This window comes from Gemmatimonadota bacterium (assembly GCA_040882465.1).
Classification (GTDB): Bacteria; Gemmatimonadota; Gemmatimonadetes; order Longimicrobiales; family Gaopeijiaceae; genus JBBEBG01.
The window spans coordinates 1-55,114 of sequence record JBBEBG010000040.1 but is presented as its reverse complement, the minus strand read 5'-3'; the positions used below and the strand labels follow the sequence as shown (position 1 = coordinate 55,114).

Below are 55,114 nucleotides of genomic sequence, written 5' to 3'. Positions count from 1 at the left end.
CGCGAGGCCCGCCAACGCACCGGTCACGAGGATGTTCAGGGGCGAAAAGAGAATGGTCACGCCCGGGACGGTGAGCTGAGCGACGGCTTCGAAGCTGAACGCACTCGTGCGCTCGAACATGCGGGTCCAGGGCGCCAAAAGAATCGTGGCTTCGCGTCCACCCCGCGACAGCAATCCCAGTGCGAGCTGGAGGGGGAGGAAATATGCGATTCCGAGAAGGATGGCCGTCCGGCGAAAACTGCGCACATGGAGTAGGGCCGCGAGGGTTCGAAGGGGCGCGGGACGTTCGGCCTCCGCTGTGATCCGCCTCTTCATCGGCACTGGGGCCACGCCGCCGCGCTGGCCTTCCATGGGCGCCTCAGGGGGTCTCACTATCCGGAAAAAAGGCATGCCAGGCGAAGAAGAAAGCTTGGACGGCGACGGTTCGATTCAAGGGAAGCGAGTCGGGAGCGAATTCCTCGTCGCCCATGCGGACCGCTCCGTTCGGCAGGGCGACCGGGAGATCCGCTCCCGACCGTTCGTAGATGTGGGCCGTATGTAGGGCGCGGTCGTACACCGCGATGAAACTCGGCGTCCCGAGTACTCGAGCCGAGGCGAGGTCCCGAAGGACGAAGTAGGCGCTTCCCGAGGAGGTGCGCGCGCCCACCACCATCTCCTTGGCGTGGAGCCGAACAGACCGGTGCATGACGGGGAATACGGTACCGTCCTCGACGTAGTATCCATCGGGGGGATTGTAGGAGCCGTACGGGTCGCGCGAGTAGTTGCGGAGGTAACCGGTCCGATCACTCAGCACCTGGGTATCCGGGTGCGCGGATCGCCAACGTTCCCAGGTCGTCCAGACGAGGCCGACCTCCGTGAGGCCGCGTCCCTCGTACGGGCCCGACAGGCCGGTAGCGGCGATCTGGGAGATGTAGCTCCCCGAGTCACGATCGTACATGACCAGGTTGCTGTTCAGCAGCTGGCCGGACACACCGAGCGCAGAATTCCCGCGCAGGAATCCTTGAGCGGTCGCCGTGAGAGGGCAGTAGGTGACCGCCACGTTGGTCCCGCCGACCCGATCGTTCACGATTTCGTGATGGACCATGATGGCTTGCGGATAGGCCCGCGCTTCGCCGTTCAGTAGGATCCCAATGACCATGTCCTCGGGAGCCAGCTGCGCCTCATCGGCACGTATGAAGCGCGGGGAGTCAATGGACGGGATGCCGTCGGGCGGTGGCCCTCCGGACCTCATGAAGTCCCGGTAGGCCGAAATCTGGTCTCCGAGCGCGTACCGGGTTTCCGTCAGAGGCAGCGCGCGGACCTCGCTCGGTGCCTGCGCGTGAACGAACCCAGCGCCCAACCAGGGGACCGCGGTGGCCAAAGCTACGGCAACGGGGACGGACCGAGTCACCATTCCACCGCCACGCTCCGCCGTATTGCCCCAAGGTATCGGAGGCTCAACGTGTCGCTGTCGGCGACGACGTATCCCCGCCAGATCGCTTTGGCCATCCCCAACTCCTCCGAGTTCCCGCGGCATCAGGAGCGCCACCCTGCGATTCCACTTCGCTTCTCCAATCCGCCGGCGACGCCCTGGGGTTCCGACGCCACCCCTTCATGAGTCCGCTCGCTCGTCAATCGGGCGGGACGAGCGCCGGGCTCTCTACCAGCGGATGGCGTGAAGTCGTTGCACGGCAGCCGCGAGCTGACTGAGGGACCGGGCCGTTCGGGGGTCACGGCCGAATCCGGCGTCGCATCGGGAGCGACACAGCGATTCCGACGGATTCGAGGCCAGGGGCGTGCGCCACCGGTCAGGCGTTCGACACCGGATTGCTCAGGGGCAGGGGTCCCGATTGCGGGCCTTGCAGACGCACGGCCTCCGGCCCATCGTTAAAGCTCTGAGTTTCTCACCATTGTAGGAAGGAGTCTTCGGAAATGTCCCAGAAAGTCATCGCGGTCGTCGGCGCGACGGGGGCCCAAGGGGGTGGGCTGGCTCGCGCCGTGTTGTCGGATCCGGAAGGCCGGTTTGCGCTTCGCGCGCTGACCCGCCGGCCTGACTCGGAGGCGGCTCAAACGCTCGCCGAGGCGGGCGCGGAGATCCGGTTCGCGGACCTGGACGATCCGGGGTCTCTCGCGGAGGCCTTTCGCGGCGCACACGGTGCGTTCTGCCTCACCAACTTCTGGGAACACTTCTCGGGCGCGAAGGAGACGGATCAGGGACGCCGACTGGCCGAGGCCTGCCACGCAGCAGGTGTTGAGCACGCGATCTGGTCCACCTTCGAAGACACCCGGCATTTCGTGCCGCTCGACGACGACCGGATGCCCACCCTCCAGGATGCGTACAAGGTCGCTCACTTCGACGCCAAGGCCGAGGCGGACGCCCGCTTCACCGCGCTCGGCGTGCCGACCACCTTCCTCCTCACCTCGGCGTACTACGAAAACTTGATCACCTTCGGTTGGGGCCCGCAGCGAGGCGAGGGGGGAGACCTCGTCATGGTCTTTCCTCTCGGAGCGGCGAAGATGCCCATGATCGCCGCCGAGGACATCGGACGCTGCGCCCTGGGTATCTTCCGGCGTGCGGACGAATACGTGGGGAAGGAGGTAGGCGTCGCCGGCGACCACCTCAGCGGAAGCGAGATCGCGGAAGCGCTGACCCGCGCTCTCGGACAGACCGTGACCTACGTGGACGTCTCGCCCGACGCGTATCGGCGATTCGACTTCCCCGGGGCGGAAGACGTCGGAAACATGTTTCAGTTCAAGCGCGATTTCGAGGAGATTTACCGGGGGCACCGCGATCTGGCCGAAAGCCGGCGCCTGAATTCCGACCTCCAGACCTTTGAGGAATGGCTTGGCCGAAACGCGTCGAGGATTCCCATTCCGGATTGAGGCGGGACACTCGAATCGTGATTCCGGCGGCGCTGCTCATCGCGCCTGGGCTCCGTCCCGCGAAGCGCCACGGATCACGAGGACTCCTCCGTTCCTCTACGCCTCCAGGATGCGGGGTGAGAATACTTCACCGAACATCTGAACCGGTGTACGAGAGACCCGATCAGAGGCTCCAGCGAAAGCACCAGTTCCTCCACGACAGCCTTACCAACACGGGCATTCACGCCTCGTCTTCGAATAAGAATGTCCGGCACTACGGTCTGGGTTCCTGGCCTTCTCCTCGGGGCGAGCCGCCTCCGGGTTCCATGCGGCGTCCCACGACCCGCGACCCCGCACGGCACCCTCGCTTCCGACTCCGGGCGTGCCTCTCGCTTCAACCCATAGCCCTTTGGGTCCCCGACTCTCGCATCATTCCTCCCTAGACTACGCATCCTGACGTGGCCTTCGCGACTTGAGCCCGAATTGAATTTCCAGCGCCGAATCCAGGGGCGCCTCACGACACCAGCCCCCCGGATCGGATTTCAAGGTACGTCTGAACTGCTTGCACCTCAGGCGCAGCAGCTCAGCTTCGCGACGTCGCCGTCCACCATCTGGGCGGCCAGCTTCACTGCCTCCGTCCATGTGAGGTAGGGATGTAGCGTCTCGACAATCTCCTGGACCGAAGCCCCCAGTCGAAGAGCCAGCGCACCTTCCCCGAGTAGCTCGCCAGCGGCTGCGCCCAGGGCGTGAAGGCCGAGCAGCTTTCCCGTCCCTTCCTCCGCCACCATCTTCACGAGGCCCCGCGGATCGTGCGTCACGGCAGCCCGAGGGAGGTGCTCCAGGGGAAGCCGTCCGACCTGGACCGAGAAGCCGCGCTCGCGGGCCTCATCCTCGGTCAAGCCCACCGCTCCCAGCTGGGGCGAGGTGAAGGTGACGCGTGGAACGACCGAGAGATCGAGGGGCTGGGCCGTTCCCTGAAGCGCATTCTCCGCCGCGAGCCGCCCGCCGGCCGCGGCCACGTAGACGAATCCGGGCCCGCCGGTTACGTCCCCCGCGGCGTAGACCCCGGGCCGCGAGGTTCGCATCGCCTCGTCCACCCGGATGAACCCCTGATCGTCCGTCTCCACGCCCAAGACCTCCAGCCCGATATCGGCGGTGTTGGCCCTTCGCCCTGTCGCGACGAAGATTCGTTCCCCCTGCACCCGGAGCGTTTCGCCCTCGTGCTCCGCCGTCACGGCGATTCTTCCGTTCCGGCGCTCGATGCGAAGGGGGCGTGCCCCGGTATGGATCTCGATGCCTTCGTCCTCCAGATACCTTCGGAGCAGGATCGCGAGCTCCGGATCCTCCGTGGGGAGGATCCGGGGAAGTAGCTCGAGCACGGTGACCGATGTACCGAAGCGAGCGAAGGCCTGGCCCAGCTCGAGCCCGACGGCGCTCGCCCCAAGAATCACCAACGACTCCGGCCGCTCCTCCAGCTCCATCGCGGAGGTGCTCGTCAGGTAGTCGACCCGGTCGAGCCCCGGGACCGGAGGTGCCCACGGGGAAGTCCCCGTGGCGATCACCACGCCACGCGCACGGAGAGCGAGTCCGTTCACCTCGACGGCGCCCTCGCGCGTGAGGCTCGCCCGTCCCTTGATCAGCCGGATCTCCGGGTAGGCCGCAAGCACGTCCAGGTACTTCTTCTCCCGGAGGTGGTCCACGACCTGTCGCTTCTGTCCGATCAGGGCCGACCAATCCACGATCGGCTCCGTGGGGGCGACGCCGGGGAATCCCCGGCGGCCCAGATGGACGTGCTCGGCCGCCGCGATCAGGTTCTTCGAGGGGATGCATCCCACATTCACGCACGTCCCTCCCTCGGTTCCACTTTCGACGATTCCTACGGAGCCACCCAACTCGGCGCCACGGATCGCCGCCGCCATCCCGGCACCTCCCGTGCCGATGACGATCAAATCGTAGTGGAAGCCGGAATCGGTCGAGCGTCCCCCGGTTACGCGGTTTGACTCGCGGGAGGGCGCCCTTCCGTCGTCGACGACCTTCGCCCCGTAGCCGGCCTCTTCGACGGCCTTGATGACTCCTCCGACCGTTGCGCCGTCGGCGAGCTCGAGCGTGCCCCGTCCCTGCGGATGGCGCACCTTCATCTGTTCGACACCCTCCACCGAACGGATCGCGCCTTCAATCGTTCGGGCACAGCCGTCGCACGTCATTCCACTGATTTCCAGCTCGATGGTCTTCATTCGGTGCCTCTCGCTCAGCCGCGGTCGCGAGCGTAATTGGAATGGGGTAGAGGTTCTGAGGAAGCGCGTGGCCCCGGACGCACAAGGTGGATCACCGTGCCACGATGAGCGATGTATCGCTCGAGGAGCAGGCCGAGCACGACCCCATAGGAGACGTGCGGGACCAAGCTCCCCAGGAAGACACCGTTCAGGATTCCCTGCCCGAGGTTCAGCCCGAAATAGCCCGTTCCCATTGCGACCACCATCGGCGCGGTCGTCATCATCCCCACTTCGACGATGAGTCCCCATACGAGGCCTCCCCACCACCGCGTCCGGCCGATGAGGAGTGCGTAGGTAAGGCCGAAGCACGCGCTGATCCAGAAATGATACAGGGAACCAAGGACGTCGGAGGCCGTGCTCGGGCCGAGGGCCATGCGATCGAGGATCAACACGCCGAACATCCTCGGCATGTTGCCGGGGAGATAGCCGAGCTGGAAGCTCGCCAAACGAAGCACGTCGAGCGCGGCCGTGGCGACGAACCCCACCCAAACCCCCGCCTCGATCCGGTTCACGAGCCGTGTATATCCCACCCGACGCGCCATGAACCACACGGCCATCAAGAGCGCGATGGAAGGGAGCAAAGCCACCCGCACCAGCGTCGGCATCGACGGCATTCCGGGGGTCAGCGCGAGCACCAGGATGTTCGGTCCCACGGCGGCGGGCACCACGGCAAATAGCGTGAGAACGGCCTCGCCCCGGGACGCAGGCGGTGCTGGGGTCGCCACGGGTGGGCTCGGCCGCAGCCGGAAGGCGAGCAGGATGCCGCCGGCGCCAAGCGCGACGAAAGCGAAGTCTACCCACGTGATCAACATGGCGGTCTTCCGGACGGGCTACCTGGTCGCATCCGCGGCGATCTGGGTGAACGTGCTGTCCATCATTTCCCCCATCATGCGAAGTTCTGGCGGGTAGCCGGCGAACGCGGCCGAGGGACGACGATAGCTCACGACGGTCCTGCCGTCCGCGCGCTCCCACACATAGAACCGCATCGGCATTTCGAGTCCGATCTCGGGGTGTGCGGGCAAGTTCTCTCGCATCATGGCGGGGTTGCCGAACTCGATGGTGAGGGAGCCGCCTGTGGATGCGCCGACCATGCGAAGCATGTTCTGGTGATCCACTTGCGCCACGATCATGAACGCCCGGCTTTCGAGCGCCCGTTCCAGCTGACTCACCGTTGTCCGGAAGTTCTGAGCCGAGACTCGATCTACCCGCTCCTGCGCTGGTGCGGTCACCGGGACCAGCCCGGCCAGAAGTCCCCCCACGATCAAAGCCACTGAGACGACACGCATTTCCCACCTCCGTTGCTGAGATGACACGCACTGCTATTTCCGTTCAGGAGCGCTCGACCGAATCTCACCGGCTTTCCGCGAACCGCCGAGCGCTTCGCGCTGAAGCGCTCTAACTTCAGTTCCGGTCGACGACATCCGCTCGAACACCCGTCAGACGTGACAGCTCCCCCAGGATATCCGTGGGGTTCGTCACATCGGGATCGAAGGTCACGAACCCCTGCGCGGACTCATGGAGGAAGCCCGCGTCGTGAACTCCTCCGACCTGGCTCACCGCCATTCGGGCGGTGGCGGCGCACCCATCACAGGTCATGCCCGTGACATCGAGCAGCAGCGTTTCCATGCCCTCGGGCGTCGGTGGCACCTCCAGCGGAGCCGAAGCCCGTGCGCTGGCCGGGCTCACCGCGTTCGGCGCGACTGCGCGTTCCATCCCCAAGGGGATGTGAAGAGCGATTCCGCCGAGGATCGCGGCGGCGGCCAGTGCAAGTTGCCAGCGCGGCATGAGTTCACCTCCCTAAGGGATGCCTAGAAAAGAAGGCTCTGCCAGGACGGGAAGGTGGCGAACACGATCGCCACGACCGTGGCCGCCCAGAGCATGAGCTTCGTCCGGCGCCGGACGCCCGGGTCGGCGCACGGTTGATCCGCGTCGCAGGCCGCTTTTTCCTCGCGATGCACCGTGTAGAAGCCGAAGGCCAGGAGCGCGGCCGTCCCACCCAGGAAGTACGGACGGAAGGGCTCGAACGCGACCAGGCCGGCGCCCGATACCCCGGCACCCACCGCGATCATCGGACCCGCACAGCAGAGCGCCGAGCCAACCGCCGCGGCGACGCCTCCCGCCACGGCCATTCCTGTTCTGAGCATGGCTTCCCCCCTTCGATCGTCCGAGCCTCTCTCACCCGTCTTCCCGACACGCGGGTTGGGTGAGCATCTCCCTCCTTTCCGCCTCCTTCGTGCGAGCGGAGCCCCCGGCTCCCATGAGCCCGCATCCCATGGTAAACCCTGGACCATACTACGGAGTCAAGCGTACTCTTTCAGAGGAGATGATCGCCGGGCCGGGGGCCGTCCTAATGCCTAGCCGGAGGGAAACAGAGCGATGGCCGAAATGACGATCGGGCAGCTGGCGAAGCGGACCGGGGTGGGCGTCGAAACCATCCGGTACTACGAACGGCGCGCGCTCCTTCCGGAGCCGCCGCGCACCCCGGCCGGATACCGGAAGTACGGGCATGACACACTTCGGAAGCTGCTCTTCATTCGTCAGACCCAGGAGCTCGGGTTCACGCTAAACGAGATCGCGAGGCTTCTGGACCTGAGCGTTCGACCCGGCGCGAGCTGCATGGACGTCGAGGCCCATGCCGAGCACACGATCGAGCGCATCGACCGTCAGATCGGAGAACTGAGGCGCATGAAGAAGGCGCTCACTTCATTGACCCGCGCCTGTCGGGAAGGCCGTCCCACGGGAGAGTGCCCGATACTGGTGACACTAAACGATTAGACGCTCGTCGGTGGAGGTCGGGCTAGCGGAGACCGGGAGCCTCTTGAGCAGCTGGTGCATCGCATGCGTCAGAACATCGAGTCAGAACATCGAGGAGGACCGCACGAACCCTGGATTTCCCGTCAGCGACGCCGGCGTGGGGAATCGTTTGGCGGCTGAGGGTCCGAGTCCGGCTCGAGACGGCCGGCTTGAACAATCTACCCTTCCCTTCCTCGCTGCGGGCACCACCGAGGCCAGTGGCAAGCGTGCGGTCGATTCGACTAGGACCTGTTCTCACGAACGCAGCGCCTCGGCGATGAGCGCGAAGTTGCACCGAAGCGGTCTCGGAGCTCACCCCATCCCGTCGAGCGCCTTCAGATAGAAGGCGAGCGGGAGGTCGCGCTCCCAGGCGAGGTCGCGCGCGGGTCCCTTCCCCCCTTCCTCTCCCCCGATCCGCCGGCCGTCCAGCCGCATGGGCGGCGGGGTTTCGGGGATCCGAACGCCGGTCGGGGTGAAGAACGTCGCGGCGCCGGGCCGCCTGCGGTCCGCCTGGAGCCGGAACCCGCCCTCGTGCAGGAGCCGGTGATGGGTCCTACACAGCAGCACGAGGTTGTCGAGCGTGGTCTTGCCTCCGTCCGCCCAGTGTCGGATGTGATGCGCGTCCGTGTACCGGGATCCACACCCGGGAAAACGGCATCCCCGATCGCGAAGATCGAGCGCCCGGCGCATGCGAGGGGGAACGACCCGGGTTCGCGCATGACCCGCGGAGGCCGCGGCACCACCGGCTGCGCCATCGCCCGCCCCCGCATCCACGACCGCGGCGTCGCAGGCGATCCGCCGGGACGTTTCCGCGGGAACGCGGGTACCGTCTTCCAGATGTGAGCGGTCCGGATCCCCGGACTCCGACAGCGTGTGGTCGTCCGCGTGGAGGACCACGAGATAGCGCTCGGAGCGCCCGAGGCCGGCGGACTCCTCGCCTTCCAGGCCCGGAGAGGCGAGCGCCCGCTCCGCGAGGAGACCCAGGGCATCCGCCCGGCGCTGCTCGGGCGTCACTTCCGGGACGCTCCCCCGGTAGAGCGCGTCGCTCGCCGCCTCGATGGCCCGCATGACCAGGGCCCCCACCTCGGGATCCAGGCGTCCGCGGATCACGAACGACCCGTCGTCGTCGGGGAAGATCGAGAGGGTGCGGGAAGCATGACGAATCGCTTCGGCCGCGGCCTCGTCGTGCCGATCCAGGCGCTTCCAGGAACGGACGAGGCGCTCGAGCTCGGAGGCCGTCATCGACCGCGCGTACCCGAGAAGCTCCGCCTCGCTCTCCGAGTCCGCGATGCGGGTGAGGGCGCGAACCTGGCTGAAGGAGAGCTCACCGCGCGACATGGCCGCGTCCGTCTCGGGGAGCTCGGCCAGAGCGCGGGCCACGCGAACGCGCTCCCGCGCCGCACCCTTATCCAGTCCCGTGCGGTAGGCGAGCCACGACGCACAGGACGCGAACCCCTCACGCTTCCATCCCTGCAGGCGATCGAAGCGGGCGATGAGGGAGAGGAGCCGGCGCGTCTCCGATGCAAGGAGCGCGGACACCGAGGTGATCTCGTCAGCGAGGGTGGTCAGGAGGTCGGGGTCCACCTCCTCCCAGGGTTCGCGCCAGGGTTCGCGGGACTCGCGGGCATCGAGGATCATGGGGCACCTCCATCGCAGAGCGAAAGTTCGTCGTGTGGACGATGTTCGAGCCGTGCGGACCGGACGTTTGGCGTCGCCGGATCGCGCGCGCTCTCTAAATATCGGGGGTGGTTTCGCGACGTCCTGAGGGGCCGGAGGAGGCACGAGGACGGCCTCAGAGGATCCAGATGGGTCGGACGGGCGGCTGTGTGATCAGGGAAGGCCGCTGACCGGCTTCAGGGACGTGTACGGAGGATATCCGGGATGAGGGGGACCCCGCGCGTTCCAAGGCCGTCCATGGCTGGATGGGACTACATGAGAGCGCGCCCTTCGGATTCAGACCGGACCGCCCCCAAACTCCAGCTGAACGATCGAGTGCCCTCGACCCGTCAAAGCCCCGCACAGGTTCCCGCCGCACTGCGCAACGAGATCATCCGAGGATTGTCGCTTCGCCCCAGGAGACTCCCGCCCCGGCTCCTCTACGACTCCGCGGGAGCCCGACTATTCGATGAGATCACGCGGCTCCCGGAGTACTACTTGACCCGCACGGAACTCTCGATCCTCAAGACGTGCACTCCGGAACTTGCGACGATCATGGGCCCTCGGGTTCGGGTCATCGAGCCCGGCAGCGGAAGCGGCGCCAAGACCGAGATCCTCTTGCGGGCGCTGGAACATCCCGCCGCCTACGTGGCGGTCGACGTGACGCGCGGCGCCCTCCGCGATTTGAGCGACCGGCTGCGCCGTCTCCATCCGACCCTTGATGTAACGCCGATTCAGGCCGACTATTCCAGACCTTTCGACCTGGTGAGCCCCGCGACGAACGCGGAACGGACCATCGTGTTCTTTCCGGGATCGTCAATCGAAAACTTCACCTCGCGGGAGGCGATCGACTTCCTGCGGCACATGGCCGGACTGGTGGGACAGGATGGCGGGATGATTCTGGGAGCGGACCTGACCAAGGACCGAGCGACGATCGAGGCCGCGTATAACGATTCCGCCGGCGTCACCGCGCGCTTCAATCTCAACGTCCTCAAGCACGTGAACCGACTTCTTTCCGGGGACTTCGTCGAGGGCGAGCCGATCATCACGGAGTATTCGCACAAGTACTCCCCGGAGGCCCTGGATGCCCTGATCGCCGCGGGAAGCTGGGTTACGCGGCGCGAGTGGCTGGATGACCGGAGCTGGTTCTCCGTCCGGTTCCTCGAAAGTCGGTCCGACCACACTTCCACTTAGCGAGGGAACATGCGGACTAGTGCACCCAACCATCTTGTTCGAACCGGGGCCTTGGCCACCCTGATGGCCCTCGCGGGCCCCACGGCCGCCCTGGGTCAGGTCACGTCCGCTCCCACCATCTCAGCCGAGTTCCCCTTCGAATCGAGATTCGTGGAGGTGCTCGGATCGCGGATGCACTACGTGGACGAAGGCGGTGGAGCTCCGATCCTCTTCATCCACGGGAATCCCACCTCGTCCTATCTCTGGCGAAACGTCATACCGTATCTGAGCGAGGGGTACCGCGCCATCGCGGTGGACCTGATCGGGATGGGACGTTCGGACAAGCCCGACATCGCGTATACGTTTCAGGATCATGCTCGGTACCTGCGCGGTTTCATCGAGGCGCTCGATCTGCGGAATCTCACGCTCGTGGTGCACGACTGGGGATCGGTCCTGGGATTCCAATATGCGTTGGACCATGAGGACAACGTCGTCGGGGTGGCCTTCATGGAGGCGATCGTGCCACCCGCCTACCCCAACCCGAATCCGCTCGGAGGTCTCTTCGCACGACTACGCACCGCGGGAGAGGGGGAAGAGCTCATTCTCGAGCAGAACCTGTTCGTGGAGCAGATCCTCCCGGGAAGCGTGGTGCGAGGACTCACCGAGGAAGAAATGGCTCACTACCGGGAACCCTTTCCGACTCCCGCCTCGCGGCTCCCCACACTCGTCTGGCCGCGGGAGCTCCCCGCCGGAGGCGAACCCGCACGAAACGTCGAGGTCGTGGAGGCGATCGGAGCCTGGATGCGGAGCACGGATCTTCCGATGCTGCATCTTTGGGCCCGACCCGGCGCGCTGAATCCGGAGTCCTTCGCCGAGACCATGGTTCGCGAGGTCCGAAACCTCCAGTCCGCGTTCATCGGCTCGGGGCGCCACTACGTCCAGGAGGATCAGCCCGAGATCATCGGACGGACCATTGCCGACTGGCGGCGCCGGCTGGACCGATGAGCGGATTCCAACTGCCCGCCGGTCGCCACTGCGGGAGGGGAAAGGGCCGCCCTTGGAGTGGAACGCCGCCGTGAAACCTCAGGCCGCTTCCCAGTCGGCGCGCCACCCCTCGTGGGGGCAACTCCCATTGAGGAGCGCTCCGTCGGCCAGGACCTCGTAGAGTTCCTCGAAGCTCTTCACAGTTTCGGGGCTGATCCGCCGGAAGAGGTAGGAGCCCGAGATCTCTTCGGGACCCTCGAGTCCCATCGCCGCCAGAAGCTCGAGAAAGCTGTGGACGGTTTCGCGGTGGAAGCGGAAGACGCGTTCGCTCTTGTCCGGGACGTCCAGAGTGCGATAGAGGGCCCCATTCTGCGTCGCGATTCCCGTTGGGCAGGTATCGTTGTTGCACCGTAGTGCCTGGATGCAGCCGAGCGCCAGCATCATTCCGCGCGCCGAATTGCAGGCGTCCGCGCCGAGCGCCATGGCGCGAATCATGTGGAAGCCGGTGAAGATCTTTCCACTCGCGAAGAGTCGAACCTGATCGCGGAGTCCCGCACCGCGGAGGGCGTTATGCACGAGGATCCAGGCGTCACGCGCCGGCATCCCCACGGAATTGGCGAACTCGAGAGGGGCGGCCCCCGTTCCCCCTTCCCCGCCGTCCACCGTGACGAAGTCCGGCGCGATTCCTGTGTCCCTCATCGCCTTGCACACGGAAAGCACCTCGCGGCGCCGGCCCACGCTCAACTTGAACCCGACCGGCTTTCCCCCGGAGAGCTCACGTAGGCGAGCCACGAACTCGAGGAGGCCAACCGGCCCCGCGAAGGCGGAGTGGCGAGGAGGCGAAAAAACCGTCTCGAAAGGTCGAAGGCCGCGAATAGCCGCGATTTCTGGCGTGACCTTGGGTGCCGGAAGAATTCCGCCATGCCCAGGCTTCGCTCCCTGGGAGAGCTTCAGCTCGATCATCCGCACCTGGTCGGCCGCCGCTTCGGCTCGAAAGCGTCCGGAGTCGAAGGTCCCGTCCGCGTTCCGGCATCCGAAGTAACCCGTCCCGATCTGCCAAACGAGATCGGCGCCTCCTTCCCGGTGGTGGGGGGAGATCCCTCCTTCGCCCGTATTGAGGGAAAATCCGCCCTTCTTCGCCCCAAGCGCGAGGGCACGGACGGCGGTAGGCGAGAGTGCCCCGAAGCTCATCGCGGAGATGTTCAGGCGAGAGGCGAGGTAGGGGTGCCGGCACTCGCGGCCGCCCACGCGGATGCGCGGCTCTTCCTCCAGCACGGCGACATCTGTTAGGGAATGCGCGGCCCACTCGTAGCCGTCCCGGTAGACGTCCCTCTGGGTTCCAAACGGCTGCGTTTCGAGTTGGCCCTTGGCACGTCGGTAGACGATACTCCTCATTTCCCGTTCGATTGGGAACGCATCGATGTTGGATTCGACGAAGTACTGCTGGATCTCTGGACGGATCGCTTCGAAGCCGTATCGGAAGTGCCCGAGGATGGGAAAGTTGCGGAGGATCGTTCTTCGGCGCTGGACGACGTCGTAGATGCCCAGACCCACGAGAGGCCCGACGACGGCCAGAGCCGCGAGGGCGGGAGGCCAGAGCATCCCCATCACCGCGACGAGGAAGAGCGTCCCGGCGCTGACGAAGTAGAACCAGCGTCTGACCATTTCGAGGCTCCGAAGCGGGGTTGGACCGGAAGTCGGGCAACGCACCGCTCGTGTGGCGAAGCCCCGCACCGGAAATCCTCGGGCCCGCCGTGTGGTTCCGGGCGGCCCACCCCTGCCGGGCCGAGCCGGCACCCCGCATGGAACCACGCCGCCCATTCACCGATTTCTCTGGTGAGACCGTCATGATCAATCAACGCATCACATTTCCCGGCGCGAACGGCGATCAGCTGAGCGCCCGCCTGAGCCTTCCCCCGGACGGGGACGTCGTCGCCTGCGCGCTCTTCGCCCACTGCTTCACCTGCTCCAAGGATCTGAAGCCGGTGGTCAACATCAGCCGAGCGCTCACCCAGGAGCGGATCGCCGTTCTTCGCTTCGACTTCACCGGCCTCGGCGAAAGCGAGGGCGACTTCGCCGATACGACCTTCTCGTCGAACGTGGAGGACCTGATCGCCGCGGCCGCGTACATGGATGAGATGTTGTCCGCCCCGGCGATCCTGATCGGTCACTCCCTGGGTGGGGCGGCGGTCTTGCAGGCGGCGGGCCGACTCGACTCGGTTCGCGCCGTGGCGACCATCGGAGCACCCTACGACCCGGAACACGTGAAGGGACTTCTCGGAGACGCGGCGGAGGCGCTCGACCATCGGTCCGAAGTCGCCGTGTCCATCGGGGGACGCTCTTTCACCGTGAGCCGGAAGTTCATCGAGGATCTGTCCGATCAGCGGGTGGAGGAGGTGATCGGCGCCCTCAAGCGCCCGCTCCTCGTCTTCCATTCGCCGGTGGACCGAGTGGTTGGAATCGAAAACGCGGCGCTGATTTTCAAAGCGGCGAAGCATCCGAAGAGCTTTGTCTCGCTCGACGACGCGGACCACCTCCTCCTGGACGAGCAGGACTCCCTCTACGTGGGTTCGGTCCTCGCCGCCTGGGTCCACCGGTATCTGGAGCTCCCGCCGGAGCCCGCCACGATTGAAGATCTCGCGACGGACAATCGCGTAACCACACGCACGGTGTCCGGCTCGTTCCGTACCGAGATCGCCGCGCGGGGATACGCCCTCACGGCCGATGAGCCGAAGGCCGCGGGCGGCGACGGCCTCGGACCGACTCCCTACGATCTCCTCGCCGCCGCGCTCGGTGCCTGCACGTCCATGACGCTCCGCATCTACGCGGACCGGAAGGGGTGGCCCCTCGAGCAGGCGATCGTGCGGCTGGAGCACTCGAAGATCTATGCCAAGGACGAAGAACGGGCGGCCAAGGAAGACGCGCGCCTCGACGAGCTCGAGCGAGAGGTGACCCTGATCGGTCCATTGGACGAGGAGCAGCGTCAAAGGCTTCTCGAGATCGCCGAGCGCTGCCCCGTCCATCGGACCCTGGACGCCGGGGTCCGCATCCTGACCCACGCGGGGAGTGAGCCGGCGAAGCCGAGAATGGTGGCAAGCCAGCCCGAAGCGAAACTCAGCGGAGAGGAAGAGCAATGATGCGGCCCAGCGTGATTCTGGTTCGGGAGTGGGAGCAGCAGATGTCGTCCAGCGGGTGCTGCGGACGCCTCGAAGGCGACTTCCTAAGCTGGAACGGGGAGACCTGCTTCCCCGAACGGCGCCGCGAGATGGAGAAGGCGGGATCCGTCTACCGCGAGGTCCGAAAGCGACTCGGCGAATCCGTCGATCTCCGTGTGGTGGACCCGAGAAACTGGATCTCGCTCCTTCCGATTCTCCTCCGGGACTTCCGGCGGTACCGGGTGCCACCTCGGGAGTGGCTGCGGACGATCGGCGGGCTCAAGGTGAATGCGGTGGTCGTGAACGGGCGCCTCATCGCGAGCGGGGAGTGGCCCGATCCGGCGGTGCTGGCGGCGGCGTTGTTCGCCCACGACGCTCCGGTGCCCGAGCCAGTTTGACCTTTCCAAACGATCACAACCCAACCAACGGAAGGGAGCGCGCGCTTCGCATAGGACGGCACGGAAGCTTGGATCAGGCCCGGGGAGCGCCGTCAGCCGAATCCGCGGTTCTGGGCCCTCACCGGGTTCTACTTCCAGTCGATTCCGTTCGTGATGGCGGATCCCGGTATACGATTCCGCACCCCTCCTCCAGAGGCATTGCAAGGAGTTCCTCACGACCGGGTCATGGCGTACTACGACCAGGGAGTCGGGGAGTCGTCCGGCGACGTCTATCTCCTCTACCTCGACCCCGACACGGGTCGCGTGGCCGCGATCGTCTACACCGTCACCTACGGACGGCCTTACGTCCCCACCCCCGACGGACCGGAGCCTCCCGAATCCGGTACGTTCTTCTTTTACGAGGACTACGTGACGGTCGACGGATTGACCGTGCCCACTCGTTTCCGGGGATATGCCTATCAGGATGGGCAGGAAGGCGCATTCCGGAACGAGGCATGGGTCTCCGAAATCTCGTTTCGGGAGCCCTTCGATGAGGTCCGCCTCGTGAAGCCCGCCGACGCACGCGTGGAGCCCTATCCGATCGAGTGATCCGCCGAATCCTGGCGCGTCCGCCTGCGGCGCGCGCGGCCGATGGAACCCCTGGAGATCCGCGCGGATTGGAGAGATGCAGTTCGATTCGCACTGATTCATCCGATCGAAAGACGACTTCCGGAGGTTTCCGATGGCAAAGGTTTCCGTGGTAGTGCTGGCGGGCAACGATGCCCGATCCGACCTCGCGCGCGTCTTGAACGGACTGACGCTCGCGCGAGAAGCGAAAGATGCGGGTGACGACGTCGAGATCGTCTTCGATGGAGCCGGGGTGACCTGGATCCCCGAGCTCAACAATCCCGAGCACAAGCTCCACAAGGTGTTTCTCGGCGTGAAGGATCGGGTCGCCGGCGCGTGTGAGTTCTGCGTCAACGCCTTCGATGTGAAGGATGGGGTGAGGGACGCGGGAGTTCGCTTCCTGAGCGAGTTCCAGGGGCATCCGAGCCTACGGCAGCGCGTGGCCGACGGGTACGAGGTCGTGACCTTCTGATCGGCGCTCGATCCGTCTCAACTGGACTCGATCCGTCCCAACTGGAAAGGGAGCGGGATTCGCCGGGAATAGCGGGAACGTTGTGGGGATGGGTGAGGTCCCGATCGAGGGGCCTCACCCGTCCTCGCTTAGGCCATTTCACCACGCCACTCAGGAGGCCAGATGCCCAGTCGCGCTCAGATCTGCACCCTCGCCCTTGCCGTTACCCTGACCGTCTTTCCGGGACACCTCATTGCACAGGACCCGCCCATCGTGCCGCAGACGCCTTACGCCGACTATCGAGTTAGTCAGCCCGCGCGGGTCACGCAGCGGATGGGGACGACGGAACTGACCGTGGTCTACAACCGGCCGGTGGCGAGGGGACGAGACCTCTTCGGCGCGCTCGTTCCCTGGGACTCGATCTGGAACCCCGGCGCGGACGAGGCGACCCGCCTCGAGGTGGATGAAGACGTCCTGATCGAGGGGCAAGTTCTTCCGGCAGGGCGGTACAGCCTCTGGGCCATCCCCGGTCCCGCGGAGTGGACGCTGATCTTCAGTCGCTCCTGGGATGTGCCGCACCGCCCCTATCCGGAGGGAAACGAGGCCCTTCGCCTACGGGTCCGGCCGGAGGCGGCGGATCACATGGAGACGCTCGCCTTCTACTTCCCCTTTGCGACAGCCGACGCCGCCATCCTCGCGCTCCACTGGGGCGAGATTCGGATTCCGGTCAGCGTGCGGCGACCGGACTGATGGACGTCTCCGCGCCCGGCGGCGCGGCCATGGACGGGTCCGGTGGCCTGGTCGGTGTAATCACCTGCCCGTCCTGCGGGTCGGCGGCGCACCTGGCGATCCCAACCGATGCGTGCCTCTGGCAGTGGGACTGCCCCGCGTGCCGCGCCCGCGTCCGGCCGAAACCCGGTGACTGCTGCGTCTTCTGCTCCTACGGGGACCGGAGATGCCCATCCGCGGCTTCGCCGGAGTGAGGGCGGCCACCCGGATCTCCTGAACAGGGTGGGATCACCTCGGGTCGCCACCCTCCTCTCACTCCGTCAGCGCAAGCAAGTAGCGCGTGAGAATCTCGATGTCCTCGACGGTGATACCGAGTTGATCCGGAGGAGGCATCGCGGGACTGTACCCGTCCACGACGAAGTCTGCGGGATTCCTGAGTGAAGCGCGGACGTAGTCCTCCGTCGTGGGCCATCGCGCCGGGTCTCGTGAGGGCCTGGAACCCACGGCGGAGAGGTCCGGTCCCACCATGCCTCCGACGCCGGCGATCATGTGGCAACCGTTGCACCCGATACGGCCGAACAGCGCCGCCCCGGGAGCTCCCGGGGCGGCATCGGGCGCCGACGCGACGATCGAATTCATCCTCGGCACCAACTCCGCCGAGTCCGACTCCGCGAACGTTCCGTCCTCGGCCGCGCCGCCCCTACACCCGGCAGGCACGAGCGAAACCGCCGCGAGAATCCGAACGGGGAGGCACCGTGGCGCACGCATCGAGGTCAGTCCCCGCACCTGGGGGCCTGCGTCGGCATGAACATCGTATCCGTGCCGGGCTCGATGGTCCGCGCCGGCATGCCCATCATCGCCGGCATCTCCATACGCTGAACCGCGATGTGCTTCAGCCAGTAGCCCGTCTCTCCCGGGGTCCCTCCGCCGTGTCCAGCATCCCAAGCCCCCACCCTCGCCGTGCGGTGGAAGTGCGTGAACTCAGGACCCGGCTGATCCTCCGCGCACCACCGGCCCGGCACGGCCCACCCCGTGAACATCGGTCCGGATGCATCCGCGAGGGCCGCGTTGAAGTGGAGGAAGAGGTAGGTGCCGTCGCCATTTGCGAACCAGAGATGGTCGGGGGCGTCCGGCGTAAAGGGGCTGTCCTGCGTGAACGCATTCACAAGCTGCTGACCCACCATCTGCGCGGCGGCAGGGCTCACCTGCGCCTCCGCGTACGCCGTACCGCCCAGTGCGAAGGCGAGGGCGGCGAGGGCCATCACGCCGAAGCGTGCGTGCCGTGCAGGGACGGACTTTGATGTCTTCTTCTTCATTGCTCGGTGCTCCGTTGAGAGGTGACGTGCGATCCATTGCACCCCCCCCAATCCGGCCGGGCGGGGAATGGGTTCCAGAACCTGACCTGGAACCCGCGGCCCCCTCCCACGGATTGGAGCGTCGGGCAGCCACGAAGTGACCGGCGGCCCCGTGCGGGCCCTCATGCGGGCGATGCCTTGCACGGCCCCCGTCGACCGAGCCGCTCGGAATGCGCATGACGAAGGCCGATGACCAAGACAGAAGTTTTCAGGACGAGGCGCTGCCGCACATGGCAGCGGTGCTTCGGTTCGCCCTTCGACTCACCCAGGAGCCGGACCAGGCCGAAGACCTGGTGCAGGAGACCTACTTGAAGGCGTATCAGAAGTGGGATCAATACGCGCGCGGGACCCGCGCCAAGAGCTGGCTCTTCACGATCTGCCGAAACGTTTACCTGCGTGCCGACGAACGAACGAAGCGCCATGAGGAGATCGTCGCCGCGGAAGTGATCGACGGAACCGACTCCATGACGGGTGAGGGCACCGTGTTCGCCGCGGTCGGCGAAAGGGACCCGGAGGGCACGTTCTGGTCCCGGATGATCGACGAAGAGATTATGCGCGCCATCGACGGGCTCCCCGCCGAATATCGCGACGCGGTCGTCCTTTCTGATCTGGAAGAGCTGTCCTACGACGAGATTTCGACCGTGCTCGACGTACCCGTGGGAACCGTGAAGAGTCGGCTGTCTCGCGGACGGCACGCGCTCCAGGAGGATCTTTACGAATACGCCGTGCAGTCGGGAGTCATCGCTCCACGTGCACAACCCGAATGGAGCACTGGAACCGAACGGGAAGGAGATGAGACATGAGCTGGACCGGCGATCTTCGGCGGATTCTCGAACGACTCCTTCAGGGTAAGGAGACGGCCGCAACCCCCAGCGACCAGGTCACCTGCCATGAGGCCGCTTCTCGGGTCTATGAGTGGCTCGACGGCGAACTCCCGCCGGAGCTCGCGGATCGGGTGGGGGCTCATCTGGAGACCTGCGCCCGCTGCTACCCGATGCTGGTCTTCGAAAAGAGTTTCCTGGAGGCGGTTTCGAGTGTCGCGGACGACGCTCCACCGCCGGAACGGCTGAAGGAGCGAGTTCTGCGCTCTCTCGAGACGGAGGGATTCACGGCCAAGTGAAGGAAGGGCGATGACTCCCGGCTCAACAGCAGGGCGTCCCTCCGCCTCCGGCACCCGAAACCGCCGCAGCCGGCCCGCAGTCGAAGAGCCCGAAGTGCGTCGTTCGGGATCCATCCACACGAAAGTGCGGTGCGTATCGGGACCGGGAAAGCATGTCGGCAGTGTTTCCGCACACGCGAAGCGGCCGGCCCGATTCGAATCGGTGGTGGTCGTCGAGCTCGAAGGCGTGCGGGTGCGTCGGAATGCTCCCGAGGTATGTGGCCACCTCTCCGTAATCCTCGCATCGATCTTCAAGAGGGAGCTTGAAGGCCCGATAGGTGCGGGAGGTGAAGCCCACCATTCCCACTCTTCGCTCGAAATCCGGATTTCCCAGGTCCACGGGACGCGAGTGAACCAGGCGAACGTCGGCGCAGCCAAGACCGGTGACGATTCGACGAAAGTCCTCCACATACATCGCGCCGGCCAGGCACTCCCCGAGGAGGACAGGGTCTTCTCGAAGGTGAGCGGGGACCCTCCGGTCGGCGAAGACGTCCGAGAAGTAGAGTTCTCCTCCCGGCTTCAACGTTCGAAAGACCTCAGCGAACAGGCGTGGCTTGTCGGGCGAGAGGTTGAAGACACAGTTGGATACGACGACGTCGATGGATTCGTCCTCGAGGCCCGCTGACGCCAGATCTTCCATGAGTCCATCGAGGAAGTGGACGTTCGATTGGCTCATTCCGAAACGATCCGCGTGCCAATCCCGATAGGCCCGCGCCACCTCGAGTTGCCCTTTGGTCATGTCGAGTCCGAACACGCGCCCTTGCTCTCCGACAAGTGCCGAAAGGACGTAGGCGTCGCGCCCCGCCCCGCACCCGATGTCGAGCACGGTCACACCGTCGAGCGCGGGAGGGATCGGCGCGCCGCATCCGTAGAAGCGGGCCTGGACCTCGGGGTGCACCGTCGCGGCCACTTCCTTGAGATGGTCGGGAAGCGTCTCTGCTGCGCAGCACGCTCCAGATTTCAGATCCGAGCTGGACTGCAGTACGCGTCCGTAGTAGTCACGTATCGCGTCGATACCATCCTCAACGAGCGTCGTCATAGTCCCCGTCGGGTGGGAGGGATGAAGAGCACAGAGGAAAATCCGTGCGGCGTCCCGAAGGTTCCCGGCTCCGGTGCGGAGCCTCGCGATCCCGGAGCGGGGCGGACGGGATCGCGACTGCGGACCGAGACACTACGTGTGCATGTTTGTGTGCATGTTCGCCCGGCACGTTCGACCGGGCTCTTGCATGTGGGAGAGACCGTGAAGCTCGAGTCCGTCAGGATCCAATGCTTGCGCACCTTTGCGGATGCGACGACTGGAGCGGGGCGATCAAGTTCGGCGCTCTTCGGACGCTGAAGTGCGTGCTACTTGGAAATTCGGGTCAGTGTCCGGACAACGTCCTGGTACAAGCGGTCGGGTGCGACATCGAGACCGCCCGGCCACACCACTGTACCGCTTTCCGGATCGACGGTGGCTTGCGCGAACTCGGAAGGGTCTTCGGTCCAACGCTTGAACACCCCCCGCCCGGCCAGGTCGGACAGGTCCGCCTCTCCCTCGGTTCCGTCCTCGAAGCGAATCCAGATCTTAAAGGGGGCTCGTGCCTTCACTGCGACCACATCGTAAAGCATGTCAGTTTCCTCCCTTACTACCGGAGCGGCTCGATCGAGCCGGGTGGTTCGTGGTTGATGACCCGCCTCCAGGCGTCCTGTAGATCGCCCTGGTGAATCGCTGCCCACTCCATTACGAGGCCGAGCGCACGCGGCGGAAGCTCGCCCCTGAGTAGCGTCAGGTCTGCGATCGCGATGCTGGCCTTGAAGCCGGCGTACCGCGCATGGAAGTGGGCTGGCTCATGATCACCCCAATACAAGTAGATCGAGATGCCGAAGAATTCGCTTACTTTGGGCAGCCCGGCCTCCCCTCGTTGAGCGCTGGCTGAGGAATTGTACGGCCTCCAGAGGCGTTTGTGGAAGGCGGCACGGTGTTTCGGCCCCGGGGAGGGATGCAAGCTGTGCACGTTTGTGTGCATGTTGAGATCCCCGAACCCCGTGGATGATCCGAAAACCATCCACGAGATCCAGGGATCATGTTGGCGCGGTGACTCGACTTCCGTGAAAATCGGCCGAATCCCGCGGCGCTGTTAACCAGGAGGTTGTAAGTTCGAGCCCTACTGCCCAAGTCTACGGAAGTGGCCGAGCAGCGCGGTTGTTGGACCTCAAGGTGTTTGTGAAGTCCGGAAGGTGTGCATGTTCGCCCAGCCGGTTTCCTACCCTTTCGTCGACCCCTCGGCCTCGCATCCCGTAGATCCAGCTCGGCAGGATGCTCACCGCAAGCGCTTCGAGTCGCTTGTCGAGGCCGGTGAGCACGGCGATTCCGAGTAGCGGCACACAGCACCCGAGAATCCTCTTCCCGACGGCACCGGCTCCCGGATCCGGAAGCCGGCGGCGTGCGAGGAATCCGCCCGACAGAAGTCCCGCGCCGAGAAGCACGCCCCCCGTTCCCACCCCGTAGGAGAGCATCACGGCGAAGGAGCGGAGAAGGTCCTCTCGTTTCGGGAGCCCTTCGATGAGGCCCGCCTCGTGAAGCCGGCCGACTCTCGCGTGGAGCCGTATCCGATCGAGTGATCGACCGAATCCTGGCCCGCGTGCCTGCGGCGCGCCCTGGCTCTGGAAGCGCGGTGCTCGCCGTCTGCATGTCGCCCGAGGAGATCGATCAGGAAATCCGCGAAGGCTGTCGCCGCATGCCCCGCCGACCCCAGTGATCCGACTGGCTCTACAGGGTGATCTCGGACTGCTTTACGATTGCCGAATCTTGGCGGAGTATACAGGCAACACCCGCCACTGTCGTCCGGTGAAGGCTCAGGTCTCCCCGCCCGACAAGCGTCCCAGCGAAAGTCCGGCTACACGCTCGAAGTGTTCACGATTGCGGGTCAGCAGGAGAGCCGCCCTCTCGAGACAGATTCCCGCGATCAGGTAATCCGCCATTCCGATGGGATTGCCGGCGGACTCCAGTGCCCGACGGACCTCCGCGGCCCGGACCGCCGCTCCTTCGTCGAAGGGGAGAATCACGAGGGCGCCAAGAAGCTCATCCACCTGAGCGGCGGCGCGTTCCGAACGTGCGCCGCTCCGAAGCTCGAAGGCCGTGATCGCGGTCGTTGCGAGAGCACCGGTCTTCAGCTCGAGGGCAACGCGCTCCCGGAAAGGTGAACGCCCCCTGAGCGCGTCTATCAGGACGTCAGAATCCGCGACGATCATCTCCAGCGCCCGCGAAGGTTCCGGACCGATTCTTCCAGTTCGTCGGCATCCTCTTCGGCCATCGCACCGATCACCGATCGCGCTCGCTCGGCTCTATCCTTCCGGCGTTCCTCCTCCTCCAGATAGCAGGCCACGGCTTCTTCCACGACGGCGGAGAATCCCCGCTCTCCTCGGCGTGCAGCGAACTCAAGCAACTTGGCCCGGATCTCGTCCGAAAGCTCTACGGTGGTCCTCATCTTTCAAAATTAGTGTGACATGCACGTGCATGTCAATATCTCCCAAAGAGGGCTAGGATGCGGGCCCGGGCCGACACCGTGGCGGATCGGACGACGGGAGAGCCGTCAGCGGCGGCCCGTGCGGACCGCGCCGGAGCCGACGAGGAAGCCCAGGAAGCGCTCGAGCGAGAGGTCGTCGGGGGGTGGAAGTCGTTCGAGACGAACGGCGGGATGATCTATGAGCAGGGCGTGATCACGGCGACGGGCCGGAAGTAGGGCGTCGCGACGTCCGGGCTCCGCGCACCGGGCGCCCGACGCTCACGGCTCCGGCTTCGAGATCCGGTCGAAGAGCTCGTCGAACTCCTTCGCATCCGCGTCGACGCGCCGCTCCCGTATTCCCCGGAGGCTCGGTATCAGGCCGAGCCGGCCCCCATACAGGAACTCGGGATTGTAGTCCTGCGGGCGGAGACGCCACGTCTTGAGCGCGATGTCCCAGCCCTTTCGCAACCAGTATGAACGCAGGACGAAGTGCGCCCCGACGAGACCCACGAGGAGGGTGACCATGCCCATGGTTCCGCCGCGGAAGGGCGCCGTCACGAACTGGGCGAAGCCAGGCCAGATCTCACCGGTCGTCTCGCGGAGGTACGTCGCGTTCCAGAGCGCCGCGAGGACACCGAGCCGGATCACGTGCCGGAGGACGTAGTAGCCTTTCTGGAGGCCGAGCTGGTTGTCGATGCGGAAGAAGACGAGGAAGACCGCGATCAGTGCGACCCACTCCCACCACGGCACGGGGATGTCCCCGATGCCCACCGCGCCCCGGAGGCGGTCCATCGTGGCCCCCCCGCCGCGAACATCACGCCGGTCGCAAGGGGGTACAGGAGGACGCCGAGGATCGGTCCGTAGAGCGGGAAGAGGAGAATGTAGAAGCCGCCTCCCGATTCGTCCCGGGGCCCGAACATCCGCTCGAGGTCTTCCCGCCGCTGGTCCATCCAGTGCTTGCCGATCGCCACGGGAACCTCTCGGGCCGGGGGTAGGGCACCACGTATACACGGACACCCGCCCTCAGGGGGCAGGTCGAAGATCATCATACCTCTCGCGTGGGAAGCCAGACAGATGTGGGTCGAGCCATGAGGATCGGGCGGATGATCTGGCCACTTGCCCTGGTCCTTCCCGCGTGTGGCCCGGCACACGGCGAGCCGGTCGCGGATCGGGTGGGGGCTCATCTGGAGACCTGCGCCCGCTGCTACCCGATGCTGGCCTTCGAAAAGAGTTTCCTGGAGGCGGTTTCCAGTGTCGCGGACGACGCTCCGCCGCCGGATCGGCTGAAGGAGCGAGTTCTGCGCTCTCTCGAGACGGAGGGATTCACGGCCCAGTGAGCGCCTGCCCTTGCGCGCCCGCGCGCGTGTGAGGCGCCCGTCTCGATCCTCAGGGATACTCGGGATTCGGGTGGTCGAAGCGGCACCCCGCGTCCCACTCCGACCGCTGATTCCCGCGCGCGGGAATCCCGCCCCGGTCTTTACAGCATTCTCGCGAGGTGCAGAAGATTCCAGGTCATGAACATGGTGTTGCGTTGCGTAAAGTCGTTCTCCGGGCCACCGGAATCGTCGTCGAGATAGGAGGGGCCGGGTCCGGCCTCCCCGATCCAGCCTGCATCCGCCTGAGGGGGGACGACGAAGCCCAGATACGGGAGGGAATAGAGCACTCCCATCCCGCAGTGCTTGGGTGCCCACCCCGGAGGTTCGCGTGTGTGGTTGAGGGCAGAACTTCGGTTCGGACCCCCTTTTTTCTTGCGTGGCAAAGGCGCATGTTGCCCAGATCATGACTCCCCCTCCCGACAATCCGCTTCGGAAGCTTTTCCGCGAGATCCACCGTCGTAGCCTCTGGCAGGTGCTCGGGACCTACATCCTGGGTTCATGGGTGGTCCTTCAGGTGGAAGAGGCGCAGACCCGGCTGGCGGCGCTCCCGCTATGACTCGTGAGCCTCCGGATCCCGCGAGGTTCGACGCCGAAGCCTTCGAGTTCGAGGCTCTTCGCCGCATGACGCCGGAAGCCAAGCTCGCGGTCATGCGCGCGCTCATTCGTCAGGCGTACGCGCTGAAGCGGGCCGGTCTCCGGGCCCTCAAGCCGGAGCTCTCCGAAGAGGAAGCCTGGGCCCGTGCCCGCGAACTGGTCGGCGGTGACGGATCCTGACCTGATCGGCCTCTTCATCGGGCCGCTGGAAGAGCTCGGCATCCCCTACATGATTACTGGTGGCGTTGCCGCCGTCATCTATGGGGACCCCCGCTTTACGCGCGACATCGACATCGTGCTCGCGCTGGAGAGTGCCGCGACCCGCCGGCTCGCGGCGGCGTTCGCCGGCGGCGACTTCTATGTCCCTCCCCAGGAAAGCCTTCGGGAAGAGGCGAGCCGGCCTCGGGGTGGTCACTTCAACATCATCCATCGGGACACGTCGCTTCGAGCCGACGTCTACCTCGCCGGAGATGATCCCCATCACACCTGGGCCTTCGAGCGAAGGCGGCGGGTGTCAGCGGAAGGGCTGGGATTCTGGGTGGCACCGATCGAGTACGTCATCCTACGAAAGCTCGCCTACTACCGTGATTCGGGCTCCGATCGCCATCTCCGAGACGTGGCCATGATGCTGCGGATCAGTGGAGAAGCCGTGGACGAGCCGGAACTGGATCGTTGGCTCGCCGAGCTCGATCTCGGTGGTCAGTTGGAAGAAGCTCTGCACTACCGCATCTGACGGATATTCCTGGGGGAGGGATAGGCATCATAGGGGCAGCGCGTGCGTGACCGGAGGAGGTTGGATGGGACGGCCGGCCCCGGAACAGAGTTGGCGTTCTCCCGAGGGGCGGGACAATCTGGGATTTACGAGAGCCCAGGAGTCCCCATCGCAACAGGAGAACGCCGATGGACAGGTACATCGGGCTGGATGCGCATGCGTCAAGCTGCACGCTCGGGGTCATGACGCCGAGCGGGAAGCGAGTCGGGACCCATGTGGTGGAGACGAACGCACGGTGCCTGATCGAGGCGGTGCGGCAGATCCCGAAGCCGCGGCACATCTGCCTCGAGGAAGGCACGCTGTCGGAGTGGCTGTACGAGGTGCTGTCGCCCCACGCGGAGAAGGTGGTGGAGGCGGCGGTGAGCGAGAGTCGGGGGTCCAAGGACGAGTGGTCCGTGGTCCGATGTCTGGATGAGCTGAGAGGATGGGAAGGGGGGCGAGGGTGCCGAAGACGCGGAGCGGAGCTCCGAGGAGGCAAGAGGTCAGGCGTCCCAGTGATCCCGCGGGAACTGGTCGGCCTCACTCTAGCTCGCTCGCTTTTCGTGGGTCCAGCTGCGCCAACTTCGGGGGTCAGCTCAGCGATAACTCACTCCCCGACACGTATTGGATCTCCTACCGAAAGTAGTGTAACCGCGGGACCGCGAACCGCTTGGGCCCCTCGTGGAAGCCCGAGCGGGTCCGCGCTCGCACTCCGCCACGACCCCGCGCTCCGCCGCGGGATTACCGGAGGCGTCAGGACTCGAGGGGACGGGCTCATGGGAGAGTTGTGCGACCTCCGGCTTCGCGGTAGGGTCATCCCGGAAAGGATGCCGCGTTCTCCGTTCGTCGAAGGCTGAGCACCATGACGCTGGCCACCCTCGAGGCGGTCTTTCGGGCGCTCAACGCCCGTGGGGTGCGTTATCTCGTCGCTGGAGGAGTCGCGGTGAACGTGCACGGATATCAGCGCCTCACCCACGACCTCGACCTTGTTCTCCAGCTCGACTCAGGCAATGTTCGCGCGGCGCTCCAGGCGCTCGAGGATCTCGGATACGGTCCTCTCCTTCCGGTTCGGGCGGAGGAGTTCGCGGATCCCGATGTCCGGCGAGACTGGATCGAGACGCGAAATCTCCAGGTGTTCTCACTGGTGAGCGAAGGTCATCCCGGCTTGACGGTGGACTTGTTCGCGACCGAACCCTTCGACTTTCCCCGCGAGTACGAGGGGGCGCTCGTGGCGGAGGTGGCGCCCGGCCTCCGCGTCCGATTCGTCCGATTGGCAGCTCTGATCGCGATGAAAGAGGCCGCTTCGAGGCCCAGGGATCTGGACGACGTCGAGCACCTGCGGGCGCTTGCGGAGGAGATCGAAGGTGGCCGGTAACGAGGGGCGGGACCACGACTGGGTCATGGCGACCTGGGAGGGGAGCCGACGAGCGCAGCTTCGGCGGGCGCTCCGCCTCACCGTCCGGGAACGCTTGCAAGCGCTCGAAGCGCTGTCGGAGGCGAGCGCCCGTCTCGTCGAGGCCGGAAGGCAAGGGCGCGCGGGCGGCGGAGCTCCTCCAGCCTCGATCGCGACGCCAACTGACCAACAGGCGCCTGAAGGATCCTGACGCGGGTCGAGGCATGCACGAGCCCCCGGCCGTGAGCACTCGAGACCGGACGGGTTCTGATCCTCCTTCTCCTGATCGGTTCCTCACCCCTTCGTGTCCCTCCCGATAGCTCAGTTCCCCCCCACCGTGTAGCTGACCGACTGCCCCATAGAAGGAAATCCAATCACTCAATTCGCGGCCGAGGCGAAGAAAGGACGGGGGCTGGAGCGGTTGGTCTCGCGGGATCAGCTCCCACTCGTTGGGGAGGGATTGATCGAAGTCGAGCTCGGGCCCGGGGTCCGCGAGGGTGGGATCGAGGGCCGGAGTCTGGTCGAACTCGAATTCGGCCTGAGGGGGAGCGCGGGCGGGAGTGAGGGGCGGAGGGCGGACCGGGATCCCGAGGTGGCGGAGGATGTCCTGGACCACGGGAGGGTCGGTGAGGAAGGCAATGACCCGCATCTCCCCCTGGCAGACGGGACAGAGGAGGGGAAGGACCTCGCGACCAACGCTTCGCGTCGGTGCCCGCGGGCGAGGAGGCGCGCCCAGGAGATGCGGCCGGGTGGACTCGGCCGAGGCTCCGGAAGGGGCCCGACCCGCGCTCCGTCGGGGGCGACGAGCGTATCCGCCGGCGAATCCGCCGGTGTGGGGACTTCCTCGAGGACCGGTCTCCCAGAGGCCACGACAGCGCTCCGGAGGCGGGCGTTCGGTGCGACGGCCCCGTGGTAGCGGTGGCGGTGGAGGGCACCGACGCGAAGCGTTGGTCCTGGGCGGAACGAGGCGGGCGAGTCGATCGAGAAGCTCCATCGGAGTGAGCCGGATCGCGGTGCGCCCGTCCGGGTCGGGCGTGGGGAGGCGGTAGATCAGGGGAGCCTCCGGTGACGCGAGCGAGGCGGTCCCGTCGAGCACCGGTGGCCTACCCGCGCCTGGATCGGGCTCGCGGTTGGTTGGCCGGCTTCATGGTCTGTAATGGGTTCGTCATGGCCTCGTAGAGGGCGAAGAGGTGCTCCACCCGCTCCCGGTCCGAGTCGAAGGCCTTCTTCCGGTAGAGGCGGTCCTCCGCGCGATCCAGCACCCGGTGCGCCTTCCGCAGGTTGGCGGGCATCGTGTCCGGATCGTAGAGGTCGGCAAGCGTCGCGCCCGGGTGGGCGAGGCGCGCGTCGAGCACTTCCTGCGCGAGCGGCTCGATCCCTTCGAGCGCCGCTCCCCCGCCCGGAGGAAGGGGGAAGGTGTTGTAGACGACGCCCACGGAGTAGCGATAGTCGCTCTTCATCCTCCCGGTCACCATCCGCAGCCAGGCCATGTGCATCCGGGAGGTCAGGAGGCCGAAGTGCCAGAGGCGGGCGTCGATGAGGACTCGGAGAAGGTTGCTCGGGATCGTGGGCGGCTCCAACCATCCGATCGGCGCGTACTCGCGGCGCTCGGAACTCACTTCGGGTATCACCATGAAGGGCCCTTTCGGAATCACCGTGACCTGAAACGACCCGGGCGAATCCGCGAGCCCGAGCGTAGAGGAACGCCGACTCCGCCGTCGGTATTCCCGAACGCGGGCCATCCGCTCACGCACCCGGGGCAGGGTTCGCAGGACCTCCCGAGGGATGCTGTCCGGGTGGACGATCCAACGCCGCTCCCCGTGCAGGAGCTCCTTCGCCCCCAGGAAGGGGCGCAGCCACGGTGTGGCCTCCGGCTCCACTTCGAGGAAGGCCTCCCGTTCCTCATCGGTGAAGATGTACTGACCCTCGTCGATCGGCTGCGTTCCCGTAAGCAACCGCGGCATCCCATTGATCGGCCGGCTCTCCTCCCGCACGACAAGGTGCGGGTTCCGAAGCCCCGCCGTGTCCGTCAAGTACGCGGTCAGCCCCGCGTGTACGCTCTCGTGAGGATCCCCGTTCACGTCGTCGTAGGAGAAGAGTCGGCGCTGGACCGGCGCGTCTTCCGCGCGCCCGAGCCCGAGGATGACTACATGGACATGCGCCCTCCCGCGGGCATCGGACCCCCAGGCAAAGGTTCGGTGTGCGAAGGTGATCTCCAGCTCGAACCGCTCGAAGAGGATCGGCCAGAGCTGCGCCACCTGCTCCCCCTGCGTAAGCGAGTTCGTTGAGACGAAGCCGATCCGCGCACCCCCCTTCCGGGCGTAGGCACCCCCCCGAATGTACCAGGCTGCGACATAGTCGAGCGTCCCCCCCGTTCCTCCGAGTCCCGCGATCCGCCGGACCTGCGCCCGCTGCGCTGGGCTCTGGAACTTCGCCCCCACGAAGGGAGGATTTCCGAGGAGGTAGTCGCACTCGGCGGCCGGGAGGACCGCCTCCCACTCCACCTCCAGGGCGTCGGCGTGCCGGATGTGCGGCGCGCTCCGGAGGGGGATTCGCGCGTACGTCTGCCCGAACTCGAGGCTCAGGCGGTTGTTCATGATGTGGTCCATCATCCAGAGGGCGGTCTCCGCGATCCGCGCCGGAAACTCTCCGATCTCGATCCCGTAGAACTGGTCCACATCGAGGAGGGAGAGGTCCGAGGCGTGGAGGTCCATCTGCGCCTCTCCCTCATAGGCCTGGAGTTCCCGGAGCAGCTCGATCTCCAGCGCCCTGAGCTCGCGATACGCGATGATGAGGAAGTTGCCGCAACCGCACGCCGGATCGAAGAAGGTCAGATCGGCGAGCCGCGCGTGAAAGGCCTTCAGCGCCATTCGCCGCCCGGTGTCCCTTCGCCCCTTCAGCCGCGCGAACTCGGCGCGGAGATCGTCGAGGAAGAGGGGTTCGATCACCTTCAAGATGTTCTTCTCGGTGGTGTAATGCGCCCCCTGCGCCCGGCGCTCCCTCGGTTCCATCACCGACTGGAAGAGGGAGCCGAAGATCGCCGGAGAGATCTTCGACCAGTCGAAGGCCCCCGCGTCGAGGAGGATCCCGCGCATCTCGGCGTTGAAGGAGGGGATCCGGAGCGGACCCGCGAAAAGTTCACCGTTGACGTAGGGGAAGCGGGCTAGCTCTTCGTCGAGGATCTTCGACCTCGCCTCAGGGGGCGTATCCAAGATCTGGAAGAGCTGGCTCAGCCAGAGTCCGAGGTCCGACCCATCCTCGGCGGTACGGGTCTCGATCAGGTCGTGGAAGGCGCCCCGGGGTTCGAAGATCCCGGTGTCGTCGGCGAAGAGGCAGAAGACGATCCGGACGAGGAAGCGCTCGAGGTCGTGCCCGGCGTACCCCACCTCTTCGAGGGCGTCGTGGAGCCGGCCGACGCTCTCCGAGGCGGCGATGTTGACCGGGTCCTGGTCCCTGAAGGTTCGCTTCTGAACGCCGAGGATGAAGCCGAACTTCTCTACATGGGCGGGAAGATCGGCAAGCAGGAAGGTCGCGGACTCGTCCTCCTCGAGGTCGTACAGCTCGAAACTTTGGAAGTCGCTGAGGAGGAGGTAGCGCGGGAGGTCGGCATCCTTCAGCCCGGGGAAGTAATCGAGGGCCTGCACCTTCGCGGTCTTCAGGTCGCGCCCAGCGCTCTTCTGCTCGACGAGGAGGACCCCCCTCCAGAAGAGGTCAATGTACCCCCGCTTCTCACCCAACCGCCTGACCGGCTCCTCGAAGGAGGCCACCCGGCGGATCGGCATCCCGAAGACCTCGAAGAGGTCCCGGTAGAAGAGTTGGGTCTGCCCCTTCTCATACCCCTCTCCCGCCCACTCCTGGGCGAAGGCGGCGGCGTGGGCGCGGATCTCGTTCCAGGAGAGGCGCATGGGGTCAGATCTCTTCGAGGAGTTCGTCCCCTGAATTCCCGAGAGCTCGGGCGACGAAGACGGCGCCGCGGTGGCTTCTCAGAATCCCGACCCGTCGAGGGAGGAAGCGGGCGGAAAGCGGCCCGCCCGGGCGTCCGCAATCTGAAAGGTTACGGCGCACCAGGGTGTTTGGCCAATCCGGGCGCCCCTTCGGTCGAAGACATTGCACCCCACCCCCCGTGTCCTGTCAGGGAGCTGCGTCGCTCCGCCCAGAGGGTAGGAGTCGGAATCCCGCGGATGCGAAGTCCTCGTCCAAGGCGAAGGCCTCTCCCACGGCCTCGGACTCCATCAATTCGAAGGAGCTGTAGTCCACTAGGCTCACCTCACGGCGATCCTCCTTCCGGAGCCGGACGAGGGCGCGCCGGTGCAGGGGTTCGGTGATCCAACGCACGGTCAGAAAGGGGAGGATGTGGTCTTCTAGGTCGTGGACGGCGGGGAGGCCGATTCGGCGCTGGAGAAGAGCGGTCGTTTCCACAAGGACGTAATTACTCGTGATAAGCGGACGGTAGTGGGCGACCAGGTGGCTCCAGACCTCCGCGGCCTCCCCATGGCGGCGATCGTCCCGGTCGAAGAGCGCATACAGGGCCGACGTGTCCACGAAGACACTCATTCGTGGAAGGCGTCCGGGAGGTAGTCATCGTGCCGCTCGGCCACGTCCGACCGCCCGGACGCGTACTTGCCGATCACTGTCTCCGCTTCTCTGACCCGATCCGCTCGGGTGGGGGCCGCATCCTCCCGGGCCAGACGCTCCGCCACGCAGCGACGCACGGCCTCCGAAATGGAAATCCCCAGATGGTCGGCCCATCGCTTGAGCGCCCGGTGCTGGTCTTCGGTGAATTGTACCTGTGATCTCATCATGATGGCATAATCATACCATCATGATGATTGAATGTCAACGGTATCCCGACTCAGCATGCTTAGGCCATTTTCAGGGCTTTTCGTCTTCTCACTCTGGATAGATTCGGGATGAAAATTCAGCCGGCCATGCCTGACATCGGAGGACCTCGGGCAACGAGTCATCGAACCAATCGAGATTGACGTCTCAGAGGACATTCGGATCGCCCTACGGCCCCTGAGCGTCAGAGACGGTGCCGCAGTTCACGCCCGCATCAACCTTCCCCCGGTTGAGTTCGTCATTTCGATCCTTGAGCACCAAGCTGTGTCCTCGGACTGGAACGGGGACCGGTTGCGCTCGTTGCCAAGGCCGACGCTCCTTCGCGTTGCGAGAGCATGGGCCGCGAGCCCTCGCACCCTGTCAGCCGATCCGGCCAGCATCCGGCGATCTGAGGACTTCAAGACGCTGGCGCAGGAGCGTATCGAGGAGTGGACGGCCCCGGTCCGGGAGCTTCTTCGTAAGTTCGCCGTCGAGTTCAACGTCCAGCACATCCGTCTTGAGCATTCTCCTCAGTTCCGGAGCGCGCTTGGTCGAATCGCCGAAACGGCGAAGGCCATTCAGGAAGCGGTGGACTCGGTTGGACGCACTGCGCACGCAGTCGCTGAGTCCGTTCGTATAGTGCTGCCCGACCCTCAGATCCTCGCCGATGCATTTCAGGAGATCGAAGAAGGTAAGGCTCACCTGGAAGGCCATGATTGGGGGTTCGCAGTCGCCGACTGGGGGTTGGGGCCACTTCGTGGGCATGTTGGGTGGCCAGTAGCTCCCCGCGAACGTCACCCCTCCCCGACGCCGAGCTGCTGCATCATCACTCCCGAATCGGCCACGCCCCAGTGCTCGACCATCTGTCCGTCACGGATCCGAAAGAAATCCGCCATCGGGACGGAAATGGAGCGGCCGGTCGCGGGGATTCCGAGAAATTCTCCCTGGTGGGTGCCGGAAAGGGTCACGCGGGCGAAGACCTTGTCCCCCTCGGCGATCAGGTCCTCCACGGTCATGGTAACTCCGGAGAACGCCGCCTGGAGATTTCGGAAGAACTGGAGAACTCCGGCCTTCGACGGTTCGAGGCCCGGGAACTCGTCGTGTTCGATGACGTCGTCGGCGATCACTGCCGCCAGCGCGTCGAAGTCCTTGCGGTTGATCGCGTCGTAGGTGCGGCGGACGAGAGACTTGTTTTCTTCGGACATGGCGCTTCTCCGGCGGAACCTGCTCGTTGGATCGGGATGGGGCACGCGCTGCACGGCGGGGCCCGGACAAGTGGTGGGCACAATCGGGCGCGATCGGCCTTCGGTCAACCCCGGGGAGACTTCAGGAGCCGCTCCGCAGCCGCCGTCGCAAGATCATGGATCGGATCGAGGTGGTGCAGCGCGCGAACCACCAGGTCGTAGTCCAGCCCCACATACTCATGCAAGAGGACGTTGCGGACTCCAGGGAGCTGCGCGAGTTCCTCGACCATTCCCGGATCGAATCCCGAGACGCGTCCGAGGTTTCGCACGGCGGTAGTGTAATCCTCGAAGCTAAGTCGCTATCAATCGGGAAAGCCGGGCTCGCGTGGAACGACGCCTCCCGGCCTCGAGCGCCCCCTCGCCCCTCCTCAAAGGTCCACCTGAGGGGCTTCGTGCTAACTCCGGAACGACCGTCCGCGCAGCCGGTGAAGTGTGTGTCCAGTGGCTTCGTCAGCCTACGCATCCCGCACGGGAAGTGTCCAGCCGCCGTTGACATCGTCTCCTCACGACTCGACGTTCTGCCCCTGCCGACGCCATTCGGGCCGATTGCCCGCCCGGATGATCGGCCCGATGGGACCGGATCTGGAGACTGGAGGCGATCATGGCAATTCCTGAGCTCGTCGACCGTCTCTCCTCCATGCCCCAGCTCGAGGGAGTCCCCGTCCAGGAGCTGGAGTGGCTCGCGACGCACGGTCGGCTCAAGGTCCACGAGCCCGGAGTCTTCATGGCTCCGGGTGATGCGCTCGAACACCTCTTCATCTTGCTTACGGGCCGTGTCGCCGTAGATGTCGACCGTGGTGTCGGACCGCGGCGAGTGTTCGAATGGTCCCCCGGGGATGTCACCGGCCTGCTACCGTTCTCGCGAATGACGGAGGTGCGCAACGACGTCCTGGCGGAAGTGCCGACTGAAATCCTTTCGATTCACCAGAGCCATTTCCCCGAGATGGTCTCCCGGTGCCCCGGCTTCACCGCCCATACGGTCCACACGATGCTCGACCGCGCGCGCCGCCTCACCTCGAGCGATCTGCAGGACGAAAAGATGATGTCGCTCGGAAAACTCGCGGCCGGCTTGGCACATGAGCTGAACAATCCAGCCTCGGCCGCGATGCGCGGAGCGCGGTTGCTGCGCGCGGGACTGTCCGGCGCGGAAAGTGCCTCGCGAGCGCTCTGGCGGGCGGGACTGTCCGAGGCTCTCATCGCCTCCCTCGAGAAGTTGAGCGCGGAGTGGTGGGAGCCGGCCGCCTCGACCCTGAGTATGGATCGAGAAGGTCAGATCGAGGACTGGCTCCGTCGCCACGGCCTGGATGCGAGCTACGTCGAAGATCTCGTGGACACGTCCATCACCATCGAAGGATTGGATCGACTCGCCCATCTGGTGCCCGCAAAGGCGCTGGACGCCGCTCTCCGCTGGGTCGCGGCCGGTTCCGCAATCCGCCTCGCGGCTCAGGATGTCGAGGACGCCACGGTCCGCATCTACGACCTCGTGGCCGCCGTCAAGGCATTCACGCACATGGACAAGGCGGCGGGGCTGGAGGCGGTGGTTGTAGCGGACGGACTTCGGGACACGATGCGGATCGTGGAACCGAGGATTCGGGCGAAGGGGGTCACGATCGCGCTCGAGGTCGAGCCCGAGGTCCCGCCCGCTCGGGCGGTCGCCAGTGATCTGAACCAGGTGTGGATGAACCTCATCGAGAATGCGATTGACGCGGTCGGCGACTCCGGGCGGATCGAGGTCGCGGTCCGAACGGAGCTGGATCGGGTCGTCGTGTGCGTGAGCGACGACGGGCATGGCATTGCTCCCGAATTGATCTCACGCATCTTCGACCCCTTCTTTACGACGAAGCCCCCGGGCCAGGGTGTGGGCCTCGGGCTGGAGATTGCCCGCCAACTTCTGCGCCGCTGCGGAGGGGAGATCGCCGTGAGTTCGGAGCCGGGGCGTACCGAGTTCAGAGTAAGCCTACCGACGCCTCCTTCAGGTCGAGAGGTCGGTACGGCGCCCAGAGGTACTCCAATCACGGCAGAGCAGGACATGTAGCGAGAGGCGGAGCCACCCGCGCCACGGTTCGGACCGTGTGAACGTTATGGGGGTGCCGCCTGTCTGCGAATCACCCACCGCGATCATCATGCCTCCGGGAGCTCTCCACGAACTCGCCTCGTCGCTCCAAACCCCTGTTCACGAATTCATTCGTTGACAACCCGGACGCGACCTTCCCACTCTAACGATGTGGGCGCAGCGACGCGGCGCGTCCCGAGGCACATCCCCTCTAACGCGCGGCCCACCCATGAAGCTTTCCCGAGGCGTCCTGAGCCTCCTCACCGTCGGAGTCATCTTCGCGGGAGTCGGGGGCGCCGTCGCATGGCGCCTTCTCGGCGAAGACTCCGGCGCGGGAGGTACCTCCTCCGCCACACCTCCTCCCTCGACCGAGGGCGTCGCTGTCGCGGAGCCGCAGCTCTTCCAGGGGGCGCAAGCCGTCCAGGGTGTGGAGGTCGTGCGTGACACGCTCTGGATCCAGGTGGCCGGCTCCGGAACCGCGGAGGCCTACCGGCGAAGCACGGTCGCGACGCGCCGCGCCGGCGTCGTGGAAGGCGTCTTCGTCCGCGAAAACGACTTCGTGGCTGCGGGCGAAGTTCTCATTCAGCTCGACACCCTCGAAGCGGCCCTCGAGCTTTCCGAGGCGAGAGCGGACCTGACGCTTCGGAAAAACGACTTTCAGGCGCGGATGCTGGCGGGCGGGCCCGTGGACGATCCGGGGGTCCTCGCACAACGCGAGCAAAACATCCGGCTCCAGGTCGGGATCGTCGCGGCGGAGTCGCGCCTGAGGCGAGCCGAGGTGGAGATGGAGCTCACCCGAGTGACGGCCCCATTCTCGGGGCGGGTGGCCGATCTCAAAGCCGTCGAAGGACAATACCTGGGGGCGGGCGCCGAAGTGCTCACGCTCGTCCAGCTCGACCCGATCCGGATCCAGGTGGGGGTTCTCGAGTCCGGGCTCCCTTCCCTTTCCGCCGGGCGCAGCGCGGAGGTTCAGTTTTCGGCCCTCCCGGGCGAACGCTTCACCGCGCGAATCGAGTCCGTGAATCCCCTCGTGGACCGAGAGGCGGGAGGGATGGGGCGAGTCACCCTCGTCCTCCCGAATCCTGGGGGGCGCGTCCTCCCAGGGATGTACGCCGAAGCGCGACTCGACGCGGAGTCCCTCCCCGACCGCATCCTCGTTCCCCGCGAAGCGATCCTCGACCGGAACTCCGGAGCCAATCGCCGCCAGATCGTCTTCATGGCGCGCAATCTGAACGACCGCGGCGAGGGGATCGCCGAGTGGCGCTACGTGACCACGGGGCAGCGAAACGAACGATTCATCGAGATCGTGGCCCACGAGGAGACCTTCATGCTCGAACCGGGGGAGGTCGTCCTCGTGGACGGGCACCACTATCTCGCGCACGACACCCCGGTCCGGCTCGTGGACAACGTTTTCCTGGCGGGCGGGAGGCCCGGAAGGTGACGGCCGGGACGTGGCCGGGGCGCTTCGCCGCCGCGGCCTGGGCCGCCGCACTCGCGCTCGCGGCGCTCCTTCCGATGGCAGTCTCCGGTCAGGTCGCTGCGGGTCCGCCCGCGCGGCTCACCCTCGACGAAGCGATCACCCGCGCGACGGCGAACAACCCCGCGTACCGCCAGGAGGTGAACAACATCGAGCTGAACGAGATCGAGGGTCGGAGCTTCTGGCTCGGCTTCTTCCCACAGCTCTCGGTGTCCGTCCTCAACACCAACATGCAGTGGAACCGGACCGCGGTTTCGACGGACATCTTTGGAAATCCGATCGCGAATCCGGACTTTCGAATGGTCCAGTCCGCAACGTCCTCGCAGCGACTTCAGCTCAACTGGAGTGTCGCGCTCGGCGACTATTTCGAGCGGCGAGCCAACCGACTGCGCGCGGAGAATCGTCTTGCCCAGCTGAGCGATCAGGGGGAGATCCTGGCCCTCGACATCCGACTGAACTTCCTCGATGCCCAGGAACGGCTCGAGGCGCGCGCCCTGGAGGAAACGCTCCTGGAGGTGCGGCGCGCGCTCGCGGGGCTCACGGATCAGCGCTTTCGGCTCGGGCTCGCCGACCGAGTGGAGCTCCTCGAGGCCGAGCTCGACGTGGTCACACAGGAAAACGAGTTCGAACAGAGCCGGACGAATCTCGCCACGATCCACCTCCAGCTCCGGAACCGAATCGGGGACGACTCGCTCGGCGAATTCGAGATCGTCCCGGAACCCCTTCGGCTCTTCGATCCGGCCGTTCTGGACCAGGAAGCACTCGTCGAAGCCGCCGGCGAGTCCGGACCCGCGGTCCGGCAGGCCCGCTACACCCTGGCCGACCGGGAGGTCGGAATTCCCCTCGCGCGGTCTACCTGGCTTCCGACCTTTTCTCTGTTCGCGAGCACCGACCGCCAGGAGATCTCGCGGGAATCGGGAAGCGGTTTCCTCCAACCGCTCCCCGACGCGGATTGGAGCCGGAGATTCGGCCTCACGATTTCCTTCCCGGACATCGGCACCTGGTTCACCCGCCAGAACGAAGTGCGCCGAACTGAGCTCGACGTGCGAAATGCCGAGGAAGCCCTTCGGGCGACGGGCCTTTCGATCCGGGAAGAGGCCCGCCGCCTCCTCGTGGAGCTCGAAAACCAGTACCGCACCCTCCGCCTCCAGGAGCGGCGCGCGGAGCTCGCTGCGGAGAGGCTCGAGCTCCAGCAGGAATACTTCCGGCTCGGGCGGGTGGACTACCTCGACCTCCAGAACAGCGCGGAAGCCTCGGCGAACGCGCTCCGCCAGGTTCTCCAGGCCCGCTACGCCTTCGAGCGCGCCCTGATTCAACTCGAGCGCGCGCTGGGAGCGCCGGTCCCGACGCCCGAGGCTCGGTAAGCGGTGGCTCTCTCGCGACTGTCGGTCCGCCGGCCGGTGGCGGTCTCGATGTTGTTCCTGGCGGTCATCCTCCTCGGGGCGATCTCCTTCACGCGCCTCCCCATAGACCTCCTCCCCGATGTCAGTTATCCACGCATCGTCATCTATTCCTCGTATCCGGAGGTTGCCCCCGCGGAGGTGGAGCGGCTCGTAACCGAACGGATCGAAGGGGCGGTCGGCACGACCCCCGGCGCGGAACGGGTGACCTCGATCTCCCGCGAAGGCGTGAGCCTCGTCACCTTGCGATTCGCGTGGGGGACGAACATGGACTTCGCGATGCTGAACGTTCGGGAACGGCTCGACCAGGTGCGCGGCTCGCTCCCGGAGCTTCCCCAGCGCCCCCAGATCCTCCGGGTGGACCCGCGCTCCGACCCGATCATGATCCTCTCGGTCGCGGGCGACGACCTCTGGGAGACGAAGGAGCTCGCGGAGAACGTCTTCCGGCGGCGCCTGGAGCAGGTGGACGGGGTGGCCCAGGCACAGGTCGCGGGGGGACTCGACCGGGAGATCGTCGTGGAGGTGGACGCGACCCTCCTCGAAGCGTACGAGCTTTCGATCGCGCAGGTGGGACAGGCGGTGGATCAGGCGAATCGCGCCGGATCCGGGGGGACGATCCTCGAGGGGCGGACCCGCTTTCCCATGCGGACCCTCGGGGAATTCCTGGACGTCGCGGAAATCGAGGACGTCGTCGTCGCCCAGCATACGTTGACGTCGGGTGCGTCGCGGACCGTCCGGGTGCGGGATATCGGGCGGGTCGAGGACGGGTTCGCGGACCGGGAGTCGCTCGCCCGCTACAACGGGCGCGAAGCGGTCGGGTTGATGGTGTTCAAGGAGGCGGGGGCGAACACCGTGGAAGTCACCGCCCTCGTGGAGGAGGTGCTGGAGCTCCTCCGCGCCGAGTTTCCCGAGGTCTCCGTGGACGTGGCGCAGGCGCAGGCCGGCTTCATCTCCGACTCGATCAACAACGTCGTCTCGGCCCTGATCTTCGGGGGAATCCTCGCCTTCCTCGTCCTCTTCCTCTTCCTCCGGGAGCCCCGCTACCCGGTGGCCGTGGCCCTCGCGATCCCGATCTCGGTCGTCGGGACCTTCGCACTCATGGACGCCTTCGGGGTGTCGCTCAACATCATGAGCCTGGGCGGGCTCGCTCTCGGCGTCGGGATGCTCGTGGACAACTCGATCATCGTCCTCGAGAACGTTTTCCGGCACCGGGAGAGCGGAGCGGGCGCGATCGAAGCGGCGGAACGGGGCGCCGAAGAGGTCTCCCGCGCGATCGCGGCGGCGACCTTCACGACGATTGCGGTCTTCCTGCCGATCATCTACGTGGAAGGAGTGGCGGGCGAGCTCTTCCGCGACCTCTCCCTGGCGGTCGCCTTTTCCCTCCTCGTCTCGCTCCTCGTGGCTCTGACGCTCCTTCCCGCGATCGCCGCCCGTTTCAGGGTCGGAGCCGCTCCGGAAACAAGAGCCCCCGGCCCACTCCGACCGGGACCCATGCCGCCGCGTTTTTTCGCGACGGTCGGTTGGAGCGCGCGGATCGTCGCGCGATTCCCGGCCTGGGTTCTCGGATGGCTGCGCGCACTCGGACGCGAGCTCATCCGATTCTGGTGGGGAGGACTCCAGCGCGGTGCCTCACGGGTCTTCCGAACCCCGCTGCGGGCCTTCGACCGCGCCTTCGACGGCTTCGCGGCCCGGTATCACCGCCTTCTCGAATGGTCGCTCGACCACCGCGCCGTCGTGCTCGGCGTGTCGGCTCTCGTGCTCGGAGTCACCGCGCTCGCCGCCGCGACACTCGACCGCGACCTCCTCCCGCGCGTGGACCAGGGAGGGTTCGAGGTGGGGCTCGAACTTTCGGAAGGGACCGCTCTGGAGCGAACCGACGAGGTGGCACGCGCGATCGAGGCCGTCCTCCTCGCCGACGCCGAGGTCGAGGCCGTGTTCGGCACCGTGGGGCGCGACGTTCGCCGATTCGCCACTTCGGACGACGCGAGCGGGCTCCACACCGCCCGTTTCCAGGTGCGCCTGAGCGAAGGAAGCGAGAGCGACCCCGCAGTCGAGCGCCTTCGCGACCGATTAGAGAACGCGGCCCCAGATGCGACGGTCACGATCCTCACCGGACAGGCCACGGCGCTCGGACAGATCCTGGGCGGGTCCGAAGCGGACATCGCGGTCCGGATCCGCTCTGAGGACCTGGACGCGGCCTTCGCGTACGCCGGCCGCCTGCAGGCAGGACTCCACGACGCGGATCGGGTCGCGAATGTCCGCGTCGGGTCCGGTCGAGGCCACCCCCAGGTGGAGGTGCGGATTCGGCGCGACGACGTCGCGCGTTACGGCCTGCAGTCCGGGGCCGTCGCGACGGCCGTGGAGAACGGGATGCGCGGGCTTCAAGCCTCGGAGTTCGTCGCCTTCGACCGCCGGATTCCCATCATGGTGCAGCTCCCCGACTCGCTCCGGTACGATGTGGCGACCGTGGAGCGGCTCGAAGTGGAAGACGTTCCCCTCCGCGAGGTCGTGAACGTACAGATGTCCGCCGGCCCCGCGGAGATCCGCCGGGAGGACCAGGGGCGGTTGGTGGCCGTCCTCGCGGACGTGCGATCCGGCGGGCTGGACGGCGCCATCGCCGAGGTCGAAGCCGCGATCGCCGCCGACCCGCCCCCCCGCGAGCTCCGGGTCGAGGTAGGAGGGGAGAACGAAGAGATGGTGCGCTCCTTCCGTGACCTCGCCTTCGCCTTCGGGCTCGCCCTGGTCCTCGTTTACATGATCCTGGCGGCCCAGTTCGAGTCCTTCGTACACCCGGCCACGATTCTCGCGGCGGTTCCCCTCGCCCTCATCGGGGCGGTGCTCGCCCTCCTTGCCACGGGGGAAGGGCTGAACACGATGTCCCTCATCGGGATCGTGATCCTCGTGGGAATCGTGGTGAACGACGCGATCGTGAAAGTGGACTTCATCGTGCGGGCGATAGAACGAGGCTCCGAGCTACGCCAGGCGATCCTCGAAGCCGGGCGCGTCCGGCTCCGCCCCATCGTAATGACCACGGTCACCACCGTCTTCGGGCTCACTCCGATGGCGCTCGGAATCGGGAGAGGCGCGGACCTCCGGGCTCCCCTCGCCATCGCCGTGATCGGGGGGCTCACAATCGCGACCCTCCTGACCCTGATCGTCGTTCCGGTCCTCTTCTCCCTCGTCGAAGAGGCGCGGCGCGCGGTCACGGGTGGGGCATCATCTCCGGGTGACGTGGCCATGGGTTCCCTGGCCCCCGGGTCGGGTGCCCCAATCCCCCAGCCGGAGGGGACCCCGTGATCCGGATGAGCATCCGGCGTCCGGTCGCGGTGGCGATGATCTACGTCTCCGTGGCCCTCCTCGGAATCGCCGCCTGGCGAAACATTCCGGTCGAGCTCCTCCCGGAAGCGAGTTTTCCCCAGCTGACCCTCTCCTTCAGCTGGCAGGGCGCTTCCCCCGAGACGACGGAGGCCTTCGCCACCGCTCCGATCGAGGCCTCGATCCAGCAGGTCCGGGGTGTGGAGCGGATCACCTCGACGACGAACGAGGGGGCGGCGAACATCGTGGTGCGATTCGCGCGCGACACGGACATGGAGTTCGCGCGGATGGACCTCTCGGAGCGAATCGCCTCGTTGGAAGAAACGCTCCCCGACGGGGTGAGCGCGATCACACTTCAGCCGTACGTTCCTCGCGAGTTCGAGGCGCAGGCCTCGCAGCCGTTCCTCTCTTATACCTTCACCGGCCCTCTCCTCCTCGAGGCGCTTCGCGACCATCTGGACCGCGTCGTCGTCCCGGAGGTCCTCCAGATTCGCGGAGTCGCGGGGGTCGAGGTGGACGGGGGAAGCCAGCGCGTCCTCGAGATCGAGCTCGATCCCGACAAGATCGCCGCCCTCGGGCTCCGGCCGGAGCAGGTCGCCGCCGCGGTGCGGGATCTGGACCTGGTGCGCGACGTGGGCGCCGTCCGCGAGGGCGAGATGGAGTGGGTGGTCACGATCCGCTCCCGCCCGACGACCGCGGAGGATCTCCGCACCGCCACCCTCCCCCTTCCACAGGCCGGGGTCGGCACGACTCCCGTGCGGCTAGAGGATGTCGGAGAGGTACGAGACACGTTTCAGGAGCCGACCCAGCACTTTCGGATCAGCGGGAGCCCGGCGGTCGGCTTCCGCGTCGTCAAGGAGTACGGGACGAATACGGTCGCGCTTTCCGAGATCGTCCGGGACCGAATCGCGGGCCTCGAGGCGCAGAATCCGCCGGGAAGCCGGCTCATCCTCATTTCCGACGCGAGCGAGGAAATCGAGCGGCAGCTGACCGACCTGCGGACCCGGGCGTTCATCGCGGCGGGCGTCATCTTCCTCGTCCTCCTCCTATTCCTCCGGTCCTTCCGGACGGCCGGAATCGTCTTCGCGACGATCGCCTTTTCGATCCTGATCTCGCTGAACCTCATCTATTTCGGCGGACTCACGCTGAACATCCTGACCCTCATGGGGCTGGCGCTCGGTTTCGGGTTGATCGTGGACAACTCGATCGTCGTCCTCGAGAACATCTTCAGACAGTGGCAGGAAGGTGTGGATCCCGCGCAGGCCGCGGAAAAGGGAGCGCGCGACGTCGTCCTTCCGATCTTCGCCTCCACGCTGACCACCCTCATCGTCTTCCTGCCCTTTCTTTATCTGCAGGGAGAGCTACGCATCTACTACCTCCCGCTCGCGATCGTCGTGGGGCTTACCCTCATCGCTTCGATCTTCGTGGCCTTCACCTTTATTCCGGCGCTCGCGGCCCGGCTTCTCGGGATGCGGCGGCACCGCGCGCTCGCCGCCCCGGCGGCAAGGGCCGCGGCTCCGCGACGCGAGCCCCTCTACGTTCAGTTTTACTCGGGGCTCCTCGGTTATTCGCTTCGTTTTCCATGGGTCACGGTTCTCGTTGCGGCCGCCTGCTTCGGGGCGACGTATTGGCTCTTCGATCAGAACGTGGTGAGAGGCGTGCTCTGGGGAGGGAGCGCGGGCGCCCAGCGCACGACGCTGGGAATCACCGTCACGATGCCGCGGGGCTCGGACCTGGAGCGCATTGACGAGCTGACTCGCTATTTCGAGGAGCGACTCGCCCAGATGCCGGAAGTGGAGCGCTTCGAGTCGCGGATCCGGACCGCCTCTTCGACATCCACCTCCTCGACGACCGTCTGGTTCCGTCCCGAGCTGGAGCTGACCGCGGTTCCGCTCGTGATCCAGGAGCAGGTCATCGGCTTCGCCCTGGGCTTCACGGGCGTGAATATGTCGGTCCGGGGACAGGGGCCCGGGTTCAGCAACGCTGCGGGCGGAGTGGCGCCCAACTACCGGATCACGATCCTCGGATACAACTACGAGCGGCTCGCGGAGATCGCGGAGGACCTGGCCGGCCGGCTCCGCGGCCAGAGCCGGATCCGGGAGGTGGACGCGAACTCCTCCGCGCAGTTTTCACGGGACCGGATCACCGAGTTCGTGGCGGACATCAATCGCGACGTAGCGTCCCGGTACGGCGTGACGATCGCCGAGGCCGCGTCCCTCATCCAGGCCTTCATGCGGAGCGGAGCAAACAGCGGCCGGGTCACGATCGCGGGCGACCCGGTGGACTTCGTCGTACGCCTCGAGGGGTTCCGGCAGGTGGACGTGGAGGGGCTTCTCGAGACCGTCGTCGCGACCCCGAGCGGAATTCGGATTCCGCTCGGAAGCCTCATCTCCCTCCGGGAGCGGAGCGTCCTCACCTCCATCCGGCGCGAAGACCAGCAGTACGAGCGCTCGGTCAGCTACGAGTTCCAGGGCCCCCGGCTCCTCGGAGACCTGGTGCGCGACCAGGCACTCGAGGCGACCGTCCTTCCGGCGGGTTATTCGCTCCGCGACACGAGCACTTTTCTGATCTCGACCACCCAGCGACAGCAGATGATGGTGGTGCTCTTCGTGGCGCTCGGGCTGATCTTCATGGTGACGGCGGCCCTCTTCGAGTCCATCCGCCAGCCCCTCGTCGTGCTTCTCGCGGTGCCGATGGCGCTGATCGGCGTATTTCTGATCTTCTTCTTTGTGGGGACGAGCTTCACCAGAGAGGCCTACATCGGCGTTATCATGATGGGAGGGATCGTCGTGAACAACGCCATCCTCCTCGTGGATCACATCAACCGGGTGAGAGCCGAGCGCGGCGAGCTCCCCCTCGGCCAGGCGATTGTGCAGGCGACCCTCGAGCGGGTGCGCCCCATCCTCATGACGACGGCGACGACCGTCCTCGGGCTCCTCCCCTTGGTGCTGTTCATGCCGGCCGCCGATGCCCGGATCTGGAATGCACTGACTTACGCCCTCATCGGCGGGCTTCTCTCTTCAACGCTTTTTGTCCTCACCACGACGCCGGCGCTTTACTTCCTCTTCGAGAGGCGGAAAGGCGGCGCAGGCGAGGCGAAGGGAGGCAAGCCATGAAGGGATCGAAGCGCGCCGCCACCCTGGGAATCTTTGCGATCGCCGGCGCGGGCTGCTCGGCTCCGGCTCCCGGGGCCGTCATCCACCTGGATGACCTCCCCCGCCTCGTCGCCATCGAGGAACTTCGCATCGGCGACCTCGACGATCCCGGTGCCGGCTTCTCACGGATCAGCGCGATGGACGTGGACCGGGACGGCAACCTCTACGTCGTGGAGGCGAGCGTCCCCGAGATCCGGGTCTTCGACCCCGCGGGGGCCATCATCCGTCGCATTGGACGCCGCGGCGAGGGTCCGGGTGAGTTCACGGCGGCGCCCCGTTTCGGCGTCCACGGAGATACCGTCTGGACCGTGGAAGGGCGCGGCAGCCGCATGACCCACTTCGATCGGCGCGGGAGGGTCCTGGCCACGGGACGAACGGACGGCGTCTCCGTGCATCTTCCGACTGGTGTGGGCGGCGTCATCCCCTGGGCCATGCGTCCCGACGGGCAATTCACCGGGTACCTCGGAAGGATCACCTACACCCGGAATGCCTCCCCGTCAGGGGTCCTTCCCACAGACAGCATTCCCGTCCCCTTCGTCCTCTTCGACGTGACCGGGACCGTGACGGACACGATCGGCTGGTCCGGACGTCCGCCCCCGCGAATGTGGCGGCCCCCTTCGGAGGAGTCCGCCAACGCGGGGACCATCGACGTGGGCGGGCGGCAGTTCTTCGTCCCGAATCCACCGACGACTCTCCCCTGGTGGGAGGCACGGGAGGATGGGTACCTGTCGGTGGAAACACCGCTCGCGCCGACTTCGGGAGAAGGAATCGTTCGCGTCACGAGGATCGGGACGGCGGCCGATACCCTCTTCAGCAACATCCTCCACTACCGGCCGGCACCATACACGGGACCCGACTTGGACTCGATTGCGGCGCGCGCGGCTCGAGGTGAGGAAGGCGGATTCGTTCCCTTTTTTGTGGGGGCGGATGCCCCTCCTCCTCCTTCGAACTGGGAAGCGATCGCCCATGCCCTCCGCGGCGCCATGGACTTTCCGGAGTTCCAGCTCCCCCTCTCCTATCCCTGGGTCGCCCAGGACGGATCGGTCTGGCTACGCCTTTCGATCCGCCCGGGGGAACCTCAGCGATGGATCGTTCTGGACGCGAAAGGGCGCGCCAGGGGATTGATCGACCTTCCGGACGAGGCGCGAGTCGCGTGGCATCGCGGAGATCGATTCTGGGCCGCGATTCCCGACGAGTTCGGCGTGCCCTGGGCCGTGCAATACAGAATCGAGGAGGGTTGAGCGGATGGACTCCAGGGTGCGAGACAGTCGCACCCCCCCTCAGGGATCCTCGGGAAGGAGCCGATACCGCACGAGGCTCTCCACTTCGAATACGTCCTCTTCGATGACCCAGATGTGGGAGTCGTCTGCCACCGCAATCCGCGCGTTCGTCGGGAGGCTCAATCTTCCTTCGGGCTCGCCCATCGGATCGAGGATCAGGTAGGGCCGTTCATCGCCTTTGTCCGAAAGCCGGATCCAGAGCCGGTCGTCGGAACCATGCACGATGCCCACGATGGGCGGCATCATCGGGGGAAGGATCGCATTCGCGCGAAGAAGCTGCCCCATGTTGTCATCGGGCGCCGTGGAAGCCCGGGCCTCCACGATGCTGTCGCGCATGGCCTCGGTGATGGAAATCACTTCGAAGGGATACCTCCGCGTGAAAAGCGGTCCATCAAACACGTCCTCCATGAAGATCTCGTAGGTCCCGGCATCGGGACCCTCCATGGAGACCTGGAGGTGGGCCATTCGCGTGCCGTTGTCGGCGAGACGGAGGATGGGCCGGTCGGGCATCGTCATGACGAAGGGGCTCATTCCCGCCATTCCGGTCGTCCCGTCCGGCATTTCGATCTCGACCATGATCGGTTCCATCGGCGGCCCCGTGGCGAACTGAAAGTAGCTGATGATCGTTCCATCTTCCCGGACACGCCCGTAGGTCGGTTTGGTTCGATCGTGATCGCCGAGCCCGGGCGTCCTCGCTCCCGCGAGCTCCCCATAGACCGATCCGTCGGCATAGAGCGCGCCGCCATAGACGATCGAGAATTCCGGAAAGGTGCCTGCCATCTCGGGACTCGGTCGGGCGCCGTTCGGAGTGTAGATGTACCGGACGTAGTTCAGGTCGGAGTCGATCAGCGTGAAGCGGCGCTGACTGAAATCGTAAGCGTAAAGAGTGTCGGCGATCCATCCGAGCCGGTGAGCGGTCGTGAATTCTCCGGGGCCCTGTCCCTCCCGCCCGATGGCTCCCAGCGGTTCACCGGATTCGCTGAAGAACCGCACGTTGAAGGTCTGCCGCTGCGCGATCGCCATCCTCCCGTCTTCGAAAACGGCCACGCGAATCGTGGTGTCAATCGGCACGAGGTCGTGCTCGTACCCGTCTATTCGGACCTCCTCCTCGAAGGTGTAGGCCACGAGACCATCGTCCGGGCCGGCGCCCCCGTCCTCACCCGCGGCGCACGACGCGACGAGCGATCCGAAGAGCAGGACTGCAACGACTCCCAACGTGAACCTTCGCATGAATGCCTCCGGGCGTGGCGTGGGCGGAGGGCTCCTCTTCCCCGGAAAGAAAAGGCCGGAGAGAGAAGGAACGGGCCGATTACGAATACTTACGTGGTCAACCTGTTGCCGCAACAAAAAAAACGCCGGGGGACCGCGTTATCCCCCCGCCCGTGTCCTGACCATGATGGCGCCGCCGACGGTTCCCGTGAGAGGCGCCCCGGGGAGTCGTATGGCAGCTTCGGGACGGACCCACTCCACCAGGACGATCGAGTTCGCGGATTGCGCGCGCAGGAACGACTCGATTCCGCCGGACTCCCCCCGGCGCTGGTTGTCTACGTAGAGCAAGGCCGGCCCCCCGATCGGGTTCAGCCAATTGGGCCGGAGGCGGCGGATCATGTCGAGCGCGTCGGTGGCGTCGGTCGCGATGACCTCCTGCTCCGTGATCGCGTCGAAGGCGCCGCCGCCGCCGGCACCACCCCCGCCGGTGCTCGCGCAGCCGGACAGGAGCGCCGCGGAACCGAAAGTACCGAGGAGGACGACGGCACCGAACAGCGGTCGCGTGAAACTTGGACCGTTCATGATTTCTCCGAAGTCGATGGGCGGTTATACGCGCCTTGTGCCGCACCATGGCGCGTTAGCTTCTCACGAATAAGTGGAGGATCGCGAATGCGAAAGTATGTCCGGGCGATGTCAGGGAGTTCTTGCGTTTTTCGGGCTCGTGACCTATTACGGGGTGTGCCCACTCATCACGGATCGAGTCAGACACGCCCTTACGCGTGCCTTGCGAAGGCGGACGCTGCCCTCCACCGTGGTTTCGCGGCTCCGCTGCCCGGGTCCGGCACGAATCGTTGGTCCGTCTAGCACAATTCCTCGCATCATCGGAGTAGAATCATGTGCTCACCATACGTTCGATGGGTGCGGCAACCTTTGAGGGTTGCCGCGCTGACGACGTTCCTCGCCGCGATCGGCGCCTCCGGGCTGCTTGCCCAGGCGGGACAGATCACCGGCACGGTGACCAACGCGGACACGGGAGAGCCCGTCGTCGCAGCGCAGATCTCCGTCGTGGGGACAACCCTCGGGATCACCACCGGCGGTAACGGCAGTTACACGATCGCCGGCGTCCCGGCGGGAACCTACACGCTGCAGATTCAGCGGATCGGCTACCTCGAGTTCCAGCAGCCGGGCGTCACCGTCACGGCAGGTCAGGCGACGGTCCAGAACCTCACGATGGCGGTTCAGCCCCTTCAGCTGAACGCGATCGTCGCGACCGGGTTGATCGACCCCGTCGAGGGGGTGAGGTCTCCCATCACGATCGGGCGGCTCGACCGGCAGAACATGCCGGTTCCCGTGGCCGGATCGGCAATCCAGAATCTTCAGGGGCAGATCGCGGGGGTGACCATCGCGCGCGGAAGTGGTGAGCCGGGCGCGGCCGCGGCGATCCAGCTCCGCAGCCCGACCAGCATCGGTGCCGGCACCCCCCTCATCGTCGTGGACGGCGTGATCCTGGGCGGGACAAGCGCGGACCTCGAGTCCATGGACATCCTGAGCATCGAGGTCGTGAAGGGTGCGGCCGCGGCGTCCCTCTATGGATCGCGCGCCGCGAACGGCGTCATCGCGATCACGACGAATCGTGGCTCGGGCCTCGCGTTCGGCACCACCCAGATGACGGCGAGATCCGAGTTTGGATGGCAGTCGGCCATCGAGGGGCTGCGGCTTCCCACGCACCACTTCTATGCGCTTACGGCCGACGGCATGAGCTACGCCGACGCGGACGGGAATGCCGTTGGCCGCGGCGACCGCATTCAGGAGACGGGGAACCAATTCCGCCTCTTCATGGACAACCCTTACCCGGGCCCCATCTACGACAACATCAACGAGGTGTGGAATCCGGGAAGTCAACAACAACACACCGTCAACCTGGCGCAAAACACGACGGACACAAACTTCTTTCTCAGTCTCAATCGAAACGTCCAGCAGGGTGCCCTTCCGAACAACGACGGGTACAGCCGCAACTCGTTTCGAATCAACCTGGACCATCGCTTCCTCAACTCGCTCAGCCTCGGGATCAGCGCCTTCCACGCGCGCACTTACTCCGACGACGTGAATGGGAGCCTCAACGGCCTCTAACACGGCTCCGCCGGACATCAACCTCCTGGCGCCTCCGGTGACGGCCGAGGACTCCATCGGAGGATTCACCAAGTTTCCGAACCCGAACACGACCTTTCAGAATCCCCTTTGGGTCGAAGGCATCGTCGAGGACGAGCAACGCGAGATTCGTACCCTCGCGAGCGCGCAGCTGCGATGGGATCCTGCCGCCTGGGTCTCGTTCTTCGGAAACATCAGCTACGACCGAGAGGACTCGAAAACCCGCAATTACACGCCGCTCGGTGTCGTTGTCGGAACCGACGAGGACGGCAATCTGAGTTATAGCCAGGGCCTCAACGACACCTGGAATGCGGAGCTCCAGGCGTCCCTCCGCCGTGACTTCGGTCCGTTGAACACGCGCGTCACGATCCGCGGGCTGATGGAGCGTGACCGGGAAGAGGACATCTCCGCGTCGGGGAACGTGCTCGTGATCAAAGATACGCCGACCCTCGAGGCGGTCCCCTCATCGAGCCAGTTTTCCGGCTCCAGCGAGGAAGAAGTCCGATCGAACGGGTGGCTGGTGGACACGGCGTTCGACTATGACGCCCGATACATCCTGACCGCCCTCGTCCGTCGAGACGGAAGCTCCCTCTTTGGACGGGAAGAGCGTTGGCAGACCTATTACCGGGTCGCCGGCAAGTGGCGGATCTCGGAAGAAGATTGGTTCAACATTCCGAACGTGGATGAACTCGGAATCAGCGTCTCGCGAGGCACCGCGGGAGGCCGGCCGCCCTTCTCGGCGCAGTACGAGGTCTGGTCTCTCTCGAACGGCGTCCCGACGAAGTCACAGCTCGGCAACCGGTTCCTCAGGCCGTCGCAAACGGTCGAGCACGACGTTTCGGTCAATGCCGTTTTATTCGATCGCTGGGAAATGACGGCGACGTACGCCTGGCAGCAGACGTCGGAGCAGCTCCAGACGGCAAATCTCCTCGCCTTCTACGGGTATCCTACTCAGTGGCAGAATGGCGGGACGATCGAGGGAAACACGATCGAGTTCACGCTCAACGCCCCTGTCATCCAGACGCCACGCTTCGGATGGACGACGACCTTCGTGGCCGACCGTTCCGACTCGGTGATCGAGGAGTGGCCCTTCGCGTGCGAATCGCCCGCATGGCGGTTCCGTTGCGCGGGCCGCGGCGTTTACGAGGTATGGGGATACAACTTCGTCACCTCCGATGCTCTGTTCGAGGCACATCGCGGCGGGGAGCTCATCGGGTTCGAGGATCAGTTCGACAGGAATGACGACGGATATCTTGTCTGGGTGGGTGAGGGATTCTCCTACACGGACGGCGCCGGCACGGACGACGATCTGAATACCGGGGACGACCTTTGGGGTACCTCGACGACGATCGGCGGAGAGACTTACAATTGGGGAATTCCCTTCCGCGAGCGGGACGGCGGTGGCGGCCTCCTCCGCAAGCAGGTCGGCGATGCCGCCCACATCAACCTCGGGTGGATTAACAACTTCAACTTCGGCGCCTTCTCCCTTCATGCGCAGCTTCACGCCAAGGTCGGCGGCGACGTCCAGAACACGCAGCACCAATACATGATACCGGACGACGTCGCGCCGATGATGGACCAGGCGGGGCGGCCCACGGGGCTCAAGAAGCCTCGCGCGTATTGGACCACACTGTACTCCGACGCCGGGGGCACCGACTTTTTCAACGAAGATGGAAGCTACCTCAAGCTCCGGCAGGTGATCCTCAACTACCGCGTGCCGCAAAGCCAGCTCGCGCGTCTCCGCCTATCGGATATGGGGATCTCCAGCCTCACCCTCGGGCTCATTGGGAGAGAGCTCGCCACTTGGACCAACTACCGCGGATTCGATCCCGAGCAGGGACTCAGCCTCACTGGAGGTTCGCAAACGGGCGCCGGCGGGACCTATCCACCGACGTCGAGCTACACGCTCGAATTCCAGGTGACCTTCTAACGAGATCCCTTCCGACCAAGAGGCTACTTGCATGTTTTCCCAATCCAGAAGAGTCCTCCTCCTCGCCGCGCTCCTTGTGGCGGCGACCGGATGCCAGGATCTCGTTGTGCGAAACCTGAACGACCCCGACCGTTTCCGGGCGATCACGAACCCCGAGGACGTCCAGCAGTTGATCGCCGGGGTCTTCGACGAGGAGTACTTCCCCGCGATCCACCTCGCCTCGTCCGCGGTGGACACGGAGATGATGTTCGCCGGGTACGCGAGCGAGATGACGGCGACGACGGTCCTGGGCGGCACCGCCAACGAGACGGCGGAGCCGCGCCAGGAACACTCCAACCTGGTTTCCATTGCGACCACAATCGGCGTGCATGGGCCACGCAATATGTACAGGGACTTCCTCCGTGTCTGGTCGGTGGCGGACGACATTCTCCGCCTTACGCAGGGGGAGGACGCGACAGAGCTGATCATCGGCGAGGTGGATCAAACACCGCGCGCCCGGGCGTTCGCGATGATGATGCAGGGGTTCGCATGGGGATATCTCGCGAATATGTTCGACCAAGCGATGATCATCCCCTCGGATGAGGTCTTCCCGGAGAGTAACGAGGAGGCGCTTCAATACCTGGTGGATCGCGACGTCGCACTCGAGGCGTCACTCAGCGTGTTGGACGATGCGAAAGCCCTCCTCCTGGCGAATCCGGACATCGTTTACCCCGATCGCTCGGCCGGTTCGGCTCAGTGGTTCGGTGCGGCGGCGCCCGTCGGTCCGGCCGAGCTGATTCCCTTCATCAATACGATGCAGGCCCGCTTCTTGATCATGCACGCGCGCAATCCGGCCGAGCGCGCAGCGGTGAATTGGACGCGCGTCCTCACGCATACGACTGCAGGCCTCCAGTCCGACTTTTCCGTGGTGTTGGACGGCAGCCGCCCGAGCGGACTCTACAGCACCATCGCGCGGGGGAACGCTGGGATGGGCGCGGATTATCGCATGGTTGGGCCGGCGGATATCTCGGGCGGATACCAGAGCTGGATCGCCGCAGGTCTCGAGGGCCGCGACCGGTTCCAGATGGTGACGCCGGACCGCCGGATCCAGGGACCGGGCTTCGTCGTGTTCCAGAGCGTGAACTACCGGGCACAGGGCGCCTACTTCCGGAACATGGCCAATTCGCTTTCCGACCAGTGTTGCGGTGCCAGCGGGACGTATTACCGGCCCGCGTACCAGTGGCGGCGGCACCAGCACGGCATCGGTATCGCAACGACCGTCAATTCGACCACGTCGAACTTCAATACGGGTGATGCGGAGATCGCGACCGCAGATGAGAACCGTCTCTACGCGGCGGAGGCCAACTTCCACATGGGGAATCTCACCGCGGCCCGGGACCTCGTGAACGTGACCCGGACAAGAGGGCACACGCTTCCGAACCAGGGAAACTTCCCGACCAATCTCCCGCCGGCGACGGTCAATGGCGCACCGCATTCGGCTCCGGGAGCTGACGACTGCGTGCCCAGGACCGACACCGGCCAGTGCGGGAATCTACATGTCGTGATCCGGTACGAACGCATGATCGAGCTCGCCGGGCTCGATGTGTTGCGCGGCTGGTTCGACTCGCGCGCGTTTGGGACGCTGCCGGATGGCTCATGGACGCAGCTCCCGGTCCCCGCGCCGGAGCTTGAGCAGCTCGGGCTCCCCCTCTACAGCTTCGGCGGAGTGGGCACCGAGTTCGGCGCCGTCTATGCACCGGTCGGAGGGGGGTGGAACGGCGGGCCGTGAGGATCGGTTTGAATTGAGGGACTGAAGCGGAAAATAGTGCGGGCGCCCTGGGGATTCCGGGGCGCCCGCACCTTCTTCCGCGACCTGCCGAGAAACCCCTCAGTCGTTTGGGCCGCCGCCCAGGCGCACCACGATCGCGCTCTCGATGTTGCGCCCCGCTCCCAGGATCCCGGGAATGGTCGCGCTGGCCGTCGGCCCGTCCAGCCGCCGGATTTCGACCACGGACTGCGTGGAGATCTGCCTGAGCATTTCCACCGGCCCGAAGTAGGTTCCGTTCACCACGACCGCGATCTGGGTCTCCTGATTGATGGCCCGAGCTCCGCGGCTCTGGAGCCAGAGCGGACGAAGTCGCTGGAGCGCCTGATAGAGGTCCGACACGAAGACGGTCGAGAGCTCTTCCGCGGACACTCGGTCCCGGTCCTCCGCGGAAGCATCGATTGCCTGTCCGCCGCTGGCGCACCCCATGGCCAGCGCGAGGACGATCGGAATCGAGAGTTGGGAGACGCGGCGCCGAATGCGCATCGGATCACTCCTTGGAGAGTGGCCTGGAACTGAAGTCAGTTGGAGCTAATCTTAGGTGGGAACCGTCGCACCGAACAGGTGTCCGAAGCCAGGGGAGTTCACGCGGGTCGCTCGCTCGAAGGAGACGTGGATGGTCGGCAGTCGTGAATGGCGCCTTTTCGGCCTCTCGGTCCTCCTGGCCCTCACGGCGGGATGTGTCTCCTCGACCGACCCGGACGGAGGAGGCGGTCCGGACGCGACGGCGACGGTGCGAACGACCGACGACTTCCGGTTCGTTGCCGATGAGGTGCACATCGCGGTCAGCGGCACGGTGACCTGGCGCTCGAACTCGGGCCTCCGCCACTCCATCACTCCAGTAGGGCACGACACCTGGGAACCGGTCGAATGGGACACCCGCGGCGGCGTCATGCTCGAGGTGACCTTCATCACACCCGGCATCTACGACTACCGCTGCGAATACCACTGGCAGGACGGAATGTACGGGCGGATCATCGTTCTGGAGTGAGCGCCTCCGCGGTCGCCCCGTAGCAGTCGGCGGACTCCGAGAATCCCCACCTCAACCCCATGCCGGCGCGCCATCCTGGCGCTCCCCGTATCGGCTTTGTCCTCGGTATGGCCTTTAGGTGGGAGCAGACGCGCGTCGCGGCCGCGGCAAGTCCACTCGAGCTCACTGGAGTCGCGGGCTCGGCCCATCCGGGGTGCGTCTCGCGAATCCCAAAGCCGGCTCAAGGGTACGCGCCCTCTCCCACTCTGAGCCCTTGCCGTCACTTCGACATCTCCGCACGTTCTGCGACCCACGCTGGCTGGGAGATCTCCGCTCTTTCCGGCAGCACCGCCTCGATGGCACGAAAGAGCACAGGCGCCGGGATGTCGGCCTCACGCTCCCAGCGCACGGAGGCGGTCCAGGGCCCGGGTTCGGTCCAGCCGCACCGGGAGCCGATGGAGTCCGCCTCTCCCCGGCCAGAGCTCCCGTTCTCCCGCATCATGCCCGCGACTGGGTCATCATTCGGGAGCCTCACCTCCGGGCGGCGGGCATCGTAGCGCACGAACCCGTGGGGATCGTAGAAGTGGGCGATCCCGTTTCCGTTGCATGCCACCCGCCAACCCCCCTCATGCACGAGCCGGTGATGAGAGCGGCATAATGCCGCTTATTCCGAAGTCGGAATAAGCGGCAGAGGAGGATACAGTTGGCGAGGCTCGTCTTGCCGCCGTCGGCCCAGTGCCGGACATGATGCGCGTCGGTAAACCGGAACCCACACCCCGGGAACCGGCATCCGCGGTCGCGGGACTCGAGGGCGCGGCGGAGCGCGGGAGGAATCGTGCGGGTCTTTCGTCCCACGTCGAGGACCGTGCCTGTTGCCGGGACCATGCCTCCTAGGGGCACCGTGCTTCCGCCGGGGACCGAGCTTCCTCCGGGAACCGAGCTTCCTCCGGGAACCGGGCTTCCCGCGGGGACCTTGCCTCCCGCGGGCACCTTGCTTCCTGCGGGCACCGTGCCGTCGGCGAAGCCCTCGCCCCCGGAACCGTGCGTCACTTTGACGACACTCGCGTCGCAGGAGAGGCGCCTCGACGTTTCAGCTGAAACGCGCGTCCCGTCCTCGAGCTCGGAGCGGCCGGGCTCCC

At 65.8% G+C, this 55,114-nt stretch carries 58 protein-coding genes and 2 pseudogenes (1 of these 60 cut by a window edge); 29 read left to right on the top strand and 31 right to left on the bottom strand.

Annotated features, from left to right (window positions below):
• A protein-coding gene (locus tag WEG36_15470) for a hypothetical protein (GenBank protein MEX1258994.1) crosses the window boundary here: on the bottom strand, positions 1–351 show its 5' portion. It extends 276 nt beyond the left edge of the window; 351 of the gene's 627 nt are visible here — the first part of the coding sequence; its start codon is at positions 349–351; its stop codon lies off the left edge, out of view.
• A gap of 7 nt (positions 352–358) precedes the next feature.
• Positions 359–1,393 carry a DUF3179 domain-containing protein gene (locus tag WEG36_15465; protein MEX1258993.1) on the bottom strand — a complete coding sequence of 345 codons (1,035 nt, stop codon included), beginning with the start codon at positions 1,391–1,393 and terminating at the stop codon, positions 359–361.
• 518 nt (positions 1,394–1,911) lie between these two features.
• On the opposite strand from WEG36_15465, the gene WEG36_15460 reads away from it, so the two are divergent.
• Positions 1,912–2,862: an NmrA/HSCARG family protein gene (locus WEG36_15460; protein MEX1258992.1), complete on the top strand. Its 951-nt coding sequence runs from the start codon at positions 1,912–1,914 to the stop codon at positions 2,860–2,862.
• Positions 2,863–3,410: 548 nt separating this feature from the next.
• Here the strand turns inward: WEG36_15460 and merA are convergent.
• The 5 genes from merA to WEG36_15435 form a co-directional block, all read right to left on the bottom strand.
• Positions 3,411–5,075: a mercury(II) reductase gene (merA, locus tag WEG36_15455; protein MEX1258991.1), complete on the bottom strand. Its 1,665-nt coding sequence runs from the start codon at positions 5,073–5,075 to the stop codon at positions 3,411–3,413.
• 14 nt (positions 5,076–5,089) lie between these two features.
• Positions 5,090–5,926: a hypothetical protein gene (locus WEG36_15450; GenBank protein MEX1258990.1), complete on the bottom strand. Its 837-nt coding sequence runs from the start codon at positions 5,924–5,926 to the stop codon at positions 5,090–5,092.
• 18 nt (positions 5,927–5,944) lie between these two features.
• The gene (locus tag WEG36_15445) at positions 5,945–6,400 is read right to left on the bottom strand and encodes a DUF302 domain-containing protein (protein MEX1258989.1); all 456 of its coding nucleotides are present in this window, start codon (positions 6,398–6,400) and stop codon (positions 5,945–5,947) included.
• Positions 6,401–6,515: 115 nt separating this feature from the next.
• Entirely contained in the window at positions 6,516–6,899 is a 384-nt protein-coding gene (locus tag WEG36_15440; protein ID MEX1258988.1) for a heavy-metal-associated domain-containing protein, read from the bottom strand.
• A gap of 23 nt (positions 6,900–6,922) precedes the next feature.
• Positions 6,923–7,258, bottom strand: coding sequence for a mercuric transporter MerT family protein (locus WEG36_15435; protein MEX1258987.1), 336 nt, complete (start codon positions 7,256–7,258; stop codon positions 6,923–6,925).
• A gap of 232 nt (positions 7,259–7,490) precedes the next feature.
• Between WEG36_15435 and WEG36_15430 the strand changes: the two genes are divergently transcribed.
• On the top strand, positions 7,491–7,889 hold the full coding sequence (locus tag WEG36_15430; GenBank protein MEX1258986.1) for a heavy metal-responsive transcriptional regulator: 399 nt from the start codon (positions 7,491–7,493) through the stop codon (positions 7,887–7,889).
• Positions 7,890–8,219: 330 nt separating this feature from the next.
• Here the strand turns inward: WEG36_15430 and WEG36_15425 are convergent, their stop codons facing one another.
• Positions 8,220–9,545: a DUF222 domain-containing protein gene (locus WEG36_15425; GenBank protein MEX1258985.1), complete on the bottom strand. Its 1,326-nt coding sequence runs from the start codon at positions 9,543–9,545 to the stop codon at positions 8,220–8,222.
• 243 nt (positions 9,546–9,788) lie between these two features.
• On the opposite strand from WEG36_15425, the gene WEG36_15420 reads away from it, so the two are divergent.
• Together WEG36_15420 and WEG36_15415 are read left to right on the top strand one after the other, a co-directional pair.
• Positions 9,789–10,757, top strand: a complete 969-nt coding sequence (locus WEG36_15420) for an L-histidine N(alpha)-methyltransferase (protein ID MEX1258984.1) — start codon at positions 9,789–9,791, stop codon at positions 10,755–10,757.
• A gap of 9 nt (positions 10,758–10,766) precedes the next feature.
• On the top strand, positions 10,767–11,741 hold the full coding sequence (locus tag WEG36_15415; GenBank protein MEX1258983.1) for a haloalkane dehalogenase: 975 nt from the start codon (positions 10,767–10,769) through the stop codon (positions 11,739–11,741).
• Between the two features lie 78 nt (positions 11,742–11,819).
• Here the strand turns inward: WEG36_15415 and WEG36_15410 are convergent, their stop codons facing one another.
• Entirely contained in the window at positions 11,820–13,385 is a 1,566-nt protein-coding gene (locus WEG36_15410) for an FMN-binding glutamate synthase family protein (protein MEX1258982.1), read from the bottom strand.
• A 182-nt stretch (positions 13,386–13,567) separates the two neighbouring features.
• Between WEG36_15410 and WEG36_15405 the strand changes: the two genes are divergently transcribed.
• The 6 genes from WEG36_15405 to WEG36_15380 all read left to right on the top strand — a co-directional run bounded on the left by WEG36_15405 (position 13,568) and on the right by WEG36_15380 (position 17,313).
• Positions 13,568–14,857 (top strand): alpha/beta fold hydrolase, encoded by a 1,290-nt coding sequence (locus WEG36_15405; GenBank protein MEX1258981.1) that lies wholly within the window; start codon positions 13,568–13,570, stop codon positions 14,855–14,857.
• Positions 14,854–15,273: a hypothetical protein gene (locus tag WEG36_15400; protein MEX1258980.1), complete on the top strand. Its 420-nt coding sequence runs from the start codon at positions 14,854–14,856 to the stop codon at positions 15,271–15,273. Before WEG36_15405 ends, WEG36_15400 begins: the two co-directional genes overlap by 4 nt.
• 198 nt (positions 15,274–15,471) lie before the next feature.
• The gene (locus WEG36_15395) at positions 15,472–15,861 is read left to right on the top strand and encodes a hypothetical protein (protein MEX1258979.1); all 390 of its coding nucleotides are present in this window, start codon (positions 15,472–15,474) and stop codon (positions 15,859–15,861) included.
• 133 nt (positions 15,862–15,994) lie between these two features.
• Positions 15,995–16,351, top strand: a complete 357-nt coding sequence (locus tag WEG36_15390; protein MEX1258978.1) for a hypothetical protein — start codon at positions 15,995–15,997, stop codon at positions 16,349–16,351.
• A 162-nt stretch (positions 16,352–16,513) separates the two neighbouring features.
• Positions 16,514–17,080: a DUF2911 domain-containing protein gene (locus WEG36_15385; GenBank protein MEX1258977.1), complete on the top strand. Its 567-nt coding sequence runs from the start codon at positions 16,514–16,516 to the stop codon at positions 17,078–17,080.
• 29 nt (positions 17,081–17,109) lie between these two features.
• A complete protein-coding gene (locus tag WEG36_15380) occupies positions 17,110–17,313 on the top strand; it encodes a GDCCVxC domain-containing (seleno)protein (GenBank protein ID MEX1258976.1) in 204 nt (67 codons plus the stop codon).
• A gap of 58 nt (positions 17,314–17,371) precedes the next feature.
• Here WEG36_15380 and WEG36_15375 read toward each other — a convergent pair whose 3' ends face one another.
• Both WEG36_15375 and WEG36_15370 read right to left on the bottom strand, forming a co-directional pair.
• Entirely contained in the window at positions 17,372–17,827 is a 456-nt protein-coding gene (locus tag WEG36_15375; protein MEX1258975.1) for a c-type cytochrome, read from the bottom strand.
• Positions 17,828–17,832: 5 nt separating this feature from the next.
• On the bottom strand, positions 17,833–18,375 hold the full coding sequence (locus WEG36_15370) for a hypothetical protein (protein ID MEX1258974.1): 543 nt from the start codon (positions 18,373–18,375) through the stop codon (positions 17,833–17,835).
• A gap of 215 nt (positions 18,376–18,590) precedes the next feature.
• Between WEG36_15370 and WEG36_15365 the strand changes: the two genes are divergently transcribed.
• Together WEG36_15365 and WEG36_15360 are read left to right on the top strand one after the other, a co-directional pair.
• Positions 18,591–19,217, top strand: coding sequence for a sigma-70 family RNA polymerase sigma factor (locus WEG36_15365; protein ID MEX1258973.1), 627 nt, complete (start codon positions 18,591–18,593; stop codon positions 19,215–19,217).
• Positions 19,214–19,534 (top strand): zf-HC2 domain-containing protein, encoded by a 321-nt coding sequence (locus WEG36_15360; protein ID MEX1258972.1) that lies wholly within the window; start codon positions 19,214–19,216, stop codon positions 19,532–19,534. Before WEG36_15365 ends, WEG36_15360 begins: the two co-directional genes overlap by 4 nt.
• 22 nt (positions 19,535–19,556) lie before the next feature.
• On the opposite strand, the gene WEG36_15355 is transcribed toward WEG36_15360, so the two are convergent.
• The 6 genes from WEG36_15355 to WEG36_15330 all read right to left on the bottom strand — a co-directional run bounded on the left by WEG36_15355 (position 19,557) and on the right by WEG36_15330 (position 23,040).
• Positions 19,557–20,612 carry a methyltransferase domain-containing protein gene (locus tag WEG36_15355; GenBank protein ID MEX1258971.1) on the bottom strand — a complete coding sequence of 352 codons (1,056 nt, stop codon included), beginning with the start codon at positions 20,610–20,612 and terminating at the stop codon, positions 19,557–19,559.
• Positions 20,613–20,917: 305 nt separating this feature from the next.
• On the bottom strand, positions 20,918–21,181 hold the full coding sequence (locus tag WEG36_15350; GenBank protein MEX1258970.1) for a DUF2442 domain-containing protein: 264 nt from the start codon (positions 21,179–21,181) through the stop codon (positions 20,918–20,920).
• A 17-nt stretch (positions 21,182–21,198) separates the two neighbouring features.
• On the bottom strand, positions 21,199–21,618 hold the full coding sequence (locus tag WEG36_15345) for a DUF4160 domain-containing protein (GenBank protein ID MEX1258969.1): 420 nt from the start codon (positions 21,616–21,618) through the stop codon (positions 21,199–21,201).
• 112 nt (positions 21,619–21,730) lie between these two features.
• Complete coding sequence (locus tag WEG36_15340; protein ID MEX1258968.1) at positions 21,731–22,072, bottom strand: hypothetical protein; 342 nt, start codon at positions 22,070–22,072, stop codon at positions 21,731–21,733.
• Between the two features lie 336 nt (positions 22,073–22,408).
• Positions 22,409–22,804 carry a type II toxin-antitoxin system VapC family toxin gene (locus WEG36_15335; protein MEX1258967.1) on the bottom strand — a complete coding sequence of 132 codons (396 nt, stop codon included), beginning with the start codon at positions 22,802–22,804 and terminating at the stop codon, positions 22,409–22,411.
• A complete protein-coding gene (locus WEG36_15330; GenBank protein MEX1258966.1) occupies positions 22,801–23,040 on the bottom strand; it encodes a hypothetical protein in 240 nt (79 codons plus the stop codon). The genes WEG36_15335 and WEG36_15330 overlap by 4 nt, the downstream gene beginning before the upstream one ends.
• Before the next feature lie 57 nt (positions 23,041–23,097).
• On the opposite strand from WEG36_15330, the gene WEG36_15325 reads away from it, so the two are divergent.
• On the top strand, positions 23,098–23,295 hold the full coding sequence (locus tag WEG36_15325) for a hypothetical protein (GenBank protein ID MEX1258965.1): 198 nt from the start codon (positions 23,098–23,100) through the stop codon (positions 23,293–23,295).
• 42 nt (positions 23,296–23,337) lie between these two features.
• On the opposite strand, the gene WEG36_15320 is transcribed toward WEG36_15325, so the two are convergent.
• Positions 23,338–23,808 carry a hypothetical protein gene (locus WEG36_15320; protein MEX1258964.1) on the bottom strand — a complete coding sequence of 157 codons (471 nt, stop codon included), beginning with the start codon at positions 23,806–23,808 and terminating at the stop codon, positions 23,338–23,340.
• Complete coding sequence (locus tag WEG36_15315) at positions 23,781–24,029, bottom strand: hypothetical protein (GenBank protein MEX1258963.1); 249 nt, start codon at positions 24,027–24,029, stop codon at positions 23,781–23,783. Before WEG36_15315 ends, WEG36_15320 begins: the two co-directional genes overlap by 28 nt.
• Before the next feature lie 132 nt (positions 24,030–24,161).
• Here WEG36_15315 and WEG36_15310 point away from each other — a divergent pair, with 132 nt between their 5' ends.
• Positions 24,162–24,395 carry a hypothetical protein gene (locus WEG36_15310; protein ID MEX1258962.1) on the top strand — a complete coding sequence of 78 codons (234 nt, stop codon included), beginning with the start codon at positions 24,162–24,164 and terminating at the stop codon, positions 24,393–24,395.
• A 49-nt stretch (positions 24,396–24,444) separates the two neighbouring features.
• Here the strand turns inward: WEG36_15310 and WEG36_15305 are convergent.
• Positions 24,445–24,739: pseudogene (locus WEG36_15305) on the bottom strand (flavodoxin family protein).
• Positions 24,740–24,837: 98 nt separating this feature from the next.
• Here WEG36_15305 and WEG36_15300 point away from each other — a divergent pair.
• The 5 genes from WEG36_15300 (at position 24,838) to WEG36_15280 (ending at position 27,383) form a co-directional block, all read left to right on the top strand.
• Positions 24,838–24,990 carry a hypothetical protein gene (locus WEG36_15300; GenBank protein MEX1258961.1) on the top strand — a complete coding sequence of 51 codons (153 nt, stop codon included), beginning with the start codon at positions 24,838–24,840 and terminating at the stop codon, positions 24,988–24,990.
• Positions 24,987–25,208 carry a hypothetical protein gene (locus WEG36_15295; protein ID MEX1258960.1) on the top strand — a complete coding sequence of 74 codons (222 nt, stop codon included), beginning with the start codon at positions 24,987–24,989 and terminating at the stop codon, positions 25,206–25,208. Before WEG36_15300 ends, WEG36_15295 begins: the two co-directional genes overlap by 4 nt.
• Positions 25,174–25,761 carry a nucleotidyl transferase AbiEii/AbiGii toxin family protein gene (locus WEG36_15290; protein ID MEX1258959.1) on the top strand — a complete coding sequence of 196 codons (588 nt, stop codon included), beginning with the start codon at positions 25,174–25,176 and terminating at the stop codon, positions 25,759–25,761. Before WEG36_15295 ends, WEG36_15290 begins: the two co-directional genes overlap by 35 nt.
• Before the next feature lie 880 nt (positions 25,762–26,641).
• Complete coding sequence (locus tag WEG36_15285; protein ID MEX1258958.1) at positions 26,642–27,154, top strand: DUF6036 family nucleotidyltransferase; 513 nt, start codon at positions 26,642–26,644, stop codon at positions 27,152–27,154.
• Positions 27,144–27,383, top strand: a complete 240-nt coding sequence (locus tag WEG36_15280; protein MEX1258957.1) for a hypothetical protein — start codon at positions 27,144–27,146, stop codon at positions 27,381–27,383. Before WEG36_15285 ends, WEG36_15280 begins: the two co-directional genes overlap by 11 nt.
• 892 nt (positions 27,384–28,275) lie before the next feature.
• Here WEG36_15280 and WEG36_15275 read toward each other — a convergent pair.
• From WEG36_15275 to WEG36_15250, 6 genes and pseudogenes are all read right to left on the bottom strand, one after another.
• On the bottom strand, positions 28,276–31,077 hold the full coding sequence (locus WEG36_15275; protein MEX1258956.1) for a DNA methyltransferase: 2,802 nt from the start codon (positions 31,075–31,077) through the stop codon (positions 28,276–28,278).
• A 226-nt stretch (positions 31,078–31,303) separates the two neighbouring features.
• Positions 31,304–31,726, bottom strand: coding sequence for a PIN domain-containing protein (locus WEG36_15270; protein ID MEX1258955.1), 423 nt, complete (start codon positions 31,724–31,726; stop codon positions 31,304–31,306).
• A complete protein-coding gene (locus tag WEG36_15265) occupies positions 31,723–31,974 on the bottom strand; it encodes a CopG family transcriptional regulator (protein ID MEX1258954.1) in 252 nt (83 codons plus the stop codon). The genes WEG36_15270 and WEG36_15265 overlap by 4 nt, the downstream gene beginning before the upstream one ends.
• 397 nt (positions 31,975–32,371) lie before the next feature.
• Complete coding sequence (locus WEG36_15260; protein ID MEX1258953.1) at positions 32,372–32,704, bottom strand: hypothetical protein; 333 nt, start codon at positions 32,702–32,704, stop codon at positions 32,372–32,374.
• A gap of 80 nt (positions 32,705–32,784) precedes the next feature.
• Entirely contained in the window at positions 32,785–33,195 is a 411-nt protein-coding gene (locus WEG36_15255; GenBank protein MEX1258952.1) for an ester cyclase, read from the bottom strand.
• A 104-nt stretch (positions 33,196–33,299) separates the two neighbouring features.
• A pseudogene (locus WEG36_15250) lies at positions 33,300–33,509 on the bottom strand (HepT-like ribonuclease domain-containing protein).
• A 326-nt stretch (positions 33,510–33,835) separates the two neighbouring features.
• On the opposite strand from WEG36_15250, the gene WEG36_15245 reads away from it, so the two are divergent.
• The 6 genes from WEG36_15245 to WEG36_15220 all read left to right on the top strand — a co-directional run bounded on the left by WEG36_15245 (position 33,836) and on the right by WEG36_15220 (position 45,875).
• Complete coding sequence (locus tag WEG36_15245; protein MEX1258951.1) at positions 33,836–35,269, top strand: ATP-binding protein; 1,434 nt, start codon at positions 33,836–33,838, stop codon at positions 35,267–35,269.
• Between the two features lie 247 nt (positions 35,270–35,516).
• Positions 35,517–36,728, top strand: coding sequence for an efflux RND transporter periplasmic adaptor subunit (locus WEG36_15240; GenBank protein ID MEX1258950.1), 1,212 nt, complete (start codon positions 35,517–35,519; stop codon positions 36,726–36,728).
• Entirely contained in the window at positions 36,725–38,128 is a 1,404-nt protein-coding gene (locus WEG36_15235) for a TolC family protein (protein MEX1258949.1), read from the top strand. Before WEG36_15240 ends, WEG36_15235 begins: the two co-directional genes overlap by 4 nt.
• 3 nt (positions 38,129–38,131) lie before the next feature.
• Positions 38,132–41,461, top strand: coding sequence for an efflux RND transporter permease subunit (locus tag WEG36_15230; GenBank protein MEX1258948.1), 3,330 nt, complete (start codon positions 38,132–38,134; stop codon positions 41,459–41,461).
• Between the two features lie 5 nt (positions 41,462–41,466).
• Complete coding sequence (locus WEG36_15225; GenBank protein MEX1258947.1) at positions 41,467–44,595, top strand: efflux RND transporter permease subunit; 3,129 nt, start codon at positions 41,467–41,469, stop codon at positions 44,593–44,595.
• On the top strand, positions 44,592–45,875 hold the full coding sequence (locus WEG36_15220; protein MEX1258946.1) for a 6-bladed beta-propeller: 1,284 nt from the start codon (positions 44,592–44,594) through the stop codon (positions 45,873–45,875). Before WEG36_15225 ends, WEG36_15220 begins: the two co-directional genes overlap by 4 nt.
• A gap of 39 nt (positions 45,876–45,914) precedes the next feature.
• On the opposite strand, the gene WEG36_15215 is transcribed toward WEG36_15220, so the two are convergent.
• A complete protein-coding gene (locus WEG36_15215; protein ID MEX1258945.1) occupies positions 45,915–47,144 on the bottom strand; it encodes a hypothetical protein in 1,230 nt (409 codons plus the stop codon).
• A gap of 138 nt (positions 47,145–47,282) precedes the next feature.
• Complete coding sequence (locus WEG36_15210; protein ID MEX1258944.1) at positions 47,283–47,705, bottom strand: hypothetical protein; 423 nt, start codon at positions 47,703–47,705, stop codon at positions 47,283–47,285.
• A gap of 312 nt (positions 47,706–48,017) precedes the next feature.
• Between WEG36_15210 and WEG36_15205 the strand changes: the two genes are divergently transcribed.
• The 3 genes from WEG36_15205 to WEG36_15195 are packed head-to-tail and all read left to right on the top strand — an operon-like array spanning position 48,018 to position 52,969.
• On the top strand, positions 48,018–49,253 hold the full coding sequence (locus WEG36_15205; GenBank protein ID MEX1258943.1) for a carboxypeptidase regulatory-like domain-containing protein: 1,236 nt from the start codon (positions 48,018–48,020) through the stop codon (positions 49,251–49,253).
• The gene (locus WEG36_15200; protein ID MEX1258942.1) at positions 49,231–51,201 is read left to right on the top strand and encodes a hypothetical protein; all 1,971 of its coding nucleotides are present in this window, start codon (positions 49,231–49,233) and stop codon (positions 51,199–51,201) included. The genes WEG36_15205 and WEG36_15200 overlap by 23 nt, the downstream gene beginning before the upstream one ends.
• Positions 51,202–51,232: 31 nt before the next feature.
• A complete protein-coding gene (locus tag WEG36_15195; GenBank protein ID MEX1258941.1) occupies positions 51,233–52,969 on the top strand; it encodes a hypothetical protein in 1,737 nt (578 codons plus the stop codon).
• A gap of 99 nt (positions 52,970–53,068) precedes the next feature.
• Here WEG36_15195 and WEG36_15190 read toward each other — a convergent pair whose 3' ends face one another.
• Positions 53,069–53,491, bottom strand: a complete 423-nt coding sequence (locus tag WEG36_15190; GenBank protein MEX1258940.1) for a hypothetical protein — start codon at positions 53,489–53,491, stop codon at positions 53,069–53,071.
• Between the two features lie 130 nt (positions 53,492–53,621).
• Here WEG36_15190 and WEG36_15185 point away from each other — a divergent pair, with 130 nt between their 5' ends.
• Positions 53,622–53,996, top strand: a complete 375-nt coding sequence (locus WEG36_15185; GenBank protein ID MEX1258939.1) for a plastocyanin/azurin family copper-binding protein — start codon at positions 53,622–53,624, stop codon at positions 53,994–53,996.
• A 259-nt stretch (positions 53,997–54,255) separates the two neighbouring features.
• Here WEG36_15185 and WEG36_15180 read toward each other — a convergent pair whose 3' ends face one another.
• Both WEG36_15180 and WEG36_15175 read right to left on the bottom strand, forming a co-directional pair.
• The gene (locus WEG36_15180; protein MEX1258938.1) at positions 54,256–54,588 is read right to left on the bottom strand and encodes a hypothetical protein; all 333 of its coding nucleotides are present in this window, start codon (positions 54,586–54,588) and stop codon (positions 54,256–54,258) included.
• Positions 54,507–54,860, bottom strand: coding sequence for an HNH endonuclease signature motif containing protein (locus WEG36_15175; GenBank protein ID MEX1258937.1), 354 nt, complete (start codon positions 54,858–54,860; stop codon positions 54,507–54,509). Before WEG36_15175 ends, WEG36_15180 begins: the two co-directional genes overlap by 82 nt.
• Positions 54,861–55,114 lie beyond the last annotated feature (254 nt).

Bases quoted from the DNA above. Each gene is read 5' to 3' on its own strand.
- WEG36_15440 (MEX1258988.1), bottom strand. From the start codon at position 6,899: ATGCCGCGCTGGCAACTTGCACTGGCCGCCGCCGCGATCCTCGGCGGA.
- WEG36_15220 (MEX1258946.1), top strand. From the start codon at position 44,592: ATGAAGGGATCGAAGCGCGCCGCCACCCTGGGAATCTTTGCGATCGCC.
- WEG36_15335 (MEX1258967.1), bottom strand. From the start codon at position 22,804: ATGATCGTCGCGGATTCTGACGTCCTGATAGACGCGCTCAGGGGGCGT.
- WEG36_15270 (MEX1258955.1), bottom strand. From the start codon at position 31,726: ATGAGTGTCTTCGTGGACACGTCGGCCCTGTATGCGCTCTTCGACCGG.
- WEG36_15200 (MEX1258942.1), top strand. From the start codon at position 49,231: ATGGGAGCCTCAACGGCCTCTAACACGGCTCCGCCGGACATCAACCTC.
- WEG36_15345 (MEX1258969.1), bottom strand. From the start codon at position 21,618: ATGGTTTTCGGATCATCCACGGGGTTCGGGGATCTCAACATGCACACA.
- WEG36_15360 (MEX1258972.1), top strand. From the start codon at position 19,214: ATGAGCTGGACCGGCGATCTTCGGCGGATTCTCGAACGACTCCTTCAG.
- WEG36_15430 (MEX1258986.1), top strand. From the start codon at position 7,491: ATGGCCGAAATGACGATCGGGCAGCTGGCGAAGCGGACCGGGGTGGGC.
- WEG36_15450 (MEX1258990.1), bottom strand. From the start codon at position 5,926: ATGTTGATCACGTGGGTAGACTTCGCTTTCGTCGCGCTTGGCGCCGGC.
- WEG36_15210 (MEX1258944.1), bottom strand. From the start codon at position 47,705: ATGAACGGTCCAAGTTTCACGCGACCGCTGTTCGGTGCCGTCGTCCTC.
- WEG36_15365 (MEX1258973.1), top strand. From the start codon at position 18,591: ATGACGAAGGCCGATGACCAAGACAGAAGTTTTCAGGACGAGGCGCTG.
- WEG36_15285 (MEX1258958.1), top strand. From the start codon at position 26,642: ATGACGCTGGCCACCCTCGAGGCGGTCTTTCGGGCGCTCAACGCCCGT.
- WEG36_15300 (MEX1258961.1), top strand. From the start codon at position 24,838: ATGACTCCCCCTCCCGACAATCCGCTTCGGAAGCTTTTCCGCGAGATC.
- WEG36_15205 (MEX1258943.1), top strand. From the start codon at position 48,018: ATGTGCTCACCATACGTTCGATGGGTGCGGCAACCTTTGAGGGTTGCC.
- WEG36_15225 (MEX1258947.1), top strand. From the start codon at position 41,467: ATGAGCATCCGGCGTCCGGTCGCGGTGGCGATGATCTACGTCTCCGTG.
- WEG36_15265 (MEX1258954.1), bottom strand. From the start codon at position 31,974: ATGATGAGATCACAGGTACAATTCACCGAAGACCAGCACCGGGCGCTC.
- WEG36_15410 (MEX1258982.1), bottom strand. From the start codon at position 13,385: ATGGTCAGACGCTGGTTCTACTTCGTCAGCGCCGGGACGCTCTTCCTC.
- merA (MEX1258991.1), bottom strand. From the start codon at position 5,075: ATGAAGACCATCGAGCTGGAAATCAGTGGAATGACGTGCGACGGCTGT.
- WEG36_15370 (MEX1258974.1), bottom strand. From the start codon at position 18,375: ATGAAGAAGAAGACATCAAAGTCCGTCCCTGCACGGCACGCACGCTTC.
- WEG36_15190 (MEX1258940.1), bottom strand. From the start codon at position 53,491: ATGCGCATTCGGCGCCGCGTCTCCCAACTCTCGATTCCGATCGTCCTC.
- WEG36_15215 (MEX1258945.1), bottom strand. From the start codon at position 47,144: ATGCGAAGGTTCACGTTGGGAGTCGTTGCAGTCCTGCTCTTCGGATCG.
- WEG36_15400 (MEX1258980.1), top strand. From the start codon at position 14,854: ATGATGCGGCCCAGCGTGATTCTGGTTCGGGAGTGGGAGCAGCAGATG.
- WEG36_15385 (MEX1258977.1), top strand. From the start codon at position 16,514: ATGCCCAGTCGCGCTCAGATCTGCACCCTCGCCCTTGCCGTTACCCTG.
- WEG36_15325 (MEX1258965.1), top strand. From the start codon at position 23,098: ATGCGGGCCCGGGCCGACACCGTGGCGGATCGGACGACGGGAGAGCCG.
- WEG36_15275 (MEX1258956.1), bottom strand. From the start codon at position 31,077: ATGCGCCTCTCCTGGAACGAGATCCGCGCCCACGCCGCCGCCTTCGCC.
- WEG36_15445 (MEX1258989.1), bottom strand. From the start codon at position 6,400: ATGCGTGTCGTCTCAGTGGCTTTGATCGTGGGGGGACTTCTGGCCGGG.
- WEG36_15405 (MEX1258981.1), top strand. From the start codon at position 13,568: ATGATCAATCAACGCATCACATTTCCCGGCGCGAACGGCGATCAGCTG.
- WEG36_15175 (MEX1258937.1), bottom strand. From the start codon at position 54,860: ATGGTCCCGGCAACAGGCACGGTCCTCGACGTGGGACGAAAGACCCGC.
- WEG36_15255 (MEX1258952.1), bottom strand. From the start codon at position 33,195: ATGTCCGAAGAAAACAAGTCTCTCGTCCGCCGCACCTACGACGCGATC.
- WEG36_15415 (MEX1258983.1), top strand. From the start codon at position 10,767: ATGCGGACTAGTGCACCCAACCATCTTGTTCGAACCGGGGCCTTGGCC.
- WEG36_15465 (MEX1258993.1), bottom strand. From the start codon at position 1,393: ATGGTGACTCGGTCCGTCCCCGTTGCCGTAGCTTTGGCCACCGCGGTC.
- WEG36_15375 (MEX1258975.1), bottom strand. From the start codon at position 17,827: ATGCGTGCGCCACGGTGCCTCCCCGTTCGGATTCTCGCGGCGGTTTCG.
- WEG36_15380 (MEX1258976.1), top strand. From the start codon at position 17,110: ATGGACGGGTCCGGTGGCCTGGTCGGTGTAATCACCTGCCCGTCCTGC.
- WEG36_15390 (MEX1258978.1), top strand. From the start codon at position 15,995: ATGGCAAAGGTTTCCGTGGTAGTGCTGGCGGGCAACGATGCCCGATCC.
- WEG36_15310 (MEX1258962.1), top strand. From the start codon at position 24,162: ATGATCTGGCCACTTGCCCTGGTCCTTCCCGCGTGTGGCCCGGCACAC.
- WEG36_15420 (MEX1258984.1), top strand. From the start codon at position 9,789: ATGAGGGGGACCCCGCGCGTTCCAAGGCCGTCCATGGCTGGATGGGAC.
- WEG36_15460 (MEX1258992.1), top strand. From the start codon at position 1,912: ATGTCCCAGAAAGTCATCGCGGTCGTCGGCGCGACGGGGGCCCAAGGG.
- WEG36_15260 (MEX1258953.1), bottom strand. From the start codon at position 32,704: ATGGCCTTCCAGGTGAGCCTTACCTTCTTCGATCTCCTGAAATGCATC.
- WEG36_15425 (MEX1258985.1), bottom strand. From the start codon at position 9,545: ATGATCCTCGATGCCCGCGAGTCCCGCGAACCCTGGCGCGAACCCTGG.
- WEG36_15330 (MEX1258966.1), bottom strand. From the start codon at position 23,040: ATGAGGACCACCGTAGAGCTTTCGGACGAGATCCGGGCCAAGTTGCTT.
- WEG36_15185 (MEX1258939.1), top strand. From the start codon at position 53,622: ATGGTCGGCAGTCGTGAATGGCGCCTTTTCGGCCTCTCGGTCCTCCTG.
- WEG36_15435 (MEX1258987.1), bottom strand. From the start codon at position 7,258: ATGCTCAGAACAGGAATGGCCGTGGCGGGAGGCGTCGCCGCGGCGGTT.
- WEG36_15245 (MEX1258951.1), top strand. From the start codon at position 33,836: ATGGCAATTCCTGAGCTCGTCGACCGTCTCTCCTCCATGCCCCAGCTC.
- WEG36_15350 (MEX1258970.1), bottom strand. From the start codon at position 21,181: ATGCTTTACGATGTGGTCGCAGTGAAGGCACGAGCCCCCTTTAAGATC.
- WEG36_15295 (MEX1258960.1), top strand. From the start codon at position 24,987: ATGACTCGTGAGCCTCCGGATCCCGCGAGGTTCGACGCCGAAGCCTTC.
- WEG36_15240 (MEX1258950.1), top strand. From the start codon at position 35,517: ATGAAGCTTTCCCGAGGCGTCCTGAGCCTCCTCACCGTCGGAGTCATC.
- WEG36_15195 (MEX1258941.1), top strand. From the start codon at position 51,233: ATGTTTTCCCAATCCAGAAGAGTCCTCCTCCTCGCCGCGCTCCTTGTG.
- WEG36_15355 (MEX1258971.1), bottom strand. From the start codon at position 20,612: ATGACGACGCTCGTTGAGGATGGTATCGACGCGATACGTGACTACTAC.